Here is a 57,671-nt window from a genome sequence, read left to right as displayed (position 1 = left end):
AATGCGATGACGATTCTGGCGCGCGAACACACGATGTTGACGCCAGCGCTGGCGGAGCGCTATTTGCAATCCTGTGAAATTGCGCTGCAGCGTTGCCAGCAGCGGCTGATGTACGACGGATCGGGGAGCGACAGCAATATTCTGGAGGCGCCGGAGAATTTCAACGAAGGGCCAGTGACCATTGTCGAGCAGCACGTGAAGCGCATCCTGCAGCACCTCAATGTAATGCATACCCTGTCGTCGCTGGCGTGGAGCCAGCGACCACATCATGGCCGCTGGCTCAGCGTGCTCAAGCCGAAAAGCTGATCACGCCGCCAGTACCTGCTCAATGGCGCGCGCGAGCCGCGCCATGCCCTCTTCGATATCGGTGGGTTCAATCACCAGCGAAGGCGCAAAGCGCATCACATCGGCGCCGGCCGTCAGAATCATGACGCCCTGCTGCGCTGCCGCGTGCAGGATATCGCGCGCTTTGCTGGCGTGCTGCGGTTTGAGTACCGCGCCAATCAGTAGCCCTTTGCCGCGCACTTCGCTGAAGATATCGTACTGCTTACCGATGGCGGTCAGCGCCTCAACAAACTGCTGATGACGCGCCGCAACGCCATTCAAGACCTCCGGCGTATTGATGATATCCACCGCCGTTTCAGCGATCGCGCAGGCCAGCGGATTACCGCCGTAGGTACTGCCGTGCACGCCCGGCGCCATCACGGCGGCGATCGCATGCGTGGTTAGCATGGCGCTGACCGGGAAGCCGCCGCCCAATGCTTTGGCCGTGGTCAGAATATCGGGGGTGATGCCGTAATGCTCATAGGCAAACAGCTTGCCGCTGCGGCCCATGCCGCTCTGTACTTCATCCAGCACCAGCAGCGCCTGATGTTCATCGCACAGCGCGCGCAGACCCTGCATAAATTCTGGCGTGGCGGGCATCACGCCGCCTTCACCCTGAATAGGCTCTACCACAATGGCGCAGGTATGGTCGTCGATGACCGCTTTTACCGCGGCGAGATCGTTAAACGGTACGTGGACGATGTCCGCCGGTTTCGGCCCAAAGCCATCTGAATATTTCGGCTGACCGCCAACGGACACGGTAAACAGCGTGCGACCGTGGAAGCCATGGTGGAACGCGATAATCTTGCTTTTGAACGGGCTGTGCTTTTTGCAGGCGTAATAGCGCGCCAGTTTAAAGGCGGTCTCGTTGGCTTCGGAACCGGAGTTGGCGAAGAACACCCGCTCGGCAAAGGTGGCCGCAATCAGCTTGGTGGCCAGGCGCAGCGCGGGCTCATTGGTGAATACGTTGCTGGTGTGCCACAGCGTTTCGCCCTGGCTTTTAAGCGTTTCCACCAGCGCAGGATGACAATGGCCCAGCGCAGTCACGGCGATGCCGCCTGAGAAGTCGATATACTCTTTGCCCTGCTGATCCCAGACTCGGCTGCCTTTGCCTTTCACCGGCACAAACTGCGCTGGTGCATAAACAGGCAAAATGACGTTATCGAACGTTTCTCTGCTTACCGCTACTTTTTCCGCTGCCATTGAGCACCTCATGAGGTTTTTCGTTAATCAACAATGAAATAATAGTCATGGAATATGCATAAAAAATCACACAATGGCAAACATAACTTATGTCCGCAGGAAATTTGCCAGCAGCTGATGTCCCTGCTCGCTCAGAATGCTCTCGGGATGGAATTGCACGCCTTCCAGCGGCAGCGTGCGATGGCGAAAGCCCATGATTTCATCGGGTTCGCCGTCGCGCAGGCTCCAGGCCGTGACGTCAAACTCAGCGGGCAGTGAGGCGCGCTCGACCACCAGCGAATGATAGCGTGTCACCGTAAGGGGTTGATTAAGATTGCGAAACACGCCCTGACCGGTGTGCTGAATCACCGAGGTTTTGCCGTGCATCACCTCGCGGGCGCGTACCACGCGCGCGCCAAAGGCCTGCGCAATGGCCTGATGACCAAGGCACACGCCGAGAATGGGTACGCGTCCGGCAAAATGGCGGATGGCGTCCAGCGAGATGCCGGATTGGTCGGGCGTACAGGGACCGGGCGAAATCACCAGATGCGAAAGCGGCAACGCCGCCATCGCCTCGAGGGTGATGGCATCGTTGCGCACGACCTGCACGTCTGCACCCAGTTCGCAAAAATACTGGTAGAGATTCCAGGTAAAGGAGTCGTAATTATCAATCAGCAGCAGCATAAGGCCCTCGGGTCAATAAAACCGCCGCTATTCTACGCATTTTACCGCGCGGGGCTTACCCCTTTTGCTAACTGCTCGTGCAGCCCATCCATGTTGCCGTCACTGTCGAGGGCGGCGTTAAGGGCGCGGTTCCAGTCATCACGCTCCAGCGCCGACCACTCCAGCAGATAGCCTGCATGCAGCGCCAGCTGCTCAAAGAAAATACGCTGGGCGCGTCCGTTTCCTGCGCGGAACGGATGCAGCACATGCATCTCAACGACATAGTACGCGAGGCGCGCAACGAACGTATCTTGCGACAGCTCGCTCAGCCAGTGCTCATTTTCCAGCTCGTCCATCAGCGCATTGCCCTGCGTTTCAATATATTCACAGTGGCAGCAAGGCGTTTCTTTATGCCACATATCGATCGTACGCAGTTCGCCTGCCCAGCTGTAAATATCCTGGAACAGCGTGAAATGGATGTGGCGCAACCACGGCATACCGAGGGTGCGCGGGCCCAGATCAAGCGTCGCCAGGCGCGCTGCGCTAAATGCCAGCTCCGCTTTGCGCAACTGCGCCTCGTCGTGAATGTCCAGGCGATTTTTTAACACCGGATCGTTCTGCCACAGATAGGGATCGCGTACCGCCACGCTGTTATCCGCCATACTGCCTCCTTAATGAGGCCAGACGCGCGTCGGCGTCATCGAGAGGAATATCGCTGAGCGTATAGCCGGCGAGACGGCAGCTGGCTTGATAATTAGCCAGGCGACGCTGTTGCCACAGGGTGTTTTTTTGTTTGTCGGTCAGTTTGCTGGTCATAGGACCTCCGGCAGGCAGTTTGCCCTAAGTATAAGAGCAAATTTCTGCTTTGCCGGAGCGAGCCAGCGAGCGCCATCGGTCAATGGCGCGGCAGGCGTTTACGGCAGGACTTTCGCGGAGAGGATAATCACTGGTTTAGCGGGGACATTCTGGTAAGGCCCCACATCTTTGGTTGGCACCTGTGCGATCTTATCGACCACATCCATGCCTTTCACTACTTTACCAAACACCGCGTAACCGAAATCGCGCTGGCCGTGGTCAAGGAATGCGTTATCCGCTACGTTCAGGAAGAACTGGCTGGTGGCGCTGTCTTTTTCAGCGGTACGCGCCATAGAAATGGTGCCGCGCAGGTTGCGCAGGCCGTTATCCGCTTCGTTTTTGATCGGCGCGACAGTTTGCTTCTGCTTCATGTCAGCGGTGAAGCCGCCGCCCTGAATCATGAAACCGGGGATCACGCGGTGGAAAATGGTGTTGTTATAAAAACCGTTGTTCACGTAGTCGACGAAGTTTTTTACCGAAATCGGGGCTTTTTGATTATTCAGTTCAAGTTCGATATTGCCCGCAGAGGTGGTGAGCAGCACATGGGCATCCCCTTTTGCTGCCAGCGCGGAAGCAGATACCGAAGAAAGGGCTAACAGGGCCACGGCCGCTGTCAAAGTACGTTTAAACATGAAAGGTTCCTTACCAGAGTGAGCTCGCTCAAAACGAGAATGATTGTAAAGAGCATGTAATACAAGAGCCAGCGTTTTACCTATTTTTACGTGGATGTATCCGAGTTTGTCTATTTGTCGCGACGCAATCATTTGCGTGACGAAAATCACACTATTAATGAAATAATTTCTGCTCATTTCACTCGTTGTTTATTAAGATCACAGTTGGATTTACAATTCATGACACTTTTTGCCGCCTCGGCGCACCACAGGTTCAGAACATGACAAACCGTAATCGCATTGGCCTTACCTGGATTAGCTTTTTCTCCTATGCGCTCACTGGCGCACTGGTGATCGTTACCGGTATGGTTCTGGATAATATTGCTCAATATTTCCAGATGCCCATTTCAGAAATGAGCAACACCTTCACCTTCCTTAATGCCGGTATTCTGGTCGCCGTGTTTCTGAATGCCTGGCTGATGGTAATTGTGCCGCTCAAGCGTCAATTGATCTTCGGCTTTGTGCTGATGATTCTCGCCGTTGCAGGCCTGATGACCAGCCACAATCTCAGCGTGTTTTCGCTGTGTATGTTTGTGCTGGGCGTGGTCAGTGGCATCACTATGTCCATCGGGACCTTCCTGATCACGCACCTGTATGATGGACGTCAGCGCGGCTCACGCCTGCTGTTCACCGACTCCTTCTTTAGCATGGCGGGCACGGTATTCCCCATCATCGCGGGCATTCTGCTGGCGCGCGCGCTGCCGTGGTATTGGGTGTATGCCTGCATCGGTCTGATTTATGTGGCGATTTTTATCCTGACGCTGATGGTGGAGTTCCCGCAGCTGGAAAACGAACCCGCCATCCAGGGCGCGCAGCGCGAAAAATGGGGCGCTGGCGTGTTGTTCTTGTCGATTGCGGCACTTTGCTACATTCTCGGCCAGCTGGGCTTTATCTCTTGGGTGCCAGAGTACGCGACCAAATCCATGGGCATGGATATCGCCTCTGCGGGTCAGCTGGTGGGTAACTTCTGGACGGCGTATATGGTTGGCATGTGGGCATTCAGCTTCCTGCTGCGCTTCTTCGATCTGCAACGCATTTTGATGGTGCTGGCCGCGCTCGCCACCGGGCTAATGTACTGGTTTGTGACCACCGAAAATGCCAGCATGCTGCACTGGATCATCATGGCACTCGGCTTCTTCTCCAGCGCGATTTACACCACCATTATTACGCTGGGATCGATGCAAACGCGCGTCTCTTCTCCCAAACTGGTGAACTTCATTCTCACCTGCGGCACCGTGGGAACCATGCTGACGTTCGTCGTGACCGGCCCTATCGTGGCCAAAGGTGGCGCACACGCGGCGCTCTCTACGGCCAACGGTCTGTACGCGGTGGTATTTGTGATGTGCGTGCTGCTGGGGTTTGTGACGCGGCACCGTCAGTACAGCCACGGCGCTTCGCACTGACCGCGTGATTGCCGGGGCGGCCAGCAGGTCGCCCCGGCTTATTCAGTCAGCGCGTAAAGGTTACCGCTTCCGTTTCACCGAGATAAATTTCACTGCGCGCGGGCTCGGTCGCCGCAATCAGCGTGCCTTTGCGCACCGAATAGCGCACCGGCACCTGGCGCCTGACCGCATCAAAGCCGCTCTCTGCGGGCAAAATCACCAAGCTGGCCTCATCCCCTTCCTTCAGGCCATAGTTTGCCACCTGCAGCGTTTTCGCGCTGTTTTCGGCAATTAACCGCAGGCCATCATCGATTTGCTCATAGCCCATCAGCTGACAGACATGCAGCCCCATATGCAGCACCTGCAGCATGTTTGCGGTGCCCAGCGGATACCAGGGATCAAACACATCATCGTGCCCAAAGCAGACGTTGATATCTGCCTCGAGAAGCTCTTTCACGCGCGTAATACCGCGCCGTTTTGGATAGCTATCAAAGCGCCCTTGCAAATGAATATTCACCAGCGGATTGGCCACGAAGTTGATGTTAGAGAGCTTCAACAGACGGAACAGCCGTGAGGTATAAGCGTTATTGTACGAATGCATCGCAGTGGTGTGGCTGGCGGTAACGCGTTCGCCATTGCCATCGCGGTGCGCCAGCGCCGCCACGGTCTCCACAAAACGCGACTGCTCGTCATCAATTTCATCGCAGTGCACATCCACCAGCCGGTCGTAACGGTTAGCCAGCGCAAAGGCTTTGTGCAGCGATTCTACGCCATATTCGCGGGTAAATTCATAATGCGGGATAGCACCCACCACATCCGCGCCCATGCGCAGCGACTCTTCCAACAGCGCTTCACCGTTAGGGTAAGAGAGAATCCCTTCCTGAGGAAAAGCCACGATCTGGATCGCGACCCACGGCGCCATCTCGGCTTTGACCTCCAGCATCGCTTTCAACGCCGCAAGCGTCGGGTCGGAAACATCTACATGGGTACGCACGTGCTGGATGCCGTTGGCAATTTGCCATTTTAGCGTTTGCCGCGCGCGCTGCTTAACGTCCTCGTGGCTGAGCAGCGCCTTGCGCTCGGCCCAGCGCTCAATCCCTTCAAACAGCGTGCCGGATTGATTCCACGCTGGCTCGCCGGCAGTTTGCGTGGTGTCGAGATGAATATGCGGTTCAATAAACGGAGCATGCGCTAACCCGCCTTCCGCATCCAGCGCGTTGTTTTGCGGGGGCATTTGCTCTGGCTGCGGATGAAGGGCGGCGATCTTACCGTGCGCGATCGCCATCTGCCACTGTCCCGGCTGCCCCGCTAAACGCAGGTTGTTAATCCACTCAAGTGCGCGGTTTGCCATGCTTGCCTCCTGTTAAGCTGTTCTTCGCTAAACTAGCACGGAACGCGGGCGGCACGCGTCATCGATTTTTTGCATGACGCGACGCCGAAAAAAGGGCAAAAAACCGAGAATGCAGCCCCCGTTTGGTCGTTTTATAAAGACAACGGCGCAGGCTTGCGCGCACTCAGTCTGTACAAGGCTACGCTTTCCCGCCAGACTTGTGGCGGCCACCTGATTATTAAGGAGTTTTATGCGCACTCTTCCCCTGCTCGGCGCGCTGCTGTTACCGCTGAGCGCGACGGTCACGGCCGCCCCGGTGACGTGGTCAAGCGTGCAAGGCGAATGGCAAGTTGTGGCCGTCACGCCTAAACCGCAGAGCGGGCAAATTTACATCAAAAACGATCCGCAGTTCATGGGCGCACGCGTAGCCTTCAAACCCGATGCCATTGTGTGGACACGCGGCACCGCCGAGCGCAGCATTGCGCCAGGTCAGGACAACTGCAAAGGCAAACCGCGCTTAAGCGCGGCCAACGGGGCGCAGCAGGACAAGGATTTCAACGTCCGCTATGGCTTCAATGTGGCCTGTGGTAATCAGCCTTGGGGCCCTGCCCCCGGCGCAGTATTGAGCGTGCTGGCTGACGGCAATGCACGGCTGTTTTGGGACGGTGCCCAGCTGTCACTGCGTCGGGTGAAATAAAAACGGCGAGCATCGCGCTCGCCGTTTCACTACAGCCGTTTAACGCTTACGGATGGGGCACAAAGCCAACGGCTTCATACACTTTCTTCAGCGTCTCCTGCGCCTGCGCACGGGCTTTTGCTGCACCGTCACGCATGATTTGGTTCAGCAGCGCTTCATCGTTACGGAAATGATGATAGCGCGCCTGCAGATCCGTCAGCATCCCGGAGACCGCGTCGGCGACCGCACCTTTCAGGTGGCCATACATTTTGCCTTCAAATTCCTGCTCCAGCGTCGAGACCGGTTTTCCTGTCACGCCAGAGAGGATATCCAGCAGGTTTGAAACGCCAGCCTTTTCTTTGATGTCATAGCGCACCACCGGTGGCTCCTCGGAATCGGTGACCGCACGTTTGATCTTCTTGACCACCGATTTGGGATCTTCCAGCAGACCAATCACGTTATTGCGGTTCTCATCCGACTTCGACATTTTTTTTGTCGGCTCCAGCAGCGACATCACGCGCGCGCCTGATTTCGGAATAAACGGCTCAGGAATGCGGAAGATGTCGCCGTAAAGCGCATTGAAGCGGCTGGCGATATCGCGGCTCAGCTCAAGATGCTGTTTTTGATCTTCGCCTACCGGTACCTGATTGGTTTGGTACAGCAGAATGTCGGCCGCCATCAGCACCGGATAATCAAACAGACCGGCGTTAATGTTCTCTTCGTAGCGCGACGATTTGTCCTTGAACTGCGTCATGCGGCTCAGTTCGCCGAAGTAGGCGTAACAGTTCAGGATCCAGCTTAATTGCGTATGCTCTGGCACATGCGACTGGACAAAAATGGTGCTTTTCGCCGGATCGATACCGCAGGCAAGGTAGAGCGCCAGCGTGTCCAGCGTCGCTTTGCGCAAGGCTACCGGGTCCTGACGCACGGTAATCGCGTGGAGATCCACGATGCAGTAAATGCAGTGGAAATCATCCTGCATCTGCACCCACTGACGGAGCGCTCCCATGTAGTTACCAATGGTCAATTCACCGGAAGGCTGGGCGCCGCTGAAAACGATGGGTTTCATGTTATGTCCTGATAATTACAGCCCGAGAGCGGGCAGAAGTTCGCTAAAAGTATCCAGAGTGAGATCAGGCTGGCTGGTGCTGATTGGCTCACCGTAGTTGTAGCCGAAGGTCATGCCGACATTCGGTACGCCTGCAGCTTGCGCCGCGAGAATATCATTGCGCGAATCACCAACAAACAGCAGCTGTTTCGGCAAGACGCTAAAGTGACCAAGGACCAGAAAAATTCCGGCAGGATGCGGCTTTTTCTCCGCCACATCATCCCCGCCGACAATCAATGAAAAACAGTGGTCAATGCCAAGTGCCTGTAGCAGTGGTGCAACAAACGGCGTGGGCTTATTGGTGACAAGCGCCAGCGGTAGGCCGCTGGCCTGCAGCGCGGCCAGCGTCTCCTTGACCTGTGGGAACAGCGTGCTGCCCGCGCCCACCGTCACGGCGTAATGCTTATCAAACAGCACGCGCGCTTCACGCTGCTCTTCTGCATGAGGCTCACGGCCCAAGGCCCACGTCAATGCGCGCGCCATCATGATGTCGGCACCGTTGCCAATCCAGGTGGCGGCAAGCGCCAAGCCCGGCGGCGGTAGCTGCATATCACCCAGCGCCCGATCGATTGCGTCAGCCAGCCCCGGTGCGCTATGCACCAGGGTACCATCAAGATCAAACGCCAGCGCGCGGATATCAGTGAAATGAGCCATTCACTTTCTCCAGTTCGCTGCGCATTTCGTCGATCACTTTTTTGTAATCCGGATGACCGAAAATGGCCGATCCTGCAACAAACATGTCGGCACCCGCTGCGGCAATCTGACCGATATTGTCGATCTTGACCCCGCCATCCACTTCAAGACGGATGTTGTAGCCGCTTTGATCGATCAGGCGACGCGCCTGACGCAGCTTATCCAGCGTGCCGGGAATAAAGGATTGTCCACCAAAACCGGGGTTCACGGACATCAGCAAAATGATATCCAGCTTGTCCATGACGTAGTCGAGGTAGCTCAGCGGCGTGGCGGGATTGAATACTAAACCGGCTTTACAGCCGTGCTCTTTGATCAACTGCAGCGTGCGATCGACGTGATCGCTGGCTTCGGGATGAAAAGTGATATAGGTGGCACCCGCCTTGGCAAACTCCGGGATCAGCGCATCAACCGGTTTAACCATTAAATGCACGTCAATGGGTGCGGTAATGCCGTAGTCGCGAAGCGCTTTCAGCACCATTGGCCCCATCGTCAGATTGGGCACATAGTGGTTATCCATCACGTCGAAATGAACCACATCGCCCCCTGCCGCCAACGCTTTTGCCGTATCTTCACCCAAACGCGCGAAGTCAGCGGCGAGGATTGATGGGGCCAGTAAAAATTGTTTCATCCGATTCTCCCAATTTTGTGCGCCAGCCTGCGCTGACGTAATGCGTTGGTCGCGGACGAAACAGGCTAGCGGAAAAGCGCCAGCAGTTCGTCTACGTGCGTGCGACCGCTTATGCTTCGGCTGATGGAACGCCGGGCTTTCACTACGTGTAAATCCGCCTTCTGATACCACTCACGCGTCAGCAGCGTGTCGTGATTAGAAATGAGCACCGGTATCCGGTTTTCCTGCGCCAGCTTGCTGGCCAACTCGGCCAGATGCTGCTGCTCGCGCAGGCTAAAGCTGTTGGTATGGTACGCGGTAAAGTTCGCCGTGGCAGAGAGCGGCGCATAAGGTGGATCGCAATACACGACCGAACCCGCGCGCGCGCTGTTCAGAGTAACATCGTAGGATTCACAGACAAAGGTCGCTTTTTGCGCCCGTTCAGCGAACCACAGCAGCTCGGCTTCGGGGAAATAGGGTTTGCGATAGCGCCCAAACGGCACGTTAAACTCACCGCGCAAGTTATAGCGACACAGACCGTTGTAGCCGTGGCGATTGAGATAAAGAAACAACACCGCGCGCTGATAGATATCCTGGCTGGCGTTAAACGCCACGCGGTTGGCATAGTACGTTTCTGCCGTATTGCCGCTGGTGTTAAACAGCGCACGCGCATCGTTGATAAAGTCAGCGGTGCGGGTTTTAACGATGTTGTAGAGATTAATAAGATCGCCGTTAATGTCCGCAAGGTGGTAGCGGTCATAGTCGGTGTTGAGGAATACGGAGCCGGCGCCGACAAAGGGTTCGATTAAACAATCACCCTGCGGCAAATGGCGACGAATATCGTCGAGCAGCGGGTATTTCCCTCCGGCCCATTTCAGGAAAGCGCGATTTTTCTTCATGCTGTCGTGGTTAATACATCTTAATTATTGGCTGTGGTGGAACCGACAGCAGCTCTGCGCTTAAATCAGGGCCGCATTCGCGCGGCCCCACATCTGTTACTGACTCTCTTTCTTGACCTGACTCAGCGGTTTCACCCACGGATTTGCGGCACGCACCTCTGCTGGCAGCGCGGCGGCGGCGCGTTTCGCATCGGCAGGCGTTGCGTAGGCACCGCTCACCAGCACATACCAAGGCTGACCGTTACGCGTGGTTTTATACACATGGTAATTGCTCAGGTTTTGCTTGCGTGCCCACGCGTTCAGGCTCGCTTCTTTCGAGGCGCCGCTCAGCTGAAGCGTATAGTTGCCGCCAGAAGGCAGCGACGCGCTGGCCGCACTGCTGGTGCTGGCTGGCGCACGATGCGTGGCGGACGGACGCGATGCGTTATCTTTCGCGACCGGTGCAGATTTTGCTGGCACGGTGGCTTTATGTGCGCTGCCGCTGTGCGTCTCACGCGGTGCGCTGTAGCGCACAGGTGTTTCTGCTCGGGTGGCCGGCGGTGCGATGGCTTTCGCGTTCCCGCTTACCGTCGCAGGGGCGGTCGGCAATGAGCTGCCACCCTGCGCACCCTGCGCCGCATTATCCACTTGACCTTGTTGATTACTCAGCGCGCTGTTCAGATCCCCTGGCAGCGTGACGCGCTGCTGGTTCGCTGGCGCATCAACAGGCGCGGCTTGGGTAGGCGTAGAGGAGACTGACGGCATGGAAATCGCTTCACCGCCCGTTGGCGCCTGCGTTGCCGCATTGGTTGGCGGCGCGCTGGTTTGCGGTGAAGGGGCTTCCGCTGACGGCGTAGCGCCCTGCTGACCGCTCATTGACGCGGAGCCGCTGAGATCGATGTTCTTTTCCGCGCCGGAGGACGGTGCTGCCGCGCTGCTACTCGCATTGCTGGCAGGTTTTTTCTCATCCGGTCCCGTTAAGGCCGAACCGATGCCCAGCACCACTAGCAGCAGGACCAGAATCCCGACGCCCATCATCATGTGCTGACGGGAAACCGGCGCTTTCGCTTTTGGCGCAGAAGACGATTTACGCGATCGCACAGGACGGCGGTCGCTGGCGTCAGGTTTTAACTCATCTTCCGGTTTGAACTCATCCATTTAGCCTCCTCCGAAAACGATGCGCTTCCCACGCATCGCATCACACTCACCGTTTCACCCGTCGCGCGTTGGCGTTTCTGCATCCCGGTCACTGACGGACATAAGACCGGCAACACCGCTGATGACGGCATCATCGCCGTGCAGGGGATTCAGGAAATCTCAGTGTTTTAAACAATCGTTAATTGCAGCCAGCACCATATCATGGGCCACGCCAGCACGCACTTCTGAGCGGCCAATCGCGAGAGGCAGCACCAATCGCAGCTCGCCCGCCAGCACCTTTTTATCGCGCATCATATGCGGCAGATAGTCTTCGGCCGCCATACTGGCGGGTCCGTAGACCGGCAAGTTAGCACGCTGCAGAAGCGCAATAATGCGATCGCACTCCGCCGCGCTGAATTGGCCCAGGCGTTGCGCAGTGCGCGCTGCCATGACCATGCCCGCTGCGATCGCCTCGCCGTGCAGCCAGTTGCCATAGCCCATATGCGCTTCAATAGCATGACCAAACGTATGGCCTAAATTGAGCAGCGCACGCAGCCCGGTTTCTCGCTCATCGGCGGCAACCACTTCCGCCTTTAGCTCGCAGCAGCGACGAATGCAGTACGCCATCGCGGCTTTATCCAGCCCCAACAGCGCATCAAGATTTTGCTCAAGCCACTGGAAGAAATCGCCATCAAGAATGATGCCATATTTGATGACTTCTGCCAGACCGGACGAGAGCTCCCGAGCCGGCAACGTGGCCAGGCAATCGGTATCAATCACCACCGACGCAGGCTGATAGAAAGCCCCGATCATATTCTTGCCGAGCGGATGGTTAACGGCCGTTTTGCCGCCCACGGAAGAGTCAACCTGCGACAGCAGCGTAGTAGGAACTTGAATAAAGCGTACGCCGCGTTGATAGCTGGCGGCCGCAAATCCGGTGAGATCGCCAATGACACCCCCGCCAAGTGCAATCAGCGTAGTGTCACGACCGTGCGGCTTTTTCAGCAGCGCGGTAAAAACGTCATCCATAATGGTCAGCGTTTTGTACTGCTCACCGTCGGGAAGAATCACCTGATCAACGTTAACACCCGCATTGCGGAGCAGCGCTGAGAGTTTCTCAAGATAAATCGGTGCCAGCGTCTGGTTCGTCACCAGCATGGCATTATCACCCGCTTTTAGCGGCCAAAAAGAAGCCGGATCGTTAAACAGTCCGGCAGCAATGGTAATGGGGTAACTGCGATCCCCGAGTGAAACCGTGATCTTCTCCATGATGAGCGATACCTGTTGCTGAGCCCTCAGGATGCCGGATTAGTTTTTTTCCAGCATGTTAATGATCTGATTGGCGACCACTTTTGCACTTTGATCGTCCGTGCGAATCGTGACGTCAGCGATCTCTTCATACAGGGGATTGCGCTCGCCGGCTAATGCCTCAAGCACCTCGCGTGGCGGTTCGTCCACCTGCAACAACGGACGCTTTTTATCGCGTTGCGTACGAGCCAGCTGCTTTTCAATGGTGGTTTCAAGATAAACGACCACGCCGCGGGCGGAGAGACGATTGCGGGTTTCACGGGATTTGACGGAACCGCCGCCCGTGGCAAGGACAATACCTTGCTTCTCGGTCAGCTCATTGATGATCTTTTCTTCGCGATCGCGAAAACCAGCTTCGCCTTCCACATCAAACACCCAGCCTACATCCGCTCCGGTACGTCGCTCAATTTCCTGATCGGAATCGAAAAATTCCATATTGAGTTGCTGAGCTAACTGACGACCAATAGTGCTTTTGCCGGCACCCATCGGCCCAACCAGAAAGATATTGCGTTTCTCTGCCATTTTGTCGGTATTACTAAGAATTCGTTGATGATACCCCGCGTTCAGCATCTCGCTGGCGGGACAGGAACTGAGACCTCATAAGCGTTAGCAAGAGTCAGATGGAAAATTATCTCAACACTCATGACCGTTTGGCAACCGAATAAATTGCCCCCGGCGACCTCTCAACAGGACCGGTCTGTGGTTCGCGAGACGGTAACGCCCCTCCTTTTTCTCTCGTAGGCTAAACGACGTTCGCATTAGCGACGCTGGCGTTTCAGGTGCACGCCGCGATCACGTTACGCATTCAAGCGTAAAATTCGCTGCCGTTATGTCGTTTACAACCAAGCAAGAAAATATCACCCGACGTCAGTATCGCTTGTCACTGACGTCCATCGGAGGGTTATCCAACCGCGTTCCGTTACACCATTTTAAAAATCGTTAAACCTTGTATGCTAATTCCCGGCCTGCGTCAACGCGGATGGCCATTCCGAGTGAATTTTCCGCTTTATCCGGCAGTAAGCGCTGATTCCCTGACCAGTCGCGGCGTAATGAAAATAACCAGCTCACGCTTTTTTTGCTCGTGCGACTGGCGGCGAAAAAGCGTTCCCAACAGCGGAATTTGCCCCAGCCCAGGAACGCGCTGCTCACTCCGCGCGCGCTGCTGTTGGAAAATACCCCCCAGCGCCAGCGTCTCGCCATCGCGCAGTGTGACTTGCGTTTCAATCTCCTGCTTGTCGATGCTTAAAATGGGGTTATCACCCACGTTGAGGCTGCGCCCCGGTAAATTCTGACTGAGCTTTAGCTTCAGCCGGATACGCCCGTTGCCCAGCACCTCCGGTGTCACTTCCATGCCCAACACGGCTTCTTTAAATTCAATGGCCGTTGCCCCACTGTTGCCGGATTTCACCTCATAGGGAATTTCGGTGCCCTGCTTTATCGATGCGGTTTGCTGATTCGCGGTAAACAGGCGCGGACTGGCAATGATCTCAATCTGGTTTTCTTGTTCCAGCGCGCTCAATTCCAGGTTGAGCAACTCACCCCCGAGCTTGCCCAGCGTGATTCCCGCCCGAACTGCGGGGTTGTCGATCGCCAGCGGCAACGCGAGCGCGGGATTGCGCAGCGCAGTGGTAATCATGTCAGCAGGTGATGTGCGCCAGTTAACGCCCAGCTCACGCAGATGCTCTTCATTGAGGGTGACGATGTGCGCCGAGAGTTCAACCTGTTCTAATGGCAAATCCAGCGCGCGTATCCAGCGTAAGGCATCCTCAAGGGCCGCGGGCGTATCACGTAACACCAGACGATTGGTGCGCGTGTCTACGGTGACGCTGCCGCGTGGCGTCAACAATGACGACTCGGCCTGCAGGTGGCGAAAAATGTCGCTGGCCTGAGCGTAATGGAGGGTCACGCTGCGCTGGTGCAGCGGTTGCTGCTGCTTTTCCGCTTCGCGCTCGGCTCGCGCGCGTGCCGTCTGTGCCTGTTGCCAGCCGGGCGGATACACCAGCAGCGCATCCTTTTCCTGAACCACCGTGACATTGGCGAGCCGCGTGACGAGTTCCAGCGCACGCGCCCAGTCCACGTTCTCTAAACGCAGCGACAGACGTCCCTGAACCTCGGGCGCAATGAGTAAGTTGGTTTGTTGATAATCCGCCAGCGCCTGCAAAATGTGCGCAATCGGCGCATCATCAAACACCAGGCTCAGCTGCGTGTCGCTCGCGTGCAACGGCAGGCTCAGGCAGCCTAGCAGCAGAAGACTCCTTTTCATTGATACCTCCATGTAATGTCCACGTGTGTTGCTGTTGTGCGCACGCCGCTGTGGTGCTCAATACCAGCGTACGTGCGGAGAGATGGGCGGCCTGCCATGCCGTACCCGGTAAAAGGGTGTGTCGCGTGACGCGATAGCGCGTTCCCTGAGCAGAAATGAGCCAGCCAACGTAGTCTGGCGCCACGCCAAGGATCCCCTCCAGGTGCCAGTCTGATAGCGAGATAGGTTGCGGCAGGCACGCGCTGGCCCGTGGCGGCTGAAAAGGATCGCGCGCCCACGCCAGACTCGCACACAACAGCAGCCCTAACGCGCTATTCCGCTTCCGCATGATCGCCTTCCAGCCAGAGCGTGGCATCCAGCCCGTCGCGCACCGAAGTGAGTTCGAAGCGCTGCGGTACCGCGAGGGTGGTTTCCGTCAGTTCGCTGAACAACGGCAAAAACTGCTGCCAATTCAAACTCAACTGCCACAACTGCGGCTGACTCTCCGGCAACCAGCGCTCAAGCTGTCGCCCACGGGTGCTTACCAAGGACTCCAGCGCGCGCGCGGGCACCGCTTCGGTCTGGGCGCGTTGCAGTGCGGCAACGTCGCGCGTGAGCGTTTCAATCGAAGCTTGCGCTTGCAGCTGGCGCGTTTGCGCGGTTAGCTCAAACCTGCGCTGCGCCAGCTGCTCAACCTGACGTTGATATGTCCGCTGCTGCGGCTGCAAAAGCGCAAGCCATGCCAGCGCAATCAGTAGCAGTACCCCAGCGCCAAGCGAAACCAGTCGCTGCGCTAATGTCCAGCCCAGCCAGCGCGCGAGGACGTTAGTCATCCGGGCTTTCCTCCAGACGAGCCTGAAGCGCGAAGCGATAGTGACCGTCAGACTGGCGCTGTACCGTAGCGGGTTTCACTGCCCGGAGCAGGCTGTGTGCGGCCAGCCGCTGGCGAAAATCACGCACCGCCGCCATGTCCTGCGCCGTGCCCTCCAGCGTCATCAGCTGTTCGCGGCGTGCTATGCGGCTCAGCCACAGTGACGCGGGCATGACGTCAGGCAGCTGCTGCCAAAAATAGTGCCAGCGCTGGTACGCGAGCCGTCGCTGCTCGCGAGCGTGCTGAATCTGTAATAGTTGCGCACGCTGCTGCAGTAAAGCCTGTTGCTGTGCGCGCTGCTGTTGCAGCGTCACCAGTGCCGCGTCCGCGGCCAGAACGCGCTGCCGTAGCAGCTGCAGCTGCTGGTGACCGCGCAGCCACAGCGTGATAACAACGCACGCGCCCAGCATGAGAATGGCGCAGAGCCACATGAGGCTTTGCTGACGCCGCCGCTGCCAATGGCGCGCGCGCCAGGGTAAAAGATTCACCGCCAGCATTCAGGCATCCTCCGGACGCAGCGCCAAACCCAGCGCAACGGCAAACTCGCCCGCCTCTGGCGGAAGCGGAGGTTGTAAATAGTGCAGAAACGAAAACGGGTTGCAGCGCATCATGTCGCGAGTGCAAGCAGGCGGTGGCTGCGTGCAATGCAGCGTTTCTGCCTGCGGAAAGGTTTCACGCACTTGCTCAAGCGTCAGCGGATCGCTGGATATTCCCGAGGTGGGCGATGTACCACCGCACACCCAGAGCCACGTCTCGCCGTGCGGATGCGTCAGCACGTGATGTGCCCGAAGCGGAATGCGCATGGCCAGCTGTACCAGCGCAAGGCTGCTTAGCTCAAAGACATCCGGCCTCAGGCCCGCTTCCCGCAGCGGTGCCAGCCAGTGCGCAATCGCTTCGCTACGCGCCGCGGTCACGCAAAGCGCGGTGGAATCGGCAGCCTGGCGGTAATCCAAAGAGAGTGAGGCAGGCTCGACCGGGAACAAACGCTGCGCGGCGGCCGTAACGTAACGGCTCAGCGCCGGTTCACTCAGCGACTGGTTTGGCAGAGGTAAGGTGCGCTGTAGCACCAGTTGGGGTGGCAGGCCAACGCGCAGGGAGTAGCGCTGTGGTAGCTGCTGCTGCCAGCGTGTCAGCAGAGCAATTAAGGTGTCCGTTGTTTGCAACACGCCATTGCGTAACGTATCGTGCGGCAGCGGCTGCTGCCACCAGTGTCTGAGCTGCCAGCCATGACGCCGTCGTTCAATGCCCACGGCACACAGTTGACCGTTATGGATATCCAATCCAATTTGCCAGCGTTGAAAAGCCATTCGCGCGATCTCCTTATCTCGAAGAGGAAAAAGGATGTCTATCCTGAATGCGTCAGCGGGCAGTCAAAGCCGCAACGACTCCAGGAGTGACGGGTGTATCAAAGCGTCAGGCTTGCCTTTATACTACCGCGCGATTGTTTATAAACTGCCCAACCGACAACAGATGAGAATTCTCAGGTGAAGTTCGTAAAGTATTTATTGATTCTTGCAATGTGTTGCATCCTGCTGGGAGCCGGCACGGTTTACGGCTTGTACAAGTACATTGAGCCTCAGCTGCCCGATGTGAACACATTAAAAGATGTGCATCTGCAAACCCCCATGCAGATTTACAGCGCTGATGGCGAATTAATCGCCCAATACGGTGAGAAGCGCCGCGTTCCGCTGACCTTACAGCAGATGCCACCTGAGCTGATTAAGGCGTTTATCGCCACGGAAGATAGTCGCTTCTATGAGCACCACGGCGTCGATCCCGTGGGCATTTTCCGTGCGGCCAGCATCGCGCTGGTCTCTGGCCATGCCTCACAAGGTGCATCCACTATCACGCAGCAGCTGGCTCGTAACTTTTTCCTCAGCCCTGAGCGCACGCTGATGCGCAAAATCAAGGAAGCATTCCTCGCTATCCGCATTGAACAGCTGCTGAGTAAGGATGAAATCCTTGAGCTCTACCTGAACAAGATCTATCTCGGCTACCGCGCCTACGGCGTTGGGGCGGCGGCACAGGTCTATTTTGGTAAACCTGTGGATCAGCTGTCGCTCAGCGAAATGGCGATGATTGCCGGTTTACCCAAGGCACCGTCTACCTTTAACCCACTCTATTCACACACCCGCGCGCTGGCACGCCGTAACGTGGTGCTGGCCCGCATGCTGGATCAGAATTACATCACCCAGCAGCAGTATGATGAAGCCCGTAATTCGCCGCTGACCGCCACCTATCATGGTCCAGAGATCGCCTTCTCTGCGCCCTACCTGAGTGAGATGGTGCGTCAGGAGATGGTCAAGCGCTATGGCGATCACGCCTACGAAGATGGTTATAAAGTTTACACCACCGTGACGCGTCGTTTACAGGAAGCGGCACAGCAGGCGGTACGTAACAACGTGATGGCCTACGACATGCGTCACGGCTATCGCGGCCCTACCAGCGTGCTGTGGAAACCCGGTCAGGCGAGCTGGGACAATGAACGCATTGTTAAAGCGCTGAAAAACCTGCCAGCCTACGGTCCTCTGAATGCGGCGGTCGTGACCAGCGCCACCGCCACCGATGCCACTGCGGTCTTGAAAGATGGCAGCAGCGTCACGCTGAATCTGGCAGGCGTTCGCTGGGCACGACCTTACAAATCGGACACCCTGCAAGGCCCCACGCCGCGCAGCGTGACGCAGGTGTTGCAGGCCGGCCAGCAAATTTGGGTGCGAAAAGTCGGCGATGACTGGTGGTTAGGCCAGGTGCCGCTGGTCAACTCCGCGCTGGTATCACTCAATCCCGAAGACGGTGCCGTACGCGCGCTGGTTGGCGGATTTGATTTCAATCAGAGCATGTTTAACCGTGCTACCCAAGCGCTGCGCCAGGTGGGCTCCAATATCAAGCCGTTCCTGTACACCGCGGCCATGGATCGCGGCCTCACCTTGGCTTCCATTCTGAATGACGTGCCGATTTCACGCTGGGATGCCGGCGCCGGCGCCGACTGGCGCCCCAAAAACTCCCCACCGACCTATGCAGGTCCCATCCGCTTACGTCAGGGACTGGGTGAATCGAAGAACGTGGTGATGGTACGCGCGATGCGCGCGATGGGCGTGGATTATGCTGCTGAGTATCTGCAGCGTTTTGGCTTCCCGGCGCAAAACATCATTCACACCGAATCCCTGGCGCTGGGCGCCGCCTCCTTTACCCCGCTGCAGGTGGTACGCGGCTACGCGGTGATGGCGAACGGTGGCTTCCTGGTTGATCCTTACTTCATCGCTAAAATTGAGAATGAGCAGGGCTCGGTGATCTTTGAAGAGAAACCGAAAATTGCGTGTCCGCAGTGCAACTTGCCGGTGATTTATGGCGAAACGAAAAAAGCGCTCGCGCTGAACGAAGAGAGTGTGGAAAACGTCGCCACCTCCGATCAATCGCAGAATCAAGCCGTTCCGCAGCCGGAGCTGGAGCAGGTTCCTGCTCAGCCACAGCCTACCGGCGATCAGCAATATGCACCGCACGTCATCAATACGCCGCTGTCGTTCCTGATAAAGAGCGCGTTAAATTCGAATATCTTCGGCGAACCCGGCTGGATGGGCACCGGCTGGCGCGCAGGCCGCGATCTCAAGCGTAACGATATTGGCGGCAAAACCGGTACCACCAACAGTTCCAAAGATGCCTGGTTCTCTGGTTACGGTCCGGGCGTCGTGACGTCGGTGTGGATTGGCTTTGATGATTCACGCGCGCTGGGACGTACCACCGTTTCCGGCGCGATTCCGGATCAGATTTCTGGCTATGAGGGCGGTGCGAAGAGTGCGCAGCCAGCGTGGGATGACTACATGAAAGCGGCGCTGGACGGTGTCCCAGTCCAGCCGTTAACGCCACCGGACGGCGTGGTGACCGTCACCATCGATCGCAGCACCGGAAAGCTGGCCAACGGCAGTGGCAACACGCGTCAGGAATATTTCATTAACGGCACGCAGCCGACCGAATATTCGGTTCATGACGTTGGCACCACCATTATGGACAATGGCGAAAGCCACGAACTGTTCTAAACGAAAAAAGCCGGCAGCAATGCCGGCTTTTTTATGCATGTCATTTGCTCAGTAGTGAATACGTCCCTGCTTCACCAGCCACTCCCGCACCATAAACAGCGCGCTGACGTTACGCGCCTCGCGGAAATCCGGCTCCTCCAACAGCGCCAGCAGATTATTCAGCGGCCAGCGGCGGACGATCAGCGGCTCCGGCTCATCGCCCTCGAGTTTCTCTTCATAGAGGCCTTCCGCCACCACAATGTTCATTTTGCTTGAGAAGTAAGACGGCGCCATGGTCAGCTTACCCAGCGCTTCCAGGCGCGTGGCACCATAGCCGGCTTCCTCTTTTAATTCTCTGTCTGCCGCTTCAAAAGGCGTTTCACCGGGGTCGATCAGCCCCTTAGGAAAGCCCAGCTCATAGTTTTCCAGCCCGACGGCGTACTCCTGAATCAGGATCACTTCATCGCCCAAGATCGGCACAATCATCACGGCTTCGCGCCCCGAAGGCTTCATTCTTTCGTATACCCGACGGGCGCCATTGCTGAAAGCAAGATCAACGGCTTCTATTGTGAATAAACGAGAGCGGGCAACGGCCTCTATGCTGAGGATGTCGGGTTTCTGCAGGGGATTTTTCATAATCAGCCTCAAACTAAGCACTGCCTTGTGAACGCGATGGCCACAGCATACCGAAGCCCGAAACAATGTGCGATACGCACATCTGTAAAGCCCGCTTGCACCTTACTACGTCGCTGCACCTGTGTTGCCATGACGTAATTTTTCGCAATAAGTCAACGAGGTACACCTAAATTAAGAAAAAGCCGATTTTTTATTATCGACGCCCTGGATAAGATCCTATCAAGGAAAAATCTAATAAATTATAATCCAATGATTTTGTGCGTTATTTTCTGTGGGTTTATCTTGTCAGATTAACTTCTGCTCGCCAAAATTAACGGACATTGATGGTTTTCTGGGAGCGCAGCGTAAACGTGAAGGCGGTTTTTTGGCTGGATTGAGCAGAGCATGAGCACTTTTATTGTCATTCTGGCCGTGATGCTGGCCTGTTCGCTATTGGCAGGCATCGCCTTTTGGTTCGCTATGCGGGGACGTCCGCCATTGGCGAAGCCGCTGCCCTTTATCAATCCGCCCTGCCGCAAGCTCACTCATGAAGAACGCAGCGCTGTAGAAAAGTATATTGCCTCGCTGGCGAACGAGTGGCAGCAGCGTCCCGATCGCGCTTCGCGGCGCACACGTCAGCCTCAAGCGCTGGCGCTCACCGCGCAAAGCAACCACGTTTATCCGGTCACGCGCGCGATTACCCGCTATGGCCTCTCCACAGACGACCCACAAAAATGGCGCTATTATCTGGACGAAGTCGAAGTCCATCTGCCGCCGCAGTGGGAGCAATACATTGCCGAAGAGAATTACGTCGAGCTGATCCGTACGCAGACGCTGCCGCTGGTGATTTCCCTTAATGGCCATTCGCTGGTGAACTACGCCGTGGACCAGCCGGCGCTGCCGCCGCTGGTGCGCCCGATGTCTACCAATGCCTCAATTCGTAAAGAAGAAGGGGAAAACGTCGAGCTGCTGCAGGTGCGTAAAGAGACACCCGAAGAGTATCGTCTTTCGCGTCCTGATGGCATGCGTGAAGCCGTGGTGATTTGCCTGGCCTTTCTGCTGCTGTTCCTCAGCCTGGTGGTGCCGGGCAGCATGATGATTTGGGTGGCCCTGTTAGGCGGCGCCATGATTGCCGTCAGCGTGTGGTCGCTGTATCGCGTGCCCGGTGAGAAAGGGTTAAGGGACATTCACTGCCTGCGCGGTGCGCCCAAGCGCTGGGGATTGTTTGGCGAATCCAATCAGGAGCAGACCAACATCTCGCTGGGCATTATTGATTTGATTTACCCCACGCACTGGCAGCCGTACGTTGCCCACGATCTGGGTCAAGTGACCGATGTGGATATGTACCTGAACCGCCAGGTGGTTCGCCAGGGCAAATTCCTGTCGCTGCAGGATGAGGTACGCAACTTCCCTATTCAGCGCTGGCGTAAAAATCTCGTGCTGGCCTGCGGATCGCTGCTGGTGCTGATCTTACTGTTCACGTGGATCCCGCTTGGGATGCCGATCAAACTCAGCCTTGCCTGGGTAAAAGGCACAGAAAGTATCGAGGTCAGCAGCGTCGATAAGCTAAGTGCGATTCCGCTGCGTATCGGTGACAGCCTGAAAGTCAGCGGGACCGGCATGTGCTCAGTGCCCGGCAATTATCAGAGCAACCGCACCTACACCTTTATGCCGTTTGATTGCTCCGCGATTTACTGGAACAACGCCGCACCGCTACCGCAGCCGCAGTCAGACATCATTGATAAAGCCGCCGCCCTGCTGGATACCACCACGCGCCAGCTGCATCCTGAAACCAACACTGACGCTAAGCTCAATCCGCAGCTTGCCTCAGCGATTCAAAAATCCGGCATGATTTTGCTGGATGACTTTTCCGATCTGGTGCTGAAAACGCAGGCACTGTGCAGCCAGCAGCAGGATTGCATGCGGCTGAAAAACGCGCTGGTGAATCTGGGCAACGCCAAAGATTGGGACGCGCTGATCCACCGTGCTGACTCTGGCAAACTGAACGGCATGAACGTGCTGCTGCGTCCCGTCAGCGCAGAGGCGTTGGAAAATCTGGTGACCAGCGCCACCTCCAGCTTCTTTTCGCGTGAGACGCGGCGCGCTGCTGAAACGCTTAACAGCCCGCCGCCGGGAGGCTTCTTGATCATCAGCGACGACGGCCGCCAGATGGTAAATCATCCTGCACCGGCGGTATCCCTGTTCGATCTGGACGCGCCCGAGCAGTGGCAGGAACTGCAGCGGCTTTCCGCCATGCTGCTGCACACGCCCTTCTCCGCCAATGGCATCATTACCGGTTTGTCCACGGATGCCAACGGTACGCGCCACATCGCGCTGCACAGTGCGCCCGATGCGATGGCGCAGTGGCGCTATCCCGCTACCGCGCTGTTGATGTTAGTGCTGATGATCTGCGCCGTCGCCAATGGCTTACTGACGCTGCGCCGCATGCATCGCAATCGCCTGCGCATGGTGGAGATTCAGCAGTACTACGACAAGTGCTTTAACCATAACCTGAGCACTATGCAGAGCGTGCGCTCCCTGTTCTGACCCCTTTGCTTCTGTGCTACCCTGTCGCCGGTTTTACCGTGAGATCGCATCTCGACGCGGTAATGCTGGCCGTTTGGCGCAGAAAGATCGGGCCGTAACGCCTATGCTAAACAAAGAGCGTGTTAACAACGCGGGCTCCGTGCTGATGCTGCTGGATGGATGCTTGCCGCTCAGCAGACGCAAATTGGATTCACCGCTCACCTTGATTTATGACGTTCCACCCATACTTTTGGGTATTCGCACGTGAAACCCCGTTTTTCGCTTACGCACGCCCTGAATCGCCAACGTGCGCTGCGCGCGATAAAACCGCATGCGGGTTGAGCCATCTTTCCAGCGTCCCTTGCCGAGTGTGTCTCTCGTCCGCGGGTAAAGCGTTGCGCGACTGCAGGAGGGGTAAAAGATGAAAGAGAAAAAACCGGAAGACGTTCGCCTGGATAAATGGCTGTGGGCGGCGCGCTTCTATAAAACCCGCGCGCTGGCGCGGGAGATGATTGAAGGCGGAAAGGTCCATTATAACGGTCAGCGCAGCAAGCCTGGCAAAGTGGTTGAGCTGCAGGCAGAACTGACGTTGCGCCAGGGCAACGATGAACGCACGGTAATTGTCACCGCCGTCAGCGACCAGCGTCGTCCGGCTAGCGAAGCGCAGCAGATGTACGCTGAAACCGACGCCAGCATTGAAAAGCGCGAGAAGACCGCGCTGGCGCGTAAGATGAACGCCCTGTCGATGCCGCATCCCGATCGTCGTCCAGACAAAAAGGAACGTCGCGATCTGATGAAATTTAAATTATCGGGCGATGAATAATTCTCGCCCCTGTGAGAGAAATACTATGTCTGTGAATGATCAACTGCACCGTTACCTGTTCGATAATGTCGCCGTGCGCGGCGAACTGGTGAACGCCTCCGAAACCTGGCGCGATATCGTCAAAAACCACGGCTACGCTGAGCCGGTGAATACCCTGCTGGGCGAATTGCTGGTTGCCACCAGCCTGCTGACCGCGACGCTGAAGTTTGAAGGCGACATTACCGTGCAGTTGCAGGGCGATGGTCCGCTGACGCTGGCGGTCATCAACGGCAACCACCGTCAAGAAATGCGCGGCGTAGCCCGTATCAAAGAGGGTGCCGAGATCGCTGCGGGCAGCAGCCTGAAAGAGATGGTGGGCAATGGCTATCTGGTGATCACCATTTCGCCGGAAAAAGGCGAGCGCTATCAGGGCGTGGTAGGCCTGGAGGCGGATACGCTGGCAGGCTGCCTGGAGGATTACTTTATGCGCTCTGAGCAGCTGCCGACGCGCCTGTTCATCCGTACCAGCAGCCAAGGTGTCGCCGGTATCCTGCTGCAGGTCCTGCCCGCGCAGGATACCAACCTCGACGACTTCAACCATCTCGCCACGCTCACCGAAACGGTAAAAAGCGACGAGCTGATTGAATTGCCGGCCACGGAAGTGCTCTGGCGCCTGTATCATCAGGAAGAGGCAACCGTCTACGATCCTTCCCCGGTGATCTTTAAGTGCACCTGCTCGCACGCGCGCTGCGGTGAAGTGTTAAAAACGCTGCCAGCGGAAGAGGTCGATGAGATCCTGGCCGAGGATGGCAAAATCGATATGCACTGCGATTATTGCGGTTCGCACTATGTTTACGACGCGGATGATATCGCCGCCCTGCGCAACTCCCCTTCCAACGATAATACCGTGCTGCACTGAGCATCAGGGGCGGTCATACCGCCCCATCCTTTTACGCCCACCTTAATGATTTCGCACGAAAATTACCTTCCTTTCGCTGACTTTACTTTTATAAGTGGCGGATTTATCTGCTTGTCACGTTCCAGTTCGCATTTTTAACTATCTTCACTTTTACCCCTTGCTCAGACGTGTACACTGCGCGCGATCTGCACTGCCTGACACCGGATGGCAGGAAGCAGAACCTCTCACACAAAAATGCAATGAAGTACCGATTTAAGGAGCAGTCACATGCGCGTTAACGGCCTGACATCGCAAGACCTCGCTGCCATAGGCATCAGCGGCACCACGGAAGTGGTGTACAACCCTGACTTTGATACGCTGTTTCAGGAAGAGACCCGTCCGGAGCTGGAAGGTTATGCGCGAGGCACTCTGACGCAGAGCGGCGCGATTGCCGTGGATACCGGTATCTTCACCGGACGCTCGCCCAAAGATAAATACATTGTGCGAGACAACACCACGCGTGACACGCTGTGGTGGAACGACGTAGGGAACGGCAAAAATGATAACCAGCCGATGTCACAGGAAACCTGGCAGGCGCTGAAAGATCGCTGCACCGCACAGCTCTCCAACAAGCGACTCTTTGTGATTGACGCCTTTTGCGGTGCCAACCCTGACACGCGCCTTAGCGTCCGTTTTGTCATGGAAGTGGCCTGGCAGGCGCACTTCGTGAAAAACATGTTCATTCGCCCCAGCGAGGAAGAGCTGGCGACGTTCAAACCCGACTTCGTCGTACTCAATGCGGCCCAGTGCACCAATCCAGACTGGCAGGCGCAGGGACTGCACTCCGAGAACTTCGTGGCCTTTAACCTCACCGAGCGCATGCAGCTGATTGGCGGCACGTGGTATGGCGGTGAGATGAAGAAAGGCCTGTTCGCTATCATGAACTACCTGCTGCCGCTCAAGGGCATCGCCTCAATGCACTGCTCGGCGAACGTGGGCAAAGCCGGCGACGTAGCCGTGTTCTTTGGGTTGTCCGGCACGGGTAAAACCACGCTTTCTACCGATCCCGATCGCCAGCTGATTGGGGATGATGAGCACGGCTGGGACGATGACGGCGTCTTCAACTTTGAGGGTGGCTGCTACGCCAAAACCATCAACCTGTCTGAGCAGGCCGAGCCGGAGATCTATCGCGCCATTCGCCGCAATGCGCTGCTGGAGAACGTGGTGGTGCGCGCCGACGGCAGCGTAGATTACGCCGACGGCAGCAAGACCGAAAACACCCGCGTGTCCTATCCTATCGAGCACATCGACAACATCGTTAAACCCGTCTCGAAAGCGGGCCACGCCAAAAAAGTGATCTTCCTGACCGCCGACGCGTTTGGCGTGTTGCCGCCGGTATCGCGCCTGACGCCGGAGCAGACGCAGTATCACTTCTTGTCGGGCTTCACCGCCAAACTGGCAGGCACCGAACGCGGTGTGACGCAGCCAACGCCGACCTTCTCAGCCTGCTTTGGCGCAGCCTTCCTGACGCTGCACCCAACGCAGTACGCTGACGTATTGGTGAAGCGCATGGAAGCCGCGGGGGCGCAAGCTTATCTGGTGAACACGGGCTGGAACGGCAGCGGCAAACGCATGTCGCTGAAAGATACCCGCGCCATCATTAATGCCATTCTGGCGGGTGAGCTGGATAATGCTGAGACCGTGACGCTGCCGGTGTTCAATCTGCAAATCCCAACCGCGCTGGCGCAGGTGGACGACGCGGTTCTCGATCCGCGTAACAGCTGGCAGGATGAAGCGGCCTGGCAGCAGGCGGCGCAGGATCTGGCGCAGCGCTTTATCACCAACTTCGAAAAATATACCGACAACGATGCCGGTAAAGCGTTGGTGAAAGCGGGTCCACAGCTGTAAGGGCTACGCGTAAAAAAGGCGGCCTGTGAGCCGCCTTTTTTATTTTACGCGGAAGCCGGGCTCGCCGTCACCGGGGCGAGGCTATTGGGGATTGGCAGCCAGGCGCGAATCCGTAAACCGCCGCGCTCGCTGTCGCCAATCTCCAGCGATCCGTCATGCGCATCGATAATACGCTGCACGATAGCGAGACCGAGACCGGTACCGCTGGTGCTGCGGGCGCTGTCGCCGCGCACAAAAGGCTGGAAGAGGTGCTGCAGCTGATCGGGCTCAATGCCCGGCCCGTCGTCTTCCACCTGGAACCACGCGCGGTTCAGCTCCTGGCCGGAACTGACTTTGATCCAACCGTTGCCGTAGCGCGCCGCGTTAACCACCAGGTTCGCCAACGCGCGCTTAATAGACAGCGGGTTGATATCCAGCATTAACTCTTCCGGCATCACCGCGCTTTCAATTTCGCGCTCGTAGCCGCTTTCTGCGGCCACCACTTCACCCAGCACGCTGTTAAGGTCAGCCCGCTCCGTCTGCATCTCCTGACCGGTACGCAGGTAGTCGATAAACTGTTCGATGATGGCGTTGCACTCTTCGATATCTTTATTGATCGACTCCGCAAGATAGCCATCCTGTTCCCCCATCATTTCCGTCGCGAGGCGGATGCGCGTTAGCGGGGTGCGTAAATCATGGCTCACGCCCGCCATCAGCAGCGTGCGGTCGTCGGCTAACTGCTTCACGCCCGCAGCCATCTGGTTAAACGCACGCGTCACGGAGCGCACCTCAGAGGCGCCATACTCGCGCAGCGGCGGCGGAATAATGCCTTTCCCTACCTGCAACGCCGCGTGTTCGAGGTCGACCAGCGGTCGGTTTTGGATGCGAATAAACAGCCAGGCACCCCCGATAGCCAGTAGCATGATCGCCAGGGTATAGCGGAACAGCGGGGAGAAATCGCCCTGATGGATTTCCGTCAGCGGCACGCGCACCCAGATATCCGGCGACAGCCAGGTTTTCAACCATACCACCGGTGAGTTCTTGTTGACCTCAACCCGCACGTCGGTAGGGCCGCCAAGCTGCTGCGCCATCTGCTCGCTAAGAAATTCATAGTGCTGCGCCCAGCGCAGGCCGCTCTCTTCTGCGGCCGCGTTGGTATAGAGCGAGATGCCCAGCTCACGGTAGATCTCGCGCCGGAAAGCCGGCGGTACTTCCAGCTGCGTGCCATCCTCCAGCTGCAGACGGTCAGTCATCAGCATACGCACTTCATAGGCGAGGACTTTATTGAACTGCTGCAGGCTAGGAAGAATGGCGAAGTTAAGCACCACCAGGTATGTCGTTACCAGGCTGACAAACAGCAAGGTAACGATCAACAACAGGGTGCGAGCAAACGAACTGCGGGGTGAGAAGCGCAATCGCCTCATGCTTTATTGCCGTCCGGAACGAAGACGTAGCCAAGACCCCAAACGGTCTGAATATAACGGGGATGCGCAGGATCTTCTTCCACCATGCGACGCAGACGAGAAATCTGTACGTCAATGGAACGCTCCATGGCGCTGTACTCACGACCGCGTGCCAGATTCATCAGTTTGTCACGCGACAGCGGCTCACGCGGATGGCTTACCAGCGCTTTTAGCACCGCAAACTCACCGCTGGTTAGCGGCATCGGCTCATCTTCGCGGAACATTTCGCGCGTACCGAGGTTAAGCTTAAATTTACCAAACGCAATTACCGCCTCCTCCTGTGACGGTGCGCCCGGCAGCTCATTCGCCTGACGGCGCAGCACCGCACGGATGCGTGCGAGGAGTTCACGTGGGTTAAACGGCTTCGGAATATAATCGTCTGCGCCGATCTCCAGGCCAACAATACGATCCACTTCTTCGCCTTTCGCGGTGACCATGATAATCGGCATCGGGTTGCTTTGGCTGCGCAGGCGGCGGCAAATCGACAAACCGTCTTCACCCGGCAGCATCAGATCGAGCACCATTAAGTGAAATGATTCACGGGTCAGCAGACGATCCATCTGTTCGGCATTGGCCACGCTGCGTACTTGAAAGCCCTGTTCGGTGAGATAGCGCTCAAGCAACGCGCGCAAACGCATATCGTCATCAACAACCAGAATTTTGTAATTCTCTTGCATGTTCCACTCCCAAAGGCGCCATTGCCTGAATCAATATTGTGTAAAAAAGGGACCCGACTGTGACAGTCATTAATGGTTTATATTCTAGCCGAAATTGTTACAAAGCATATTAAACAGCAGCTTATCCTGGTTTTAAGGTGCAGATTGCGTGGCACTTCGCGTTTTTTATGCGACTGCCTGGCAAGCTAGCGCTTGTCTGAAAAAAACACCGATTTTCTTTGTGCCGCTGGCTTATGTTGTCGGGAAGCGGCGCGGTAAGAGGCTCACTGAACAATTTGAGTTAAATGAATAGTATTTAATTTCTCATGAAATAACTTTTACAGCATAAAATGTGGCTATTCCATCGAAAGCTTATCGGCTGTGCTCGGAACAATTCCTGACGGCCACGATTCAAGTCCAGACAAAAATAAAGCCTTTTAAATCAGTAAATAACGCTAACTTTTCACATCGCATTTTATCTCCGAGACTGGATGCATTCCGCTGTGTCTACGTTCATATGGAGAGTAAAAATGAAAAGTACCCTGGTTCTGATGAGCGCGCTAATACTGACTGGCATCCCGCAGGTTCAGGCGGCCACCAGCGCCGGCGAAGCAGCAGGTGCACAAGCCTCTACCACGGCCAAAGGTAACTCTGACGCCATCGGCATCGGTGCCGTTGGCGCACTGCTGGGCGTGGCGCTGGCCACCATGGGCGGTGGCGGCGATAAAGGCAGCAGCAGCAGTACCTCTACCACCACTGCCACGGCACCGGGTAAATAAACGCCGCGTTGGCCGTTTTAGCGCCACCGCCGATGATGCTTGTTTGCGTATCCCGGGCGACGACGCCGGAGAAAACCGTCCTGTCTCAGCGTAAGAGGCAGCGCTTCTCCGGTGCGTTTAATCCACTTTCACATACTCAATGCGGTTCACAAACCAGATTTTTTGCCCTTCCGGTGTGTTAACCACCACTTCGTCATCCACCGCTTTCTTAATCAGCGCGCGCGCCATCGGCGAGTCAATTGAAATGTACTCTTTGACGGTATCGCCGTAGATTTCATCCGGCCCCACAATGCGAAAGCGTTTTACGTCGCCCTGCTCGTTTTCCACTTCCACCCACGCCCCGAAGAACACTTTACCTTCCTGCTGCGGCGCATAATCCACAATTTTTAATTCGGCCAGGCATTTACGCAGATAGCGTACGCGCCGATCAATCTGACGCAGCAGGCGTTTGTTGTAGGTGTAATCCGCATTCTCTGAACGATCGCCCAAGCTGGCAGCCCAAGAGACAATTTTCGTGACCTCCGGACGCTTTTCATTCCACAAGTGGTCGTGCTCGGCACGCAGTTTGTTGTAGCCCTCGCGGGTAATCAGTTGGGTTTTCATGACGTCAGCTCGTGATAACAGCATTGTTGCGCAGATAAAGAGGCTCACAATAAGCCAGCGCTGCGCCCCTATCAAGGCGTGCGCTCGCGTACGCGAGCCACGTTCAGAAAAAGACGCATTCCCGGCTCGTCGGCTGGCAATTTCTGCCCTCAGTCCGTATAACTGTCCCCTGTTTTTAACCCTGTGAACGCAAGACCGTTACTGATGATGAAAGATTCGCTGAGCCAGATTATCGCAAGTGAGCTTAAAGCCCGTGCCGACCAGGTTGATGCCGCCGTTCGCTTGCTGGATGAAGGAAATACCGTGCCGTTTATCGCACGTTATCGTAAGGAAGTGACCGGCGGGCTGGATGACACCCAGCTGCGTCAGCTCGAGAGCCGCTTAGGCTACCTGCGCGAGCTGGAAGAGCGTCGCCAGTCGATTCTGAAATCCATCGACGACCAAGGCAAACTCACGCCGGAGCTGGCTGACGCCATCAATAGCACGCTGAACAAAACCGAACTGGAAGACCTGTATCTGCCTTACAAGCAGAAGCGCCGCACGCGCGGCCAGATCGCGATTGAAGCCGGTCTTGAACCGCTGGCAGAGACGCTGTGGAGCGATCCGTCACAGACGCCCGAAGCGATCGCCGCCGGCTATGTGGACGCTGACAAGGGCGTTGCCGACGTGCGCGCCGCGCTGGATGGCGCACGCTATATCCTGATGGAGCGTTTCGCCGAAGATGCGGCGCTGCTGGCGAAAGTGCGTGATTACCTGTGGAAAAACGCGCACTTGGTGTCGCGCGTGGTAGAAGGCAAAGAAGAAGAAGGCGCGAAGTTCCGCGACTACTTTGATCATCATGAAGCGCTGAGCAGCGTACCCTCGCACCGTGCGCTGGCCATGTTCCGTGGTCGCAATGAAGGCATCCTGCAACTCTCTCTCAACGCCGACCCGCAGTTTGAAGAAGCCCCGCGCGAAAGCTACGGCGAGACGCTGATCGCTGAGCACCTCAACCTGCGCCTGAATAACGCCCCGGCGGACAGCTGGCGTAAAGCCGTGGTGAGCTGGACCTGGCGCATTAAAGTGCTGCTGCACCTCGAAACCGAACTGATGGGCACCGTGCGTGAGCGCGCGGAAGATGAGGCGATCAATGTCTTCGCCCGTAACCTGCATGATTTACTGATGGCGGCGCCCGCAGGCATGCGCGCCACCATGGGGCTTGATCCCGGCCTGCGTACCGGCGTAAAAGTCGCGGTCGTGGATGCCACAGGCAAGCTGGTCGCCACCGATACCATTTATCCGCATACGGGCCAGGCAGCGAAAGCGGCGACCATTGTGGCAGCGCTGTGCACGAAGCATCAGGTTGAGCTGGTGGCGATCGGCAACGGTACCGCCTCGCGTGAAACCGAACGCTTCTTCCTGGACGTACAGAAGCAGTTCCCGGCGGTCAATGCGCAGAAGGTTATTGTCAGCGAAGCAGGCGCGTCGGTTTACTCCGCCTCAGAACTGGCCGCGCTGGAGTTCCCTGACCTCGACGTCTCCCTGCGCGGCGCGGTGTCCATCGCCCGCCGCCTGCAGGATCCGCTGGCAGAGCTGGTGAAGATCGATCCCAAATCCATCGGGGTGGGCCAGTATCAGCACGACGTCAGCCAGAGCCAGCTGGCGAAGAAGCTGGATGCCGTGGTTGAGGATTGCGTCAACGCCGTGGGCGTGGATCTCAATACCGCCTCCGTGGCGCTGCTGACGCGCGTGGCGGGCCTGACCCGCATGATGGCGCAGAACATTGTGAGCTGGCGCGACGAGCACGGCCGCTTCCAGAATCGCCAGCAGCTGCTCAAGGTGAGCCGCTTAGGACCAAAAGCCTTTGAGCAGTGCGCGGGCTTCCTGCGCATTAACCACGGTGATAATCCGCTGGACGCCTCTACGGTACACCCGGAAGCCTATCCGCTGGTGGAGCGCATTCTGACCGCCACCGAGCAGGCGCTGAGCGATTTAATGGGCAATGCCCGCAGCCTGCGTGACCTCGATGCCCGCCAGTTCACCGACGATCGTTTTGGTCTCCCCACCGTCACCGACATCATTCGCGAGCTGGAAAAACCCGGCCGCGATCCGCGCCCGGAATTTAAGACGGCGCAGTTTGCCGAGGGCGTGGAAACGCTAAACGACCTGCTGCCCGGCATGGTGCTGGAGGGCGCCGTCACCAACGTCACCAACTTCGGTGCGTTCGTGGATATTGGCGTGCATCAGGACGGTTTGGTGCATATTTCCTCCTTGTCCGACAAGTTCGTGGACGATCCCCATCAGGTGGTAAAAGCAGGCGATATCGTGAAGGTCAAGGTGATGGACGTCGATCTGCCGCGCAAACGCATTGCGCTCACCATGCGTCTGGACGAGCAGCCCGGTGACAGCACGGCGCGCAGCGGCAATAACCGCAGCGGCAGCAAAGACGCGGCGCGTCCCGCTGCGCGTGAGAAAGCGCGCGGTAAATCCAGCGCTGCGCCATCGGGCAACAGCGCGATGGGTGACGCCCTCGCCGCCGCCTTTGGTAAGAAGCGTTAAACCTGCCGAGAAAACCGCGCGGAGGTTCGCCGCCTCCGCGCGGAGCAGGTTGATAAATTGCCCGGCCCGTCTACGCTGAAAAAACAGTGTGAAAAAATGACCTTCCGCGTGGCCCGGCGATCTGATGGACAAAATCAACGCACTACTCGATGAGATTTACGAAGGCAGCTTTCCGCTTGCAGCGCGGGAACGTCTGCTCTCCCACATTCGCGCAGCACGCGATCGGGTGAAACTGCCGCGTAAGGCGCATTGGGACGAAAAAGACGTGGTGCTGATTACCTACGCCGATCAGTTCCGCGAACCCGAGCAGCCCACGCTGTCGAGCTTTTCCCGCTTCTTTCAGCAGCATCTGCAATCCACTTTTAATCTGGTGCACCTGCTGCCCTTTTTCCCCTACTCATCCGACGATGGTTTCTCGGTTATCGATTACCACAAAGTCAATGCCATCTGCGGCGATTGGCAACATATCGCGGCGCTGCATAGCGAAACGCGCCTGATGTTCGACTTTGTCTGCAATCATATGTCGGCACACAGCGCCTGGTTTCGCCACTATTTGGCGCAGGATCCCGGCTGGGACGACTTTTTCATCAGTATGCCGCCGGCCACCGATCTCAGCGCCGTGACGCGCCCGCGCACCTCTCCTCTGCTCACGCCTTTCACCCTGGCTAACGGCGAGACGCATTTTATCTGGACCACGTTTAGCGCCGATCAAATCGATCTCAACTTCGCCAATCCCGAGGTGCTGATTCGCATGGTCGGCGTACTGCTCGACTACCTGAACAAGGGCGCGGATTATGTCCGTTTGGATGCCGTCGGCTATATGTGGAAAACACCGGGCACCCCGTGTATCCACCTGCCAAAAACCCATCAGCTGGTAAAATTGTTCCGCGCCATCGCGGATGAAGTGGCACCGGGCACGGTGATCATTACCGAAACCAACGTGCCGCATAAAGACAACATCAGCTACTTCGGTAACGGCCATGACGAAGCCCAAATGGTGTACCAGTTTTCACTGCCGCCGCTGGTGCTGCATGCTATTCACTCTGGCTCGGCGCGCGCGCTACGTCAGTGGGCTAGCACGCTGGCATTGGGCAACGGCGGCACCACATTCTTTAATTTCCTTGCCTCACACGATGGGATTGGCCTGAATCCGGCGCGCGGCATTTTATCTGAACCGGAGATTGGGGCGCTGGTGCGCGAGCTGGCACTGGAGGGGGCGCTGGTCTCCTACAAAAACAATCCTGATGGCACCACCAGCCCGTATGAAGTGAACGTCACTTACCTGGATGCCCTGAATCATCAAAGCGATGACGATGAGACGCGGCTGCGACGCTTTTTGCTGGCGCACGCCATTCTGCTGGCGTTTCCGGGCGTGCCCGCCATTTATATTCAAAGCATTCTGGGATCGCGCAATGACCACGAGGGCGTGCGCGCCGCCGGGCATAACCGCGCCATCAACCGTGAAAAATACAGCCTGCGCGAAGTGGAACAGTGGATCGGCGGGGGCAATGCGCTGCGTCAGCAGGTGTTTGAACGCCTCAGCGCGCTCATTCAGCTGCGCACGCGTCAGCCCGCGTTTCATCCCGACAATCCCATGACGCTGCTGGAGAGTGACAATGCGCTGCTGATGTTCCGTCGCCACGCGCCGGACAGCGATGAAGGATTACTGTGCGTGTTTAATCTGAGCGGTCGGGAGGTCACGATGACGCTGCCGCAGGCGCGGCGCTATCAGGATGTCATCAGCGGGCGTAAACTTGATGGCAGCGAGCCGATCGCGCTCGCTGCATGGCAATTTATGTGGTTGCGCGGCTAATTACTTGTACACGTCTGCCGTGGCGCTGAACTTGCCGTGTTCACGACCGGCGATCACCATGAAGTACTTGCCCCCTTTCTCATCGGCCGCTTTTGACAGCACGCGCTTGGCATCCATTGGCGAGGTGGTTTCCGCCGTGGTGTTTACCGTGCCGATCTTAGTCAGGTTCATTTTTTTCACTTCTTCTTTGGTCACTTCCTTCGCCGCAAACGCCGAAAACGACACCGCACCCATCACCAGAGAAGCTACAGCCCATTTCATCATCTTCATTGCCAAATCCTCATCCATATTTTCCATTATTGGGATGTGAGCGTTCGCGAAGCACCACTGGCGGGAAAGATGATTGATTCACGCCGCAAAACGAGGCAGCTCACGAGAAAAGTATTGCCGCTGGTGGCGAATTTGCCACTGCGGCAACGGATTTAGCCTGGAAGGCGGTGAAGAAAGGCGATAATTTCCTGACAAAACGCCTCGGGATGCGAGATAAACGGTGCGTGCGCTGCTTTCTCCATCGTCACCGAGTGAGAGTTGGGCAATGCCTCATCCAGCCGGGTGGCGATGCGGCGCGGCACCAGACCGTCCAGCGCGCCATACAGCCGCAGAAACGGTAGGTTAAGCTGCGTTAACGCGCTGCGTAAGTCCACGTCACGCAGGAGAGTGAGGCCGGCTTCCAGCACCGCGATATCCGGCATCGGCTGCGCCAGCACCGCCTCTTTCAGCTGGCGTGCATCCTGACGCGCACTGTCCGTGCCAAGCGTTTGTAATGCCAGGAAGCGCTCCACGGTGCGCTGAAAATCGCCGCTTAACTGCTGCTGAAAGTTCGCCAGCGTCTCCGGTTTAATACCGGGCCAATCCTCTTGGGCGCAGAAGCAGGGCGAAGAGGCCACGCTGATGAGCGCCGATACCCTATCGGGCCGCGTCAGTGCCAACTGGCTGGCCACCAGCCCACCCAACGACCATCCCAGCAGCGCCGCGCGCGCGGGAATGACGGGCAGCAGCGAGTGCGCCATCTCCGCCAGCGACAGCGGCCCATATTCACGGCTGCGACCGTAGCCCGGCAGATCGATCAGATGCAGGCGAAAATGCGGCGCGAGCCGCGGAATAATGCTTTGCCACACGTCGGCATTCAACCCCCAGCCGTGCAGCAGCACAAGATCGGTGTCGCCTGCACCCGTGGTGTGACAATAAAGCGAAGGCATCAGATACACTCCTGTATCGCGAAAAGGAGGTCGCTATGCTAGCAATCCCAACGCTGTGTTGGCTATGTGCATTGCCGCTGCGCATCGCTGTACACGGCATATGCAGCCGCTGCCTGCGGCACATTCCGCCCTTGCCCTCACTCTGCCCGCGCTGCGGCTTACCCGCCAGCGGCAATGCGCCCTGCGGACGCTGTTTACGCCAGCCACCGCGCTGGCACAGCCTGACGTGCGTTAGTGACTATCGTCCGCCGCTCAGTGACTGGGTGCTACAGCTGAAGTTTACGCGCGCGACCGCACTCAGGGTGATGCTGGCGCGACTGCTTTTGTTAAAATTATTAACAATGCGGCGTGAAGGTCATCTTCCGTCGCTGGATTTGGTGCTGAGCGTGCCGCTGCACCGGCACCGGGCCTGGCAGCGCGGTTACAACCAAGCGGCCCTGCTGGCCCAACCCGTGGCGCATTGGCTGGGCTGCGAATATCACGACGGGCTGCGCCGTATCCGCCACGGCGCGGTTCAGCACTCGCTCAGCGCTCGCGACCGCAAATCCAATCTATGCGGCGCCTTTCGCCTTGAAACGGCGGTGCAGGGACGCCATATCCTGCTGATTGACGATGTGGTGACTACCGGAAGTACGGTGGCGGAAATTTGCCGCATTTTGCTGGCGCAGGGCGCGTCCAGCGTACATATAGGCTGCCTGTGCCGTACCTTGTAGAGCGGCGGCGTTGGGCGTATTATAACCAAGTAATTTAGTCAACTATTGAGCTATCGCCATGATCCGTATTACTGATGCTGCGCAAGAGCACTTTGCCAAACTGCTGTCAAAACAGGAAGATGGCACCCAGATTCGCGTATTTGTGATCAACCCAGGTACGCCAACCGCGGAATGCGGCGTGTCGTATTGCCCGCCTGATGCGGTCGAAGCCACTGACACCGAACTGAAATTTGAGAAGATTTCTGCTTACGTTGATGAATTAAGCGCGCCTTACCTTGAAGACGCCGAGATTGATTTCGTCACCGATAACCTCGGTTCTCAGCTCACGCTGAAAGCCCCTAACGCCAAAATGCGTAAAGTCGCGGACGACGCGCCGATGGTCGAGCGCGTTGAATACCTGCTTCAGTCGCAGATTAACCCACAGCTGGCAGGCCACGGTGGCCGCGTGTCACTGATGGAGATCACCGATGACGGTTTTGCCGTCCTGCAGTTTGGCGGTGGCTGTAACGGTTGTTCCATGATTGACGTGACGCTGAAAGATGGCATTGAAAAAGAGCTGCTGGCAGCGTTCCCGGAGTTAAAAGGGGTACGCGATCTCACTGAACACCAGCGCGGTGAGCACTCTTATTATTGATGTCTCTGCGGCAGCGCGCCCGCGCTGCCGCAATCCCTACTCTTTCTTACGCGCCTCGCTTACCGCCTTCAGCACTTTTTTCACCGCCTTGTCCGCGAACATGGCCTCCAGCGTGACGTTGACTTTTCGCCGCCAGTTAGGGTATTCATCCACCGTGCCCGGCACGTTCACCGGTGCGGTCATGCCCAACCAATCTTCCGGCTGCAGCCCCAGCAGCGCGCTCTCGGTCTGGGCCAGGTAACGGTGCATTGCAACGTTCAGCGCGGGGGTCATGGCCGTATTGCGCGGCACGCTTGTCAGAGTACCTGCCTGCTGCAGGGCTTCCAGCAGCGCCTGCTTTTGCACGTCACGCTGCTGCTGCAGGTCGCGTAAAGCCTCACCGTCGTACATGCCAAATTTTTCCCCCAGCGCCAGATCGCCCGCCTGCCAGAATCCCGCCAACGTGGGCAAGTCGTGGGTGCTGGCGCTTGCGATGGACTGCCGCGGCCAGGCGTCGGGCTGACGATAGCGCCCCTGCGCATCCTGCTCAAAAAACAGGACTTTCCACGAAAAGATCCCGCTGTCGCGCAGCATACGTACGATCTCTTTGGGCACCGTACCCAGATCTTCCCCGATCACCATACAGCGGTGGCGATGGCTCTCCAGCGCCAAAATCGCCAGCAGATCCCGTACTGGATAGGCGACATACGCCCCTTTATCGGCGCCTTCGCCGTAGGGGATCCACCACAAACGCAGCAGCGCCATCACATGATCGATGCGCAGCGCGCCGCAGTCGCGCATATTGGCGCGCAGAAGATCAATAAAAGGTTGATAGCCCCGCGCGCGCATGACGTGCGGATCGAGCGGCGGCAGTCCCCAATTTTGCCCCAGCGGCCCAAGGCGATCCGGCGGCGCGCCTACCGAGGCACCCAGCTTATATAGCTGCGGATCTTGCCAGGTTTCTGCGCTCTGCTGCGCCACGCCAACCGCCAGATCGCGGTAGAGTCCTACCGTCATGCCCAACTGCTGGCTGCGCTGCCAGCAAGCGGCAAACTGCTGCTGGGCCAGGAACTGCAGCCAGCTCCAGAAGCGGATCTCGTCCTCATGCTCTGCGCACCAGGCCTGCACCTCAGGCTGCTGCGGATTGTGCCAGCCTTCCGGCCACGTCGGCCAGCCCCATGCCCCAGAGGCGTCCTGTGTGCGTTCGGTCAACAGGGCGTCGAAGGCCGCCTGATAGCGCAGGTGATCACCGCCTTCGGCCAGAAAGGCCTCAAACGCGGCATCCGCCGCATAAGTCGGCCATGCCAGGCGCAGCGCGTGTAGCTTGAGCGCCGCCACTGCCGGGTAATCCACCCAGTCGCTGGCGCGCGCGTTTTCCAGCGCCTTGCGCGTGTTCGCCTGCTGCCACCAGCGCTGCGCTGCGTGACTTTCGCTGAAAGCGGCAACCTGAGTGACGTCGATATACAGCACATTGAGCCAGCGACGCGACGACGGGCTGTAAGGGCTGGCAAAGGCCGCATGGGCAGGATAGAGCGCATGCAGCGGGTTCAGCCCGACAAAATCGCCGCCGTGCTGCGCGACCTTTTCCAGCATCTGCTGCAGATCGCCAAAGTCACCGATGCCCCAGTTGCGCTCGGATCGCAGCGTATAGAGCTGCACCAGCGCCCCCCAGCGCTTTTCACCTTGTGCCAGCGCGGCGGGCAGATAGCAGCGGCGCGGCGCGATGATAAGGCGCGTGTGCCACTGCTTACGCCCTTTGCGCAGCGTGAGCTGGTGATAGCCTTGCGCCAGCCGCGGCGGCAGGATCAGCACCTCACCGCCCTGAACGCTGCCGCTAAACGTCTTACCGCCCTCGGTCTCCAGCGTCCAAAGAAATTCTCCGCTGCCCTCAACCGGCAACCGCCGCTTGTCACGCACGGTAAACACCTGCACCGGCGGCAGCGGTAGCGTGCCTTGGGGCGTTTCCATCACCGCCAATAAAGCCCGTTTCGTCTCGTCGCTGATGGTTTCCGCTTCCCCCTTTGCATTGATAAAGTCCACCGCGATGCCCGCATCACGCGCGGCCTGATCAAGGTTGCCGTTCTTCATTGCGCCTCCTATGGCACGGTGCGCCTCAGTGTGCACCTGGCAAAATAGTGGGTGTGCTTGCGATTCACGCCGGATCGGGTCCGTGTTCCGCCTTACTGCTCGCGCACGGGTGTTAGGATGTGTAGGTCGCTTCAACCTGCTGCACCGCAACAGGCGTCAGCCTCCGCCAGCCATCGCCCGCTATTGAAGCAGGTGCGCAACAGCGTGATCCCTCACTGTAATTCCTGTGAATCCACAGAAGTTCCAGGCGAGCGCACAACAGAAAAGTAAGTAAAGCTGGGCATACGGGAAAAAGCGACAGGGAAATGAAGGGATAATTAAAAAAGCGGCATCATGCGGCACGCAGCGGGCGGCCCGTAGGCCGCACGCAGGACTTAACACAGCTCCAGATGCACCTCGTGTTGCTCAATGACTTTAAGCACGCTGGCAGGCGGCGTTTTATCCGTGTAGAGATAATCGATCAGGCTCATGCTGCCCAGGTTCACCATGGCATTACGGCCAAATTTGGAGTGGTCCACGACCAGCATCACGCAGCGGGAATTATCAATGATAGCGCGCTTGGTACGCACTTCATGATAATCAAACTCCAGCAGCGAACCGTCCATATCGATGCCGCTGATGCCCAGAATGCCGTAATCGAGGCGGAACTGGGAGATGAAGTCGAGCGTGGCTTCGCCCATGATGCCACCATCGCGAGTGCGTACTTCGCCGCCAGCAATAATGACGCGGAAATCGGGCTTGCTCATCAGTAAAATTGCCACGTTGAGGTTGTTGGTCACCACGCGCAGATTATTGTGATTCATCAGCGCATGCGCCACCGCTTCGGGCGTGGTGCCGATATCAATAAACAGCGTTGCGCCATCGGGGATCTGGCTGGCAACGCGTTCGGCGATGCGCGCTTTTTCCACCGACCACATCATTTTACGATCCTGCCACGCGGTATTTTCTGAGCTGGAAGGCAGCGCCGCGCCGCCGTGGTGCCGCTGAATTTTGTTCTGATCGGCCAGATCGTTCAGATCGCGCCGAATGGTTTGCGGGCTCACTTCAAAGTGATCCACCAGCTCTTCCGTGCTGACATATCCCTGACGCCGGACCAGATCGATAATGGCGTCATGACGTTGCGTCTGCTTCACATCTCTCTCCTCGGCTCACCGCCGTTTTCTTGTTCTTCCTGGATTAGCGGCGCGCCCGGCCGCGCGTGTCCACAAACGCCATCGCCAGTCCCACCAGCATGCCGGTGACGTGCGCCGCATTGGCGATGGACAGGCCAAACGCGCCATACCAGCCGATAATCAGCCATACAATAGCGAAGCCTATTAGCCCGCGCTCCAGATAAATGCCGCTTTCGGGATCGCGCTCGCCGCGCAGCCAGCAGTAGCCCATCAGCGCGTAAACTACGCCCGACAAGCCGCCAAACAGTACGCCGCTAAATTTCGCCTGCATCCAGCCGCTTAATAGCGCGGAAATGAGCATTATCACAAATAATTTGCCGCTGCCCAGCCGCTTCTCAACCGCACCACCGAGGTACCACCACCACATCACATTAAACAGGATGTGCAACAGCGAGAAGTGGAGCAGCGCGTGGCTAAACCAGCGCCAAACCTGAAAGTATTGCGAGGCGTCCGCAGGCCATCCCAGCCACATCAGCACCGTTTCATCGCCGACAATCTGCATCAAAATAAAGACCGCGATGCAGGCGAACATCACCGTCATAGTGAGCGGTCCTGCGCGTTCGCGAATGGTTTGCCATATCGGCGTGCGCGCATAGCGTAAGCCCGTTTGCGTGTTGCCCGTCTGCCAGCTGGCCGCCTGGTAACGAGGATGATTGGGATCGCGGACAAACTGGGCAAGTTCGTTCTCTACCATCGACAGCTGTGATTCGTCATCCAGCACAATCACATAGTGACTTTCGCGCTCGATACGCAAGGTGACGCCGCGCGTCGCCATGTAATCAACAAACGCCTGCGCCATGCGTGGATGGTTAAATTGGGTCACGCGCATCATGCCATGCACTCCTTCCTCAAGAGGTTGACTCAAATGCTGCCTGCGGCAACCTGCGCGGGAAAGGCCAGACGCCAAGCGTCATAGCCGCCGTCAATGCTATAGGCAGCGCTAAAACCCTGACTGAGCAAGAACTGCGCCGCGCCTTTACTGCTGTTGCCGTGGTAGCACATCACCAGCACCGGCGACGCGCGGTCTGCCTCGGCGAGAAAAGCAGCCAAATTATCATTATTAAGGTGGCGCGCACCCGCTGCGTGGCCTAGCGCAAAGCTTTGTGGATCGCGAATATCCACCAGCTGCGCGCCCTGCGCCAGTTGGTCCTGCGCTTGCTGAACAGTAATACACTCGAAGGTTTCCATGGTGTCTCTCATTGCCTCGTTTCAACCGGCGCTTAGTTTACCCTGAGATACCGTCTCAATAACCTGATAATAAAGAGGGTTATTGGTTTTTTTCCATGATGGAATGTTAGCTATATCACGCAAAAATGTTTTTATTGGGTTAAGCGCTGGCGTAAATGTTGGTTTCCGATTATTATTACGCTCGAAAACGAACATTTAAGAACTATTCCGAACATCGGAGGAGATGACGTGGAAACCAAAGACCTGATCGTGATCGGCGGCGGCATCAACGGTGCCGGCATTGCAGTGGACGCTGCAGGACGCGGACTGTCGGTGCTCATGCTCGAAGCGCAGGATTTGGCCTGCGCGACATCGTCTAACAGTTCCAAGCTGATTCACGGTGGCTTGCGCTACCTTGAGCACTATGAGTTTCGCCTGGTCGGCGAAGCGCTGGCGGAGCGTGAAGTGCTGTTGAAAATGGCGCCGCATATCGCTTTCCCTATGCGTTTTCGCTTGCCCCACCGCCCGCATCTGCGTCCCGCGTGGATGATCCGCCTCGGGCTGTTTATGTACGATCGTTTAGGCAAGCGCACCACGTTACCCGGCAGTAAAGGCCTGCGTTTTGGCGCGGATTCGGCACTCAAGCCTGAAATCAAGCGCGGTTTCGAATATTCCGACTGCTGGGTCGATGATGCGCGCATGGTGGTGTTGAACGCGCAGGAAGTCGTGAAACAGGGCGGCGAAGTGCGTACCCGCACCCGCGTAACGCGCGCCTGGCGTGAAGGTGGCCTGTGGATGGTTGAAGCTGAAGATGTCGATACTGGCAAAACCTTTACCTGGCGCGCCAAAGGCCTGGTGAACGCCGCAGGTCCATGGGTGAAAACCTTCTTCGATGACGGCCTGCAGCTGAAATCGCCGTACGGCATCCGTCTCATCAAAGGCAGCCATATTGTGGTGCCGCGCGTACACCGCGAGAAGCAGGCGTATATCCTGCAGAATGAAGATAACCGTATCGTGTTTGTGATCCCGTGGATGGATGAGTTCTCTATCATCGGCACCACTGACGTGGAATACAAAGGCGATCCGAAAAACGTCAAAATTGATGAAAACGAAACGCGTTACCTGCTGAAAGTCTACAACGACCACTTCAAACAGCAGCTGACACCCGAGGATATCGTTTGGACTTACTCCGGCGTGCGTCCGCTGTGTGATGATGAATCGGATTCGCCACAGGCCATCACGCGTGATTACACGTTAGATGTGCACGACGATAACGGCCAAACGCCGCTGCTGTCGGTGTTCGGCGGTAAACTGACGACCTATCGCAAGCTGGCCGAACACGCGATGGAAAAACTGGCGAAGTACTACCCTAACGCCGGTCCAGCCTGGACAAAATCGGCCGTGTTACCTGGCGGTGATTTCTCTGGTACGCGCGACGATTACGCCGCTAGCCTGCGCCGTCGCTATCCGTTTATCAGTGAAGGTATGGCGCGCCATTACGCCTTCACCTACGGCAGCCGTACCGAAACGCTGCTGGAAGGGGCAACCAGCCTGGCGGATTTGGGTGAAAACTTCGGGCATGAGTTCTACGAAGCGGAGCTGCGTTATCTGGTGAATCACGAATGGGTGCGCGAACTGGATGATGCGATCTGGCGCCGTACCAAGCAAGGTATGTGGCTGGGCGAAAACGAACAGGCGCGTATTCGTGAGTGGCTGGCGGAACACGGCAAGAAACCGGCGCTGTCGCTGGCATCCTGATCGCCGTCCGCATGAAAAAGGGCACCCCTGGGGTGCCCTTTTTGCGTTTACAGGCCGGCGTGTTCGCGAATGTATTTTCGCGCTTTCACCGCATATTCAAAGGGGTTCGCCAGCGCCGGATCCTGCTCCGCCTCCACCACCATCCAGCCTTTATAGCCATAATCGTCGAGGATGCGGAACACCGGATCGAAGTCGATGACGCCGTCACCCGGTACGGTGAAGGTGCCTTTCTTCACGCCATCAAGAAACGAAAGCGACTGCGCTCGCACCTCCGCCACTACGTTATCGCGCACGTCTTTGAGGTGAACGTGGAAAATGCGCGGCAGATGCTTTTTCAGCACGTCCAGCATCACTTGCTGTGAGCCTTCGGAATAGTAAATATGGCCGGTATCAAACAGCAGCCCGACGTCGTCGTGGGTTTCTGCCATAAAGCGGTCGATTTCCGCAGGCGTTTGGATCGCCGTCCCCATGTGATGATGCAGGCACACGCGCATGCCCTTCTCCGCCGCGAGCTGCGCCAGGGTGTTGTAACCGTCCGCCGTGTGCTGCCACTGCTCGTCGCTGAACACCGGTTTCTGTTCCAGCACCGGCAGCGCCGTGCCCTGAATGCTTTGGCTTTGTTCAGAGCAGCCAATCACGCGCGCGCCCATGGCGTGCAGGAAATTCATATGATTAACAAACTGATCGATGGTTTTAGCTTTATCGCCGTTGGCAAAAAAGGTACTGAACCACGCATTGCAGATCTCAATGCCGCGAATATCCAGCAGCGGTTTCAATACGGCGGGCTCACGCGGGTATTTGCTGCCCACTTCGCTGCCGGTGAACCCCGCCAGTGCCATTTCACTCACCGTTTGCTGAAAGGTGTTTTCGCTGCCCAGCTCCGGCATGTCATCGTTGGTCCAGCCAATCGGCGCAATCGCCAGCTTTACGTTATCTTTGTTCATTGCATGTCCCTGATACAGAGGATAAAAGGCCGCATTATTTGGCGTAAAATGCAGGGCGTGGCGGCATGGTGACCGGCTCAATCGCCCCGCTGTTTTGCGCTTTCAGGCATGCATCGGCGGCCACCGAGGCGGCAAAGCCATCCCACGCGGACGGCCCGGTTAACTGGCCGCTTTTCACGTCGTTAATAAATGCCTGTAGCTCCACGTCATAGGCATCAATGAAGCGATCTTTCCAGTCGGTCAGCAGCGGCGTGCCCAGGCACGCATTTTTGCGCGTTTGGATCGCCGACGGCTCCGGCAGCTTGGCGATGCCCTCTTCACCGACCACTTCGCACTGAATGTCGTAGCCGTAGGCGCAATTCACGAAGATCTCCACGTCGATGCGGATACCCTTTTGCGTTTCAAACAGCACGATCTGCGGATCTTTCAGGTTGGCGTGCGACTTCGACGTCACGCGCGGGAAAACGACCTGCACCGTTTTGTAGTCATCTTCGGTGAGCCAGCGCAGCACATCCAGCTCGTGAATCAGGGTATTGGTGATGGCCATATCGGTGGTGTAGTTCTCACCGACGCTTTGGTTACGGTGCGCGCAGTGCAGCATCAGCGGTTCGCCGATCTCGCCGTCTGCAATGACCTTTTTCAGCGCGCGATAGCCCGCATCGTACGGACGCATAAAGCCGACCTGCACCAGACGTTTCCCATGCGCGATCTCGGCGTCAACGATGCGACGGCAGCCTTCGGCGCTCATGGCCAGCGGCTTTTCGCAGAACACCGGCTTGCCCGCTTTGATCGCCGCAAGCGTGAACTCTTCATGTGTGGGGTCCCAGGACGTCACCAGTACCGCATCCACGTCCGGCGAGTTAATCACCTGGTGACCGTTCTCATAGACTTCGGCGTCGATGTTCAGACGCTGCAAGGCGGCACGTGCGCCCTCCACGTTGATGTCGGACACCGCCACCACGCGGGCGCCCTGCAGCACATTGTTGCAGCGGCGAATATGTTCCTGACCAATTGCACCGGTACCAATTACACCGAGTTTGAGCGTCATAGTTACACCTGTAGAGTCGGATAAGCGAAAGAGAGAACAAGGCCGGGCGCACCGGCCTGGCAGGATTAATATTTGCGCGCCTGCGCAATATGCTGGTTGAGCTTGTCAGCGACCTGCTGGGTGCGTTCAGACGTGGAGGTTTGCGCCACGCCCACGTGCCACCAGCTGAAATACTTGTGCACCATGGTTTTGGGCAGCACTTTGATGTCGATAAGGGTGGAGACGGTTTGCTGCTGCGCATCAGCGAGCGCGGCTTTGAGCTGCTCCAGCGTGGTCACACGGTAGGTTTTACAGCCGTAGCCGCTGGCAATCGCCGCGAAATCCACCGGCACAAAGCCGCCGTCCAGTTTGCCGCCTTCCGCATTGCGGAAGCGGAACTCGGTGCTAAAGCTGTCCATGCCATGCTCCATCTGCAGGTTGTTGATGCAGCCATTGGTCATGTTATCCAGCAGAATAACGTTGATTTTTGCCCGCTCTTGAATCGAGGTCACCAGCTCGGAGTGCAGCATCATGAAGGAGCCGTCGCCCACCATCGCGTACACCTCACGCTGCGGCTGCGCCAGCTTCACACCCAGCGCGGCGTTCACTTCGTAGCCCATGCAGGAGTAGCCGTATTCCACGTGATAGGCGTTGTAGTCCTTGGTGCGCCACACGCGCTGAAGATCTCCCGGCAGGCTGCCAGCCGCAGCCACGATCACGGCGTCTTTGGGCAGCGCCTCATTCAACACGCCCAGCACGCTGCTTTGCGTCAGCACCGATTGTGTAAGGCGTTCGAACTCACCAAACAGCGCCTCACGATCGGCGTGATCGGCAATTTCCGGTATAAAGTCTTCGGCGTTCCAGACGGCGCTGTACACGCGCTGCGTCTCTTTCAGTAGCTGGCTCTGCGCCTGCGCAATCTGCTCACCCCATTGATTATCAAAGCCTTGCAGCTCGGCCTCCAGCGCGGTCAGCGCTTCGCGGGCGTCCGCCAGCAGCTGCACGCCATCCAGCTTGTAGCTGTCAAAATTGCTGACGTTGATATTGAGATGGCTGACCTCGGGATGCTGGAAAATCCACTTCGACGCGGTGGTGAAATCGGTGTAGCGCGTGCCAATGCCGATCACCAGGTCCGCCTCTTTGGCCAGCAGGTTAGCCGCCAGACAGCCGGTTTCTCCCACGCCGCCGACGTTCAGCGGATGGTCGGACACGATGGTGCCCTTACCCGCCTGGGTTTCCGCAAACGGGATGTTGAAACGCTCGGCGAATTTCACCAGCGCCGCGCCCGCGTCGGAATATTTGACGCCGCCGCCCACCACAATTAGCGGCTTATGCTTACGCCCGATCAGCGCCAGCGCGTCCGCCAGCTGGGCGGGCGCAGGCGGACGGCGATCCAGACGGTGTACCCGCTTCTGGAAGAAGTAGTCTGGGAAATCCCAGGCTTCGGCCTGTACATCCTGCGGCAATGCCAGCGTGACCGCGCCGGTTTCAGCCGGATCGGTCAGCACGCGCAGCGCATTGATGCAGGCGCTCATCAACTGTTCAGGACGGTTCACGCGATCCCAATATTTACTCACGGCGCGGAAGGCATCGTTGGTGCTGAGGCTGAGATCGTGACTCTGTTCAATCTGCTGTAACACCGGATCGGGCTGACGCGTGGCAAACACGTCGCCAGGCAGCAGCAGCAAGGGAATACGGTTTGCCGTAGCGGTCGCGGCGGCGGTGATCATATTGGCAGCCCCCGGCCCAACGGAAGAAGAGCACGCGATAATCTGACGACGCAGCGACTGCTTGGCATAGCCCATTGCGGCATGGGCCATCCCCTGTTCATTGCGCCCCTGATATACCACCAGATCGCCGCTATCTTGTTCCAGCGCCTGGCCCATGCCCAGCACGTTGCCGTGACCAAAAATAGCGAAAATGCCTTTCACGAATTTGGTCTCAACGCCATCAACGTTCAGGTACTGGTTGTCCAGAAATTTCACCAGCGCCTGCGCGGTGGTAAGTCTGATTGTGCCCATGTGTCTCTTCCTTTCCCTGCCGGCGCCCGAGGCCGGGGCCGGCGCGATTCGGGGGGTGCGATGGTGCAAAACACCCGCTGATAAGTGAAACGTGTGGCGATTATAAACAAATATTTTTTTCACAAAACACGATTACAGAAGAAACATTTCATTTTGCGATAGAGATCAAATTCGCTTCTGAAATGCGCCGGCGGGTGCAGCCACGCCGGTTAAAGTGAAACGCCTGACGGTGAGTTATCGGCGTCAACGAAATTTCATTTCACTTCAGCACCTTCTTCTTTTCGGGTTGGTTTTCCTGCGACTTGGCTCACAAGCCTGAGCATCCCTGATCTTCACGTGCGTGAACGTCACCCATGGCAACAAGAGCAGAGTTTTACCTGGCTCACAAAATCGCGATGGATGTTTCATTTCAGTTTGTATTTGGAATTTTCATTCCTCATACTGCCACCCTAGCCATCAGGCACCTTACGACCCCGTCAGCAGGAAGTTACCTGCCGGGCGTTCGCGCTCCGTGTCTGCTTATCACAGAAGGAAACCACAGGTATGAGTACACAACAGAAGCGGCTTGATGTGATTTGTATCGGACGCATCGCCGTTGATCTCTACGGTCAGCAAATCGGATCGCGCCTGGAAGACATGACCAGCTTTAACAAATATCTGGGGGGATCGTCCGGCAATGTGGCGTACGGTACGGCGATTCAAGGGCTCAAATCTGCCATGCTGGCGCGCGTGGGAGATGAACACAACGGTCGCTTTCTGCGTGAGGCATTGCAGCGCGTGGGCTGTAATACCGACGGTCTCATCACGGATAAAAACCGCCTCACGGCGCTGGTGATCCTCGGCATTAAAGATGAAGAGACGTTTCCACTCATTTTTTATCGCGATAACTGCGCGGACATGGGCCTGGTGCCAGAGGATATTCAGGAATCCTTCATTACGTCTTCGCGCGCCGTGGCGGTGACCGGTACGCACCTTTCGCACCCGCAAACCCGCGCGGCGGTGCTGAAAGCGCTTGATATTGCGAAACGCAACGGCCTGCGCACGGCGCTGGACATTGATTACCGTCCGGTGCTGTGGGGTTTGACCTCCCTGGGCGACGGTGAAACGCGTTTCATTGAATCGGGCGAGGTAACGCGTCAGCTGCAGGAAGTGTTGCACTATTTCGATCTGATCGTGGGTACAGAAGAGGAGTTTCATATTGCCGGGGGCAGTACCGATACCCTGACGGCGCTGAAAAACGTACGCCAGGCCAGCGGCGCCACCTTGGTATGCAAACGCGGCCCACTGGGCTGTGTGGTATTTGAGAACGCCATCCCTGAGAGCTGGGAGCAAACCACGCTGCACAGCGGCGTGCGGGTAGACGTGCTCAACGTGCTGGGCGCGGGCGATGCATTTATGTCTGGTCTACTGCGCGGCTGGCTTAACGACGAAGGGTGGGAGCAGGCGTGTCGCTACGCCAACGCCTGCGGCGCGCTGGTGGTATCACGCCACGGCTGTGCGCCCGCGATGCCGACCAAAGAGGAACTGGATGATTTTCTCAGCCGCGACCGCGAGGTCACGCGCCCCGATCGCGACGCCAGGCTGAATCATCTGCACCGCGTGACCACGCGCCGACAAGCATGGCCTGAACTGAATGTCTTTGCGTTTGACCACCGCAAGCAGCTGCAGGATATGGCGCGTGAGGCGGGCGTCAGTGATGCGCGCATTCCGGCGCTGAAACTGCTGCTGCTGCAGGCCGCTGAAGACGCCGCCAATGAGGCGGGCCTGAATGAGAAGAGCGGTATTCTCGCCGACACCACTTATGGCCAAAAAGCCCTGAATGCCATCACTGGCAAGCACTGGTGGATTGGGCGTCCCATTGAGCTACCCGGCTCGCGCCCGCTGCGCCTTGAGCACGGCAATATCGGCTCGCAGCTGGTGGATTGGCCTGCCGATCACGTGGTGAAATGCTTGGTGTTTTACCATCCGCACGATCCCGCCGCGCTGCGTAAAGAGCAGGACGATCTTATCCTCGATGTCTGGCACGGCTGCAACAAGAGCGGACATGAGCTGCTGTTGGAAGTGATCCTGCCAGAGAGCGTGCCGGATCGTCAGGAGTCGTATTACGTCGAGATGCTGAGCCACTTTTACCAGCTGGGCGTGAAGCCTGATTGGTGGAAACTGCCGCCGCTGGCGGCTGAAACCTGGCAGGCCGTTGGCAACGTGATTGAACAGAACGATCCGCACTGTCGCGGCATCCTGCTTCTCGGTCTCGATGCGCCAGAAGAGAAGCTGAAAGCGGGCTTCGCCGCCGCCGCGCAGGCACCTTGGGTGAAAGGTTTCGCGGTGGGTCGCACCATCTTCGGCCAGCCTTCACGCCAGTGGCTCAACGGAGAGCTGGACGATCGGGCGCTGATTGAGACCGTGAAAGGCAATTATCTTCGTCTTATCGGGTATTGGCGCGCCGCACGAGGGTGAGGGGCGCCTGGCCGCGCCCAATGGCCTTGCCCTACGCGGGGGGCGTTTGCTGCTGCGCAGCAGCGGATTTGCCGCAGGCAGCGACAGGGTGCCTTCTCGCTGGCACGAAGCGTCTTCGTTCGCCATAGCACCGGCAGATGCTTTTGCCGCAGGCAGCGGCACGGTGCCTTTTCGCTGGCGCGGTGCCTCTTTCGTTCGCCATGGCACTGGCAGGTGCCTTTGCCGCGCTGCGGCGACCGAGCAGAGGGGAGATTCGCCACGGGCAGTGGCAGGGTGCCTTTTCGCTGGCACGGAGCGACTTTCGTTCGCCATGGCACTGGCAGGTGCCTCTGCCGCGTTGCGGCGACCGAGCAGAGGGGCCAGGCCGCGCCCTCTGCACTCCCCGGCCCTGCGCCAGCCCCGCTCGCCGCTGCGCGGTGCCTTCACTCCCTCAGCCTTCCTGACGGACCGGCGTCGATTCGCTCCTGCTCAACGCCGCCTCTCGCGGCATCCATGCCGCTCGCCCTGGAAGGCCTCACTCGTTCAGCGAGTGGGGATGGCGCTACCAAACCTCGCTGTGGGTCTTTTATGTTTTTCGCAGCGGCCGCGCGGCGGGAAGATTTTTAAGGTGCGCTCAGGCTGCGCTGCGTTAAGTAAAACCTTTCTTTCGCGTTTTTTGTCTTTAGACGCCAGCGCTTGGCATAAAGACTTTTAAGTAACATCCCGCCCGCACGGTGTTAACCAGAAGCCGTTTCAATCTTGTGTTTCTGTCTTCTGTTTTTTCCAGCCAGCCGCTGTCTTCTTAAACCTGCTTACAGCCATACAGACAACCCAAACGGAAAAGATAGAAAGGCCCTTACAGGCGACGGTGTTGAGCGCCATCCGGAGCGCCGAACGGAGCGTGACGGCCAGGACGAAGCGGCAGGGATGCCGCTGAGAGGGCGGAATGAGCCAGGGATGGCGAATCCGCGCGGTCCGTGAGGCTGGCGCGGCGGAGTGAGGGAACAGCGCAGGCTGGCGCAGGGCGCGGATTGCAAAGGGCCGCGCCCTCGGCCCTTTGCCCGTACGCCGCAGCGGGGCGGCTGTAACTCCCGCAGGGTTAGCGGGCGGAACCCGCGCAGAGTCAGACCAGCACAGCGGTTAGCGCGCGAGCCCGCGCAACGAAAAACCGGCATAGCGGGCCGGAACCCGCTCAGGACCGGCCCTTTGCCCGTACGCCGCAGCGGAGCGGCTGCAACTCCCGCAGGGTTAGCGGGCGGAACCCGCTCAGGGTTCGGTAAAAACCGGCTGAGCGGTCGGAACCCGCGCAGAGTCAGACCAGCACAGCGGTTAGCGCGCGAGCCCGCGCAACGAAAAACCGGCATAGCGGGCCGGAACCCGCTCAGAGGCAGGCCAGCGCAGCGGCCGGACCCCGCTCACGATTTCCCGGCTTTGCGGACCGGACTCCCGCAGCGCCCGGCCATCGCCATGGCCAGCGCCGGAACCCGCTCAGTTCCCCCCTCCTTTTGTGAGGCATTTCATAAAGCGATGAAATAGCTGAAGCGATCGCACCAAAAAAATGAAATTTTCCATCCATCTGGTACTATACCGCTCATTATCCAGCCATATTTCCTTTTTACACGGGCCGATGTGATGAACAATAACCCTACCCAATTGACCCTGTTGCAGGACGATATTCGTCGTCGTTATGAAACGCTGAGCAAGCGTTTAAAACAGGTGGCTCGTTATATTCTTGATAACAGTAATAGTATCGCGTTTGATACGGTGGCCTCGATTGCCCAGCAGGCGGATGTCCCGCCTTCAACGCTAATTCGCTTTGCCAACGCTTTTGGTTTTAGCGGCTTCAACGAAATGAAACAGGTTTTTCGTCAGCACCTGATGGAAGAAACAGTCAACTACACCGAACGCGCGCGCCTGTTCCGCCAGACCGCCACCGACGACAGTGCCAGCTCGCCGGAAAGCCCGGTAGAGATCCTGAACGTGTTTACCATGGTCAACAGCCAGGCATTACAGCAGCTGGCGATGCAGGTGAATCCTGACCAGCTCAATAAAGCAGTGAAACTGCTGAACGAGGCGGAAAATATCTACATTATCGGCCTGCGCCGCTCTTTCAGCGTGGCCTCTTATCTGGTGTACGCGCTGCGCCACCTGGAGCGGCGTGCGTTTTTGATTGACGGCCTCGGCGGGATGTTTGCCGAGCAGCTGAGTATGGTCAATCCCAAAGACGTGGTGATCGCCATCAGCTACTCGCCTTACGCGCGTGAAGCGGTAGAGTTAGTGGAACTGGGCGCGAAACGGGGCGCGCATCAGATCGCCATTACCGATAGTCAGGTGAGCCCGCTGGCCGCCTTCAGCGATGTCTGCTTTGTGGTGCGCGAAGCTCAGGTAGACGGGTTCCGCTCGCAGGTGGCTTCGCTCTGTCTGGCGCAGACGCTGGCCGTGTCGCTGGCGCTCAATAACTCCAGCGACACGGAATAAGTCCCGCGCCGCGAGACAAAAAAAGGGCAGCCAATGGCTGCCCTTTTTTACGTCGTGCCACGTTAGCGGCGGCGGGGATAATCGTCGCTGTTGACCCAGGCGTGGTCTTTCTCCCAGGTAAATTTCCACAAACGCACCGGCCCGGCCATGACGTTCAGATAATAGTTGTCGTAACCGGCCAGCGTTGCCACCGGATGATAGCCGCGCGGCACCATCACCACATCGCGGTTGTAAGGCGCCATGCAAACATCCAGCGACCGATCGTCGGTATAGACCCGCTGCATCGCAAAGCCCGGTTCTGGATCGAAACGGTGGTAGTACGTCTCCTCCAGATAAGTTTCGTCCGGGCTCTCTTTTTGGTCGTGCTTGTGGCTAGGATAGGAGCTGGTCGCACCCTCTTCGGTGTAAACCTCAACCACCAGCAAGCTATCAGCCGCTTCGCTGTCCGGCAGGATATTGTGCACCAGCCGCTGGTTGCGCCCTTTACCGCGGTGTTCCACGCCCACGTCCGCGGGCGCAATCAGGCGCGCAGGCAGATCGCCTTTGCCCGGTGCGCTGCACACCGCCAGCTCAAGATCGCTCTCGGCATGGATCTCAACCTCATCGTGGTGCGGCACATAGACCGAATAAGGCGGAATACGCTCAAACGGCGACAGCCGCTTGCCGATATTCGGAAAGTTGGCGTGGCGAGTTTTCACCGACGCCAAACCTGCTACCAGCACCAAACAGAGTTCGCGATCGCCGCTGCTCAGCGTCAGGCGCTGCCCTTTTTTCAGCAGATAGGCATCAAAGCCTACGTACTCCCACCCTGCCCGCTCAGGCGTAACGTGCTGAATACGCCCTTGGCTATCGGGCGATTGCACTTTAGAAATCAGAGACATCCGCTCTCCTCCTGCGTGGTTAGCCCAGCGTTGGCATACTGAATTCAGACACCGTCTGCTGACCGCTCGGCCAGCGCACGGTGGCGGTTTTCATGCGCGTATAGAAGCGCACGCCGTCCGGACCGTGCACATTCAGCGCACCAAACACCGAACGCTTCCAGCCACCAAAGCTGTGGAAAGCCATCGGCACAGGCACGGGCACATTAACGCCCACCATACCTGCCTCCACGTTCTGCACAAACTCGCGCGCGGTATGGCCATTACTGGTAAAGATCGCGCTGCCGTTACCGAACTCGTGGCTATTTACCAGCTGAAGCGCGCTGTCGTAGTCCGCCGCGCGCATAATGCTCAGCACCGGTCCAAAGATCTCTTCACGCCAAATCACCATCTCCGGCGTCACATTATCGAAGAGCGTGCCGCCGACGTAATACCCTTCTTCATGGCCGGGAACGCTGACGTGGCGCCCGTCCACCACCAGCTTCGCCCCTTCCTGCTCGCCTTTATCGATGTAGCCCAACACTTTTTTCTGGTGTGCGGCTGAGACCACTGGCCCCATCTCATTCTCGTCTGCGCCCTGGTGAATACCGGGGCCGACGCGCAGCGCTTTGATCAGCGGCGTCAGGCGTGCAATCAGCTTATCTGCCGTGTCGTTGCCCACCGCCACCACCACCGGCAGCGCCATGCAGCGCTCGCCAGCTGAGCCAAAAGCACCGCCCATGATGGCGTTGACGGTCGCGTCAAGATCGGCGTCTGGCATGACGATGGCATGGTTTTTCGCCGCGCCAAACGCCTGTACGCGCTTGCCGTGCGCGCTGGCGGTTTTGTAGATATGTTCTGCCACGCCCGATGAGCCAACAAAGCTCACGGCCGCGATGCGCGGGTCTTTATAGAGCTGCTCCGCGTCTTCGTTCGAGGAGTGCACCACGTTAAATACGCCGTCTGGCAGGCCCGCCTCTTTCAGCAGCTCCGCCATGCGCACCGACACCGAAGGATCCAGCGCCGGTGGCTTAAGCACAAAGGTATTGCCGCACGCCAGCGCGATCGGGAACATCCACAGCGGTACCATTGCCGGGAAGTTAAACGGCGTAATGCCCGCGACCACGCCCACCGGTTGCATCATGGAGTAACTGTCCACGCCTGACCCCACGCTGGGAGAGTTTTCGCCTTTGAGCAAATGGGGAATACCACAGGCAAACTCGATCACTTCGATACCGCGTGTCAGCTCGCCCAGCGCGTCCGACCACACTTTACCGTGCTCAGACACAATCAGCGCGGCCAGCTCATCGCGATGCTTTTCCATCAGCGCTTTAAAGTTGAACATCACGCGGGCGCGACGCAGCGGCGCGGTTTTCGACCACTCCGGAAACGCCGCGTGCGCAATTTCAATCGCCTTTTCCACTTCCGCCGCGGTGCTTTGCGTGAGTTCACGGATCACTTTGCCGGTTGCCGGATCATAGACCGGGATCGTTTCGCTGCTGGCGCTGTGGGTGATTTTGCCGCCGATGAAGTTTCCTACGATAGTCATGTCGTTGCCTCTTAGATGTGGAGTACCTGCAGGCCGCGGGGGGAAGCCGCACCACCGCCTGGCTCAAGCAAAACGGAAAGCGTGATTAGAAGCTATTACAATGAAATAAATTTTTCAAACAGTTCGTTTTAGAAAATTTCTTTTTAGCGGAGTGGATCGCACTTTTTTTCGTGAAGAGGATTGTAACGGAAAAATGCTTGCAGTTAACGTGCGTCTGACAGCGCCATTCTCTACGGCACAGGCCTTGCTGCTGCTGGCTTTATGCGTCGGTCATTGACGCACCAGGACGTACGCCCAGGCAGGAAGTACCGCGCCACACAGCGCATCGCTCACGCGACGGCAGGCCGTCGTTAAAATGAAATAAACATTCCTTTTAATGCCGCATCATGTCACCTGGCGTCTCCCTCGTGCGGCGGTGGCCCCTCGCTGCGTAGCTTACGCAATGTGCCGATAAGCGCTGCACACACCAGCAGCGCGGTCAGAAGATACACCCACGACACGCCCGCATAGTTCATGATCAACCCGGCAATCGGGCCAGTGACGCCCAGCGAGAGATCCATAAACGCGGTATAGGTTGCCAGCGCACTGCCCTGATTCTGCTGCGGCACCACTTTCACCGCCACCACGCCAATGGCTGGGAACACCAGCGAAAAACCCGCGCCGGTAAGAAAAGCACCCGCTTTTGCCATCCACGGATCCACCGCGGCCGCCACCAACAGTAGCCCCACCGCCTCTACCGCCAGGCAGACGCTGGCGACCTGTAGACCGCCGCGTTTGTTGATGGCGTTAGGGAAAAGCAGCCGCGCGCCCACAAACGCGGTGCTAAACAGCGTGAGCGCAAACGCGGCACCCTCCCAAGCTTTCTCGCGATAAAGCAGCGTAATGAAAGTCGCGATCACACCAAAACCCGCCGAGCCCATCGCCAGAATCAGGCCAAAACCGTAGATTTTTCCCAGCACGGCACGAAACGGCAGCGGCTTGGCTTTGCTGCCCTTCACCGCTGCGCGCGGCACGGCGAGTCCAATCGCCAGCAGGCTAATGGCGATGATAAGCACGGAAAGCAGCCACAAGCCGCCGCTGCGAAAAATCAGCACGCCCAGCGGCGCGCCAATTGCCATGGCGCCATAGGTGACGATCCCGTTCCACGAAATGACCCGACCAATATGCAGTGAGCCCACCCGCGCTACGCCCCACAGTGAGGTACCGGTGCCGGAGAAGCTCTGCCCGATGCCTAAAATCACGCGCCCGAGGCACAATAGCACCAGGCTTACCGCGCCCTGCCCTTCGGTAAGCGCCGCCAGCAAGATGCAGAGTCCGCTGATCAGGCAGCCCACCAGCCCCACCATCACCACCTTTTTCGGCCCCCACAGGTCGGCGTAGCGTCCGGCATGAGGACGACTCACCAGCGTGGCGATGTACTGCAGGCTGATCACCACGCCCGCCCAAAAGGCGCTGTAGCCGAGCCCGTCATGCACGAAACCCGGCAGCACCGCCAACGGCAGGCCAATAGTGAGATAGGTGGCAAAGTTGAACTTCACAATAGAAAGGATCAGCAAGTTCAGGCGAACCCGACTCAGTTCGGGTGTAGCGGCTGGGTCAGACATGGGTAAGGGCGCTCATGGGTGACAATTTTTAGTTAGAAGGCTAACTATAAGCCTTTTCACGCGCGGCGCATCCGCCAGCGTTGTGGAATCCACCGCGCTGCGCCATCGCGTTTCGCTTCCGTCCAAATAAACAGGAACTTACCGCGTTTCAGCTACACTTGGCTCAGCTATTTGTCGTTCAGGAACCGCTATGAGCAATCTGACTCAGGAAAAAATCGGCCAAAATATTTTGGTTAAAATGGCCATGCTAGTGATTATTCTGGCCGGTATTCGCGCCGCGTCCGAGATTTTGGTGCCGTTTTTACTCGCCAGCTTTTTGGCGATTGTACTGAATCCGCTGGTGACGGCGCTGATGCGCCGAGGCGTGCGCCGCAGCCTGGCAATTACGCTTGTGATCAGTGTGATTCTGATTGTGCTGTTGCTGCTGGTGGGTGTTTTGGCCAGCTCGGTGAGCGAGTTCAGCGATACCTATCCGCAGATCCGCACCCTGCTTGAACAGAAGCTAAAAGTGGTTCAACACTTTGCCGCGCAATTTCATATTAATGTCTCCACCGATGCGCTGGCGAAGCACTTTGATCCTAATCTGATTATGAATATGGCCACCACCGTACTGGCGCAGTTTTCCGGCGCCATGACCAACATTGTGCTGCTGATTCTGACGGTGATTTTTATGCTGTTTGAGGTGCGCCATCTGCCCTATAAATTGCGTAACGCGATGCTCAACCCGCAGATTCGTATCGCCGGTTTGCATAAAGCGCTGAAAGGCGTCACGCACTATCTGGCGCTGAAAACGCTGGTAAGCCTGATCACCGGGTTATCCGTTTGGTTAGTGCTGCTCCTGCTGGACGTTAAGTTTGCCCTTTTCTGGGGCATTATTGCGTTTATCATGAATTTTATCCCCAATATCGGCCCTATTATCGCCGGCATTCCGCCGTTCATTCAGGCGCTGGCGCTGAATAACATCTACGATGCCGCCTTGGTTGCCGCGCTGTTTACCGTGATTCACATGGTGTTCGGCAATATGCTGGAGCCGCGCCTGATGGGCCGCGGCTTGGGTTTATCAACGCTGGTGGTATTTTTGTCGCTGATCTTTTGGGGATGGCTGCTCGGGCCGGTTGGCATGCTTTTGTCGGTGCCGCTCACCAGCGTGACAAAGATTTTGATGGAAACCACGCCAGGCGGCGGCCGTCTGGCGATCATGTTAGGGAATGGGCGCCCAGGGGCGCGACCAAGGTAAGAGGCCAGGGCGCTGGTCTGGCGCTGCGGGAATCCGGCCCGCATAGCCGGTTTGGCACCGGCGGGTGCCGGCCGCTCAGCCGGTATGGCTATGAGCGGGTTCCGGCCCGCTATACCGGTATGGCTCTGAGCGGGTTCCGCCCGCTAATCCTGCGGCAGTTACAGCCGCCCCGCTGCGGCGTACGGGCAAAGGGCCGATGGGCGCGGCCCTTTGCAATCCGCGCCCTGCGCCAGCCTCCGCTGTTCCCTCACTCCGCCGCAACGGCCTCACGGACCGCGCGGATTCGCC

Annotated in this window: 51 protein-coding genes (1 of these 51 running past the window's edge); 17 read left to right on the top strand and 34 right to left on the bottom strand. The window is 57.7% G+C overall.

What is annotated here, in order from left to right; genetic code table 11:
• Positions 1-306: the 3' portion of a YccS/YhfK family putative transporter gene (locus LU196_RS19330; protein WP_232761021.1), read on the top strand. Its footprint begins 1,770 nt before the window's first position; only the last 306 of its 2,076 coding nucleotides appear in the window; its start codon lies beyond the left edge, outside the window; its stop codon occupies positions 304-306.
• Here the strand turns inward: LU196_RS19330 and LU196_RS19325 are convergent, their stop codons facing one another.
• From LU196_RS19325 to ppiA, 5 genes are all read right to left on the bottom strand, one after another.
• Positions 307-1,527, bottom strand: a complete 1,221-nt coding sequence (locus LU196_RS19325; RefSeq protein ID WP_232761023.1) for an aspartate aminotransferase family protein — start codon at positions 1,525-1,527, stop codon at positions 307-309.
• Positions 1,528-1,614: 87 nt separating this feature from the next.
• Entirely contained in the window at positions 1,615-2,190 is a 576-nt protein-coding gene (locus LU196_RS19320; protein ID WP_232761025.1) for an aminodeoxychorismate synthase component II, read from the bottom strand.
• A 41-nt stretch (positions 2,191-2,231) separates the two neighbouring features.
• On the bottom strand, positions 2,232-2,831 hold the full coding sequence (locus LU196_RS19315) for a putative adenosine monophosphate-protein transferase Fic (RefSeq protein WP_232761026.1): 600 nt from the start codon (positions 2,829-2,831) through the stop codon (positions 2,232-2,234).
• Positions 2,821-2,985, bottom strand: a complete 165-nt coding sequence (locus LU196_RS19310; RefSeq protein WP_232761028.1) for a YhfG family protein — start codon at positions 2,983-2,985, stop codon at positions 2,821-2,823. The genes LU196_RS19315 and LU196_RS19310 overlap by 11 nt, the downstream gene beginning before the upstream one ends.
• A 98-nt stretch (positions 2,986-3,083) precedes the next feature.
• On the bottom strand, positions 3,084-3,656 hold the full coding sequence (ppiA, locus tag LU196_RS19305; RefSeq protein WP_232761182.1) for a peptidylprolyl isomerase A: 573 nt from the start codon (positions 3,654-3,656) through the stop codon (positions 3,084-3,086).
• A 260-nt stretch (positions 3,657-3,916) separates the two neighbouring features.
• On the opposite strand from ppiA, the gene tsgA reads away from it, so the two are divergent.
• Positions 3,917-5,098, top strand: coding sequence for an MFS transporter TsgA (gene tsgA / locus LU196_RS19300; protein WP_232761030.1), 1,182 nt, complete (start codon positions 3,917-3,919; stop codon positions 5,096-5,098).
• 46 nt (positions 5,099-5,144) lie between these two features.
• Here the strand turns inward: tsgA and LU196_RS19295 are convergent, their stop codons facing one another.
• Positions 5,145-6,428 (bottom strand): cytosine deaminase, encoded by a 1,284-nt coding sequence (locus LU196_RS19295; RefSeq protein ID WP_232761032.1) that lies wholly within the window; start codon positions 6,426-6,428, stop codon positions 5,145-5,147.
• A 229-nt stretch (positions 6,429-6,657) separates the two neighbouring features.
• On the opposite strand from LU196_RS19295, the gene LU196_RS19290 reads away from it, so the two are divergent.
• Complete coding sequence (locus LU196_RS19290) at positions 6,658-7,104, top strand: hypothetical protein (RefSeq protein WP_232761034.1); 447 nt, start codon at positions 6,658-6,660, stop codon at positions 7,102-7,104.
• Positions 7,105-7,150: 46 nt separating this feature from the next.
• Here the strand turns inward: LU196_RS19290 and trpS are convergent, their stop codons facing one another.
• The 12 genes from trpS to pilM all read right to left on the bottom strand — a co-directional run bounded on the left by trpS (position 7,151) and on the right by pilM (position 17,234).
• Complete coding sequence (gene trpS, locus LU196_RS19285) at positions 7,151-8,152, bottom strand: tryptophan--tRNA ligase (protein ID WP_232761035.1); 1,002 nt, start codon at positions 8,150-8,152, stop codon at positions 7,151-7,153.
• Positions 8,153-8,167: 15 nt separating this feature from the next.
• Positions 8,168-8,845: a phosphoglycolate phosphatase gene (locus tag LU196_RS19280; RefSeq protein ID WP_232761036.1), complete on the bottom strand. Its 678-nt coding sequence runs from the start codon at positions 8,843-8,845 to the stop codon at positions 8,168-8,170.
• Entirely contained in the window at positions 8,829-9,512 is a 684-nt protein-coding gene (gene rpe, locus LU196_RS19275) for a ribulose-phosphate 3-epimerase (RefSeq protein ID WP_232761037.1), read from the bottom strand. Before rpe ends, LU196_RS19280 begins: the two co-directional genes overlap by 17 nt.
• Positions 9,513-9,577: 65 nt before the next feature.
• Complete coding sequence (gene dam / locus LU196_RS19270) at positions 9,578-10,390, bottom strand: adenine-specific DNA-methyltransferase (RefSeq protein WP_232761038.1); 813 nt, start codon at positions 10,388-10,390, stop codon at positions 9,578-9,580.
• Positions 10,391-10,486: 96 nt separating this feature from the next.
• Positions 10,487-11,527, bottom strand: coding sequence for an SPOR domain-containing protein (locus LU196_RS19265; RefSeq protein WP_232761039.1), 1,041 nt, complete (start codon positions 11,525-11,527; stop codon positions 10,487-10,489).
• Positions 11,528-11,686: 159 nt separating this feature from the next.
• Positions 11,687-12,775 (bottom strand): 3-dehydroquinate synthase, encoded by a 1,089-nt coding sequence (aroB, locus tag LU196_RS19260; RefSeq protein WP_232761040.1) that lies wholly within the window; start codon positions 12,773-12,775, stop codon positions 11,687-11,689.
• Between the two features lie 39 nt (positions 12,776-12,814).
• Positions 12,815-13,336 carry a shikimate kinase AroK gene (gene aroK / locus LU196_RS19255; protein WP_010617392.1) on the bottom strand — a complete coding sequence of 174 codons (522 nt, stop codon included), beginning with the start codon at positions 13,334-13,336 and terminating at the stop codon, positions 12,815-12,817.
• A gap of 484 nt (positions 13,337-13,820) precedes the next feature.
• Entirely contained in the window at positions 13,821-15,077 is a 1,257-nt protein-coding gene (hofQ, locus tag LU196_RS19250) for a DNA uptake porin HofQ (RefSeq protein WP_232761041.1), read from the bottom strand.
• The gene (locus LU196_RS20445; RefSeq protein WP_370641023.1) at positions 14,998-15,405 is read right to left on the bottom strand and encodes a HofP DNA utilization family protein; all 408 of its coding nucleotides are present in this window, start codon (positions 15,403-15,405) and stop codon (positions 14,998-15,000) included. The genes hofQ and LU196_RS20445 overlap by 80 nt, the downstream gene beginning before the upstream one ends.
• The gene (locus tag LU196_RS19245; RefSeq protein ID WP_232761043.1) at positions 15,389-15,889 is read right to left on the bottom strand and encodes a hypothetical protein; all 501 of its coding nucleotides are present in this window, start codon (positions 15,887-15,889) and stop codon (positions 15,389-15,391) included. Before LU196_RS19245 ends, LU196_RS20445 begins: the two co-directional genes overlap by 17 nt.
• The gene (locus tag LU196_RS19240; RefSeq protein ID WP_232761045.1) at positions 15,882-16,424 is read right to left on the bottom strand and encodes a PilN domain-containing protein; all 543 of its coding nucleotides are present in this window, start codon (positions 16,422-16,424) and stop codon (positions 15,882-15,884) included. The genes LU196_RS19245 and LU196_RS19240 overlap by 8 nt, the downstream gene beginning before the upstream one ends.
• Positions 16,425-17,234, bottom strand: a complete 810-nt coding sequence (gene pilM / locus LU196_RS19235; RefSeq protein WP_232761047.1) for a type IV pilus biogenesis protein PilM — start codon at positions 17,232-17,234, stop codon at positions 16,425-16,427.
• 177 nt (positions 17,235-17,411) lie between these two features.
• On the opposite strand from pilM, the gene mrcA reads away from it, so the two are divergent.
• On the top strand, positions 17,412-19,961 hold the full coding sequence (mrcA, locus tag LU196_RS19230; RefSeq protein ID WP_232761049.1) for a peptidoglycan glycosyltransferase/peptidoglycan DD-transpeptidase MrcA: 2,550 nt from the start codon (positions 17,412-17,414) through the stop codon (positions 19,959-19,961).
• Positions 19,962-20,009: 48 nt separating this feature from the next.
• Here the strand turns inward: mrcA and nudE are convergent, their stop codons facing one another.
• Positions 20,010-20,576 carry an ADP compounds hydrolase NudE gene (gene nudE, locus LU196_RS19225; RefSeq protein ID WP_232761051.1) on the bottom strand — a complete coding sequence of 189 codons (567 nt, stop codon included), beginning with the start codon at positions 20,574-20,576 and terminating at the stop codon, positions 20,010-20,012.
• Positions 20,577-20,960: 384 nt separating this feature from the next.
• Between nudE and LU196_RS19220 the strand changes: the two genes are divergently transcribed.
• The 4 genes from LU196_RS19220 to pckA all read left to right on the top strand — a co-directional run bounded on the left by LU196_RS19220 (position 20,961) and on the right by pckA (position 26,689).
• Positions 20,961-23,102 (top strand): intracellular growth attenuator family protein, encoded by a 2,142-nt coding sequence (locus LU196_RS19220; RefSeq protein ID WP_232761053.1) that lies wholly within the window; start codon positions 20,961-20,963, stop codon positions 23,100-23,102.
• Between the two features lie 400 nt (positions 23,103-23,502).
• Entirely contained in the window at positions 23,503-23,904 is a 402-nt protein-coding gene (gene hslR, locus LU196_RS19215) for a ribosome-associated heat shock protein Hsp15 (RefSeq protein WP_232761054.1), read from the top strand.
• Between the two features lie 25 nt (positions 23,905-23,929).
• Positions 23,930-24,802 carry an Hsp33 family molecular chaperone HslO gene (gene hslO, locus LU196_RS19210; protein ID WP_232761056.1) on the top strand — a complete coding sequence of 291 codons (873 nt, stop codon included), beginning with the start codon at positions 23,930-23,932 and terminating at the stop codon, positions 24,800-24,802.
• A 267-nt stretch (positions 24,803-25,069) separates the two neighbouring features.
• A complete protein-coding gene (gene pckA / locus LU196_RS19205; RefSeq protein ID WP_232761057.1) occupies positions 25,070-26,689 on the top strand; it encodes a phosphoenolpyruvate carboxykinase (ATP) in 1,620 nt (539 codons plus the stop codon).
• A 44-nt stretch (positions 26,690-26,733) separates the two neighbouring features.
• Here the strand turns inward: pckA and envZ are convergent, their stop codons facing one another.
• Positions 26,734-28,092: a two-component system sensor histidine kinase EnvZ gene (envZ, locus tag LU196_RS19200; protein ID WP_232761059.1), complete on the bottom strand. Its 1,359-nt coding sequence runs from the start codon at positions 28,090-28,092 to the stop codon at positions 26,734-26,736.
• A complete protein-coding gene (gene ompR, locus LU196_RS19195; RefSeq protein ID WP_100701809.1) occupies positions 28,089-28,808 on the bottom strand; it encodes a two-component system response regulator OmpR in 720 nt (239 codons plus the stop codon). The genes envZ and ompR overlap by 4 nt, the downstream gene beginning before the upstream one ends.
• A 509-nt stretch (positions 28,809-29,317) precedes the next feature.
• Here ompR and yjbE point away from each other — a divergent pair.
• Entirely contained in the window at positions 29,318-29,566 is a 249-nt protein-coding gene (gene yjbE, locus LU196_RS19190) for an exopolysaccharide production protein YjbE (protein WP_232761060.1), read from the top strand.
• A gap of 117 nt (positions 29,567-29,683) precedes the next feature.
• On the opposite strand, the gene greB is transcribed toward yjbE, so the two are convergent.
• On the bottom strand, positions 29,684-30,169 hold the full coding sequence (gene greB, locus LU196_RS19185) for a transcription elongation factor GreB (protein ID WP_232761061.1): 486 nt from the start codon (positions 30,167-30,169) through the stop codon (positions 29,684-29,686).
• Positions 30,170-30,376: 207 nt separating this feature from the next.
• On the opposite strand from greB, the gene LU196_RS19180 reads away from it, so the two are divergent.
• Together LU196_RS19180 and LU196_RS19175 are read left to right on the top strand one after the other, a co-directional pair.
• Positions 30,377-32,707, top strand: a complete 2,331-nt coding sequence (locus LU196_RS19180) for a Tex family protein (RefSeq protein ID WP_370641028.1) — start codon at positions 30,377-30,379, stop codon at positions 32,705-32,707.
• A 124-nt stretch (positions 32,708-32,831) separates the two neighbouring features.
• Complete coding sequence (locus LU196_RS19175; protein WP_232761064.1) at positions 32,832-34,520, top strand: alpha-amylase family glycosyl hydrolase; 1,689 nt, start codon at positions 32,832-32,834, stop codon at positions 34,518-34,520.
• Here the strand turns inward: LU196_RS19175 and LU196_RS19170 are convergent, their stop codons facing one another.
• Together LU196_RS19170 and bioH are read right to left on the bottom strand one after the other, a co-directional pair.
• On the bottom strand, positions 34,521-34,790 hold the full coding sequence (locus tag LU196_RS19170) for a DUF1471 domain-containing protein (protein ID WP_232761066.1): 270 nt from the start codon (positions 34,788-34,790) through the stop codon (positions 34,521-34,523).
• Positions 34,791-34,942: 152 nt separating this feature from the next.
• Positions 34,943-35,719 carry a pimeloyl-ACP methyl ester esterase BioH gene (bioH, locus tag LU196_RS19165; protein ID WP_232761068.1) on the bottom strand — a complete coding sequence of 259 codons (777 nt, stop codon included), beginning with the start codon at positions 35,717-35,719 and terminating at the stop codon, positions 34,943-34,945.
• Positions 35,720-35,754: 35 nt separating this feature from the next.
• Between bioH and LU196_RS19160 the strand changes: the two genes are divergently transcribed.
• The gene (locus LU196_RS19160; protein ID WP_232761070.1) at positions 35,755-36,432 is read left to right on the top strand and encodes a phosphoribosyltransferase family protein; all 678 of its coding nucleotides are present in this window, start codon (positions 35,755-35,757) and stop codon (positions 36,430-36,432) included.
• Positions 36,433-36,490: 58 nt separating this feature from the next.
• Positions 36,491-37,066, top strand: a complete 576-nt coding sequence (gene nfuA / locus LU196_RS19155) for a Fe-S biogenesis protein NfuA (RefSeq protein WP_232761071.1) — start codon at positions 36,491-36,493, stop codon at positions 37,064-37,066.
• A 36-nt stretch (positions 37,067-37,102) separates the two neighbouring features.
• Here nfuA and malQ read toward each other — a convergent pair whose 3' ends face one another.
• From malQ to glpE, 4 genes are all read right to left on the bottom strand, one after another.
• A complete protein-coding gene (gene malQ, locus LU196_RS19150) occupies positions 37,103-39,133 on the bottom strand; it encodes a 4-alpha-glucanotransferase (protein ID WP_232761072.1) in 2,031 nt (676 codons plus the stop codon).
• A 374-nt stretch (positions 39,134-39,507) separates the two neighbouring features.
• Entirely contained in the window at positions 39,508-40,266 is a 759-nt protein-coding gene (locus LU196_RS19145; protein ID WP_232761073.1) for a DeoR/GlpR family transcriptional regulator, read from the bottom strand.
• Between the two features lie 43 nt (positions 40,267-40,309).
• Complete coding sequence (glpG, locus tag LU196_RS19140; RefSeq protein ID WP_232761183.1) at positions 40,310-41,134, bottom strand: rhomboid family intramembrane serine protease GlpG; 825 nt, start codon at positions 41,132-41,134, stop codon at positions 40,310-40,312.
• A gap of 32 nt (positions 41,135-41,166) precedes the next feature.
• Complete coding sequence (glpE, locus tag LU196_RS19135; RefSeq protein ID WP_232761074.1) at positions 41,167-41,493, bottom strand: thiosulfate sulfurtransferase GlpE; 327 nt, start codon at positions 41,491-41,493, stop codon at positions 41,167-41,169.
• 228 nt (positions 41,494-41,721) lie between these two features.
• Here glpE and glpD point away from each other — a divergent pair, with 228 nt between their 5' ends.
• Positions 41,722-43,230 (top strand): glycerol-3-phosphate dehydrogenase, encoded by a 1,509-nt coding sequence (gene glpD, locus LU196_RS19130; protein ID WP_232761075.1) that lies wholly within the window; start codon positions 41,722-41,724, stop codon positions 43,228-43,230.
• Positions 43,231-43,277: 47 nt separating this feature from the next.
• Here glpD and iolE read toward each other — a convergent pair whose 3' ends face one another.
• From iolE to iolD, 3 genes are all read right to left on the bottom strand, one after another.
• Positions 43,278-44,174 carry a myo-inosose-2 dehydratase gene (gene iolE / locus LU196_RS19125; RefSeq protein ID WP_232761077.1) on the bottom strand — a complete coding sequence of 299 codons (897 nt, stop codon included), beginning with the start codon at positions 44,172-44,174 and terminating at the stop codon, positions 43,278-43,280.
• Positions 44,175-44,208: 34 nt separating this feature from the next.
• Complete coding sequence (locus LU196_RS19120; RefSeq protein WP_232761078.1) at positions 44,209-45,222, bottom strand: Gfo/Idh/MocA family protein; 1,014 nt, start codon at positions 45,220-45,222, stop codon at positions 44,209-44,211.
• A gap of 65 nt (positions 45,223-45,287) precedes the next feature.
• The gene (gene iolD / locus LU196_RS19115) at positions 45,288-47,222 is read right to left on the bottom strand and encodes a 3D-(3,5/4)-trihydroxycyclohexane-1,2-dione acylhydrolase (decyclizing) (RefSeq protein ID WP_232761080.1); all 1,935 of its coding nucleotides are present in this window, start codon (positions 47,220-47,222) and stop codon (positions 45,288-45,290) included.
• A 543-nt stretch (positions 47,223-47,765) separates the two neighbouring features.
• On the opposite strand from iolD, the gene iolC reads away from it, so the two are divergent.
• Together iolC and LU196_RS19105 are read left to right on the top strand one after the other, a co-directional pair.
• Positions 47,766-49,679, top strand: a complete 1,914-nt coding sequence (gene iolC, locus LU196_RS19110) for a 5-dehydro-2-deoxygluconokinase (protein ID WP_232761081.1) — start codon at positions 47,766-47,768, stop codon at positions 49,677-49,679.
• A 1,611-nt stretch (positions 49,680-51,290) separates the two neighbouring features.
• Positions 51,291-52,136 carry a MurR/RpiR family transcriptional regulator gene (locus LU196_RS19105; RefSeq protein ID WP_232761082.1) on the top strand — a complete coding sequence of 282 codons (846 nt, stop codon included), beginning with the start codon at positions 51,291-51,293 and terminating at the stop codon, positions 52,134-52,136.
• 62 nt (positions 52,137-52,198) lie between these two features.
• Here the strand turns inward: LU196_RS19105 and iolB are convergent, their stop codons facing one another.
• From iolB to LU196_RS19090, 3 genes are all read right to left on the bottom strand, one after another.
• Positions 52,199-53,017, bottom strand: a complete 819-nt coding sequence (gene iolB / locus LU196_RS19100) for a 5-deoxy-glucuronate isomerase (protein WP_232761083.1) — start codon at positions 53,015-53,017, stop codon at positions 52,199-52,201.
• Positions 53,018-53,036: 19 nt separating this feature from the next.
• Positions 53,037-54,542: a CoA-acylating methylmalonate-semialdehyde dehydrogenase gene (locus tag LU196_RS19095; protein ID WP_232761084.1), complete on the bottom strand. Its 1,506-nt coding sequence runs from the start codon at positions 54,540-54,542 to the stop codon at positions 53,037-53,039.
• Between the two features lie 389 nt (positions 54,543-54,931).
• A complete protein-coding gene (locus LU196_RS19090) occupies positions 54,932-56,146 on the bottom strand; it encodes an MFS transporter (RefSeq protein WP_232761085.1) in 1,215 nt (404 codons plus the stop codon).
• Positions 56,147-56,336: 190 nt separating this feature from the next.
• On the opposite strand from LU196_RS19090, the gene LU196_RS19085 reads away from it, so the two are divergent.
• Positions 56,337-57,383 carry an AI-2E family transporter gene (locus tag LU196_RS19085; protein ID WP_232761086.1) on the top strand — a complete coding sequence of 349 codons (1,047 nt, stop codon included), beginning with the start codon at positions 56,337-56,339 and terminating at the stop codon, positions 57,381-57,383.
• Positions 57,384-57,671 lie beyond the last annotated feature (288 nt).

The sequence above is a fragment of the Pantoea sp. Mb-10 genome (assembly GCF_021272205.1).
Classification (GTDB): domain Bacteria; phylum Pseudomonadota; class Gammaproteobacteria; order Enterobacterales; family Enterobacteriaceae; genus Pantoea.
Note: the sequence above shows the minus strand (reverse complement) of the source record. Positions and strands in the feature narration are given on the sequence as shown.

What these genes read in the sequence shown, in the direction of transcription:
- LU196_RS19325 (WP_232761023.1), bottom strand. Translation starts at nt 1,527, where the DNA reads ATGGCAGCGGAAAAAGTAGCGGTAAGCAGAGAAACGTTCGATAACGTC.
- LU196_RS19320 (WP_232761025.1), bottom strand. Translation starts at nt 2,190, where the DNA reads ATGCTGCTGCTGATTGATAATTACGACTCCTTTACCTGGAATCTCTAC.
- LU196_RS19315 (WP_232761026.1), bottom strand. Translation starts at nt 2,831, where the DNA reads ATGGCGGATAACAGCGTGGCGGTACGCGATCCCTATCTGTGGCAGAAC.
- LU196_RS19310 (WP_232761028.1), bottom strand. Translation starts at nt 2,985, where the DNA reads ATGACCAGCAAACTGACCGACAAACAAAAAAACACCCTGTGGCAACAG.
- ppiA (WP_232761182.1), bottom strand. Translation starts at nt 3,656, where the DNA reads ATGTTTAAACGTACTTTGACAGCGGCCGTGGCCCTGTTAGCCCTTTCT.
- tsgA (WP_232761030.1), top strand. Translation starts at nt 3,917, where the DNA reads ATGACAAACCGTAATCGCATTGGCCTTACCTGGATTAGCTTTTTCTCC.
- LU196_RS19295 (WP_232761032.1), bottom strand. Translation starts at nt 6,428, where the DNA reads ATGGCAAACCGCGCACTTGAGTGGATTAACAACCTGCGTTTAGCGGGG.
- LU196_RS19290 (WP_232761034.1), top strand. Translation starts at nt 6,658, where the DNA reads ATGCGCACTCTTCCCCTGCTCGGCGCGCTGCTGTTACCGCTGAGCGCG.
- trpS (WP_232761035.1), bottom strand. Translation starts at nt 8,152, where the DNA reads ATGAAACCCATCGTTTTCAGCGGCGCCCAGCCTTCCGGTGAATTGACC.
- LU196_RS19280 (WP_232761036.1), bottom strand. Translation starts at nt 8,845, where the DNA reads ATGGCTCATTTCACTGATATCCGCGCGCTGGCGTTTGATCTTGATGGT.
- rpe (WP_232761037.1), bottom strand. Translation starts at nt 9,512, where the DNA reads ATGAAACAATTTTTACTGGCCCCATCAATCCTCGCCGCTGACTTCGCG.
- dam (WP_232761038.1), bottom strand. Translation starts at nt 10,390, where the DNA reads ATGAAGAAAAATCGCGCTTTCCTGAAATGGGCCGGAGGGAAATACCCG.
- LU196_RS19265 (WP_232761039.1), bottom strand. Translation starts at nt 11,527, where the DNA reads ATGGATGAGTTCAAACCGGAAGATGAGTTAAAACCTGACGCCAGCGAC.
- aroB (WP_232761040.1), bottom strand. Translation starts at nt 12,775, where the DNA reads ATGGAGAAGATCACGGTTTCACTCGGGGATCGCAGTTACCCCATTACC.
- aroK (WP_010617392.1), bottom strand. Translation starts at nt 13,336, where the DNA reads ATGGCAGAGAAACGCAATATCTTTCTGGTTGGGCCGATGGGTGCCGGC.
- hofQ (WP_232761041.1), bottom strand. Translation starts at nt 15,077, where the DNA reads ATGAAAAGGAGTCTTCTGCTGCTAGGCTGCCTGAGCCTGCCGTTGCAC.
- LU196_RS20445 (WP_370641023.1), bottom strand. Translation starts at nt 15,405, where the DNA reads ATGCGGAAGCGGAATAGCGCGTTAGGGCTGCTGTTGTGTGCGAGTCTG.
- LU196_RS19245 (WP_232761043.1), bottom strand. Translation starts at nt 15,889, where the DNA reads ATGACTAACGTCCTCGCGCGCTGGCTGGGCTGGACATTAGCGCAGCGA.
- LU196_RS19240 (WP_232761045.1), bottom strand. Translation starts at nt 16,424, where the DNA reads ATGCTGGCGGTGAATCTTTTACCCTGGCGCGCGCGCCATTGGCAGCGG.
- pilM (WP_232761047.1), bottom strand. Translation starts at nt 17,234, where the DNA reads ATGGCTTTTCAACGCTGGCAAATTGGATTGGATATCCATAACGGTCAA.
- nudE (WP_232761051.1), bottom strand. Translation starts at nt 20,576, where the DNA reads ATGAAAAATCCCCTGCAGAAACCCGACATCCTCAGCATAGAGGCCGTT.
- LU196_RS19220 (WP_232761053.1), top strand. Translation starts at nt 20,961, where the DNA reads ATGAGCACTTTTATTGTCATTCTGGCCGTGATGCTGGCCTGTTCGCTA.
- hslR (WP_232761054.1), top strand. Translation starts at nt 23,503, where the DNA reads ATGAAAGAGAAAAAACCGGAAGACGTTCGCCTGGATAAATGGCTGTGG.
- hslO (WP_232761056.1), top strand. Translation starts at nt 23,930, where the DNA reads ATGTCTGTGAATGATCAACTGCACCGTTACCTGTTCGATAATGTCGCC.
- pckA (WP_232761057.1), top strand. Translation starts at nt 25,070, where the DNA reads ATGCGCGTTAACGGCCTGACATCGCAAGACCTCGCTGCCATAGGCATC.
- envZ (WP_232761059.1), bottom strand. Translation starts at nt 28,092, where the DNA reads ATGAGGCGATTGCGCTTCTCACCCCGCAGTTCGTTTGCTCGCACCCTG.
- ompR (WP_100701809.1), bottom strand. Translation starts at nt 28,808, where the DNA reads ATGCAAGAGAATTACAAAATTCTGGTTGTTGATGACGATATGCGTTTG.
- yjbE (WP_232761060.1), top strand. Translation starts at nt 29,318, where the DNA reads ATGAAAAGTACCCTGGTTCTGATGAGCGCGCTAATACTGACTGGCATC.
- greB (WP_232761061.1), bottom strand. Translation starts at nt 30,169, where the DNA reads ATGAAAACCCAACTGATTACCCGCGAGGGCTACAACAAACTGCGTGCC.
- LU196_RS19180 (WP_370641028.1), top strand. Translation starts at nt 30,377, where the DNA reads ATGAAAGATTCGCTGAGCCAGATTATCGCAAGTGAGCTTAAAGCCCGT.
- LU196_RS19175 (WP_232761064.1), top strand. Translation starts at nt 32,832, where the DNA reads ATGGACAAAATCAACGCACTACTCGATGAGATTTACGAAGGCAGCTTT.
- LU196_RS19170 (WP_232761066.1), bottom strand. Translation starts at nt 34,790, where the DNA reads ATGAAGATGATGAAATGGGCTGTAGCTTCTCTGGTGATGGGTGCGGTG.
- bioH (WP_232761068.1), bottom strand. Translation starts at nt 35,719, where the DNA reads ATGCCTTCGCTTTATTGTCACACCACGGGTGCAGGCGACACCGATCTT.
- LU196_RS19160 (WP_232761070.1), top strand. Translation starts at nt 35,755, where the DNA reads ATGCTAGCAATCCCAACGCTGTGTTGGCTATGTGCATTGCCGCTGCGC.
- nfuA (WP_232761071.1), top strand. Translation starts at nt 36,491, where the DNA reads ATGATCCGTATTACTGATGCTGCGCAAGAGCACTTTGCCAAACTGCTG.
- malQ (WP_232761072.1), bottom strand. Translation starts at nt 39,133, where the DNA reads ATGAAGAACGGCAACCTTGATCAGGCCGCGCGTGATGCGGGCATCGCG.
- glpG (WP_232761183.1), bottom strand. Translation starts at nt 41,134, where the DNA reads ATGCGCGTGACCCAATTTAACCATCCACGCATGGCGCAGGCGTTTGTT.
- glpE (WP_232761074.1), bottom strand. Translation starts at nt 41,493, where the DNA reads ATGGAAACCTTCGAGTGTATTACTGTTCAGCAAGCGCAGGACCAACTG.
- iolE (WP_232761077.1), bottom strand. Translation starts at nt 44,174, where the DNA reads ATGAACAAAGATAACGTAAAGCTGGCGATTGCGCCGATTGGCTGGACC.
- LU196_RS19120 (WP_232761078.1), bottom strand. Translation starts at nt 45,222, where the DNA reads ATGACGCTCAAACTCGGTGTAATTGGTACCGGTGCAATTGGTCAGGAA.
- iolD (WP_232761080.1), bottom strand. Translation starts at nt 47,222, where the DNA reads ATGGGCACAATCAGACTTACCACCGCGCAGGCGCTGGTGAAATTTCTG.
- iolC (WP_232761081.1), top strand. Translation starts at nt 47,766, where the DNA reads ATGAGTACACAACAGAAGCGGCTTGATGTGATTTGTATCGGACGCATC.
- LU196_RS19105 (WP_232761082.1), top strand. Translation starts at nt 51,291, where the DNA reads ATGAACAATAACCCTACCCAATTGACCCTGTTGCAGGACGATATTCGT.
- iolB (WP_232761083.1), bottom strand. Translation starts at nt 53,017, where the DNA reads ATGTCTCTGATTTCTAAAGTGCAATCGCCCGATAGCCAAGGGCGTATT.
- LU196_RS19095 (WP_232761084.1), bottom strand. Translation starts at nt 54,542, where the DNA reads ATGACTATCGTAGGAAACTTCATCGGCGGCAAAATCACCCACAGCGCC.
- LU196_RS19090 (WP_232761085.1), bottom strand. Translation starts at nt 56,146, where the DNA reads ATGTCTGACCCAGCCGCTACACCCGAACTGAGTCGGGTTCGCCTGAAC.
- LU196_RS19085 (WP_232761086.1), top strand. Translation starts at nt 56,337, where the DNA reads ATGAGCAATCTGACTCAGGAAAAAATCGGCCAAAATATTTTGGTTAAA.